We start from the raw sequence: 53,932 nt of genomic DNA, 5'->3' as shown, positions 1-53,932 counted from the left end.
CATCCACGACGCCGTGCTCTCGACGCTGCTGGAGGCCTCGCGCGCCGGCGCCGAATCCGCTGTGGTGCGGCGGCAGGCCGAACGCACCCTCGAACAGCTCGACGAATACCGTGGCGCGGAACGCGATCCGGACCTCCTCGACGCCCGTTCGGCGCTGCTGTTCCTGCGCGCCGCGGTACAGGAGATCAATCCGAGCATCCGCTTCGCCACCCGCACCTGGCCCGGCTTCGACGACCTGCGCATGCCGGTGCATTCGGCCAGCACCATCGCCGCCGCGCTCACCGAGGCCGTCAAGAACAGCCTCCGCCACGCCGCCGTCCCGGGCCGTGAGGTGCGGCGCGCGGTGACCGCCACCGTCAGCGCGGGCAGCATTCGAATCGTGTTCGGCGACAATGGGGCCGGATTCGATCTGGCCGCGGTCTCCGCCGATCGGCTCGGCATCTCCATGAGCATTCTGGGCCGCATGCGCCAGCTGGCGGGCGGCTCGGCGTTCGTGGAATCCCAGCCCGGTGAGGGCACCACCGTGACCTTGGTGTGGGGTGGCGATGGCTCCCGTTGACGGCATCGACCTGGACCCTCGCTTCGGGCTGCGCGATCTGCTCGGCCTGCGGGGCAGTACCGCGTGGTGGTTCCTGCTCATCCTGGAAGCCGTCATCGCGCTGTACATGGCCCGCAATTTCGGGCAGGCCCCGCTGTGGGCGGCGCTGGCCGCACTGGTCCTGATGCTCAGTGCGGGCGCCCTGGTCACCGCGATCCCGGTCGACCCGCTCCCGATTCCCGTCGCCCTGTACGGGGCCGCCGCGCCGCCGATCGCGACCGCGCTGACCGTCATGACCCCGGTGCGGGACCTGCCGCACGAGTCGGTGTGGTCGGCGTTCGCCTCGTCCTATGTGCTCGGAGTCCTGGTGCTGCGCGGCCGGATTCGCACCGCGTGGGCGGGCGTGATCGCTGTGGCCGCGGTCCTGGTCACCCTCGGCTTGGGCGGTTCGCACCTGGATCCCGGCACCCTGATCGGTTCCATGGTCCCGGTCGGAACCATCACCGCGATCTCGGTGTTCACCGCCGTCATGCGCCCCATGCAGCGCTCCCTGCGCATCCTGCGCGAGGACGCTCTCATGCGGGCTACCGCCGAGGCCACCATGGCCGCCGCCGACAGCGAACGCACCCGCCAACTGGCCCGGCTGGACCGCGTGGCGCGCCCGATCCTCGAGCGCATCGCCGACGGCGCCCAACTCACCGCCGCCGAACGCGAGGAATGCCGCCTGCTCGAAGCCGAACTCCGCGACGGCCTCCGCGCGCCCCAACTGGTCACCGACGAACTCAGCGGCGCCGCCCGCGGCGCCCGCGGCCGCGGCGTCGAAGTGATCCTCCTCGACGACGGCGGGTTCGCCGGAGTCCCCGAATGGGTGCGCCGCCGCGTCATCGACGCCGCCACCAAGGAATTGGACGCGACCAACGCCGGCCGGGTGACCATCCGAGTCCTCCCCTTGGGCCGCCCCGTCCTGGCCACCGTTCTCGCCACCGCCCCCACCCAGGACCGCCGCACCGAAATCGATCAGGACGGCCGAGTCACCACCATGACCGACTAGTCCGCCGCGCGCCGCCGACTGTCGACATTCCCGGTCAAGGTCGCCAGCAGCCCGGGCAGCTCCGCCACGGTCCGCTCCGGCAACCCGGTCACGGTCTCCTCGGCCAGATCCCGCCACACCCGCTTCACCTCCGCCGCCAACTCCCGCCCACTCTCGGTGAGTTCGACGACGCTGGCCCGCTTGTCGTTCGGCGCGGGCGTCCGCCGAACATGCCCCGACGCTTCGAGCTTCTTCGTCATCAACGTGACGCTGGGCGGCTCGCACCCGAGCGCCCCACTCAACTGCGCCTGAATCATCGGCCCACTCCGAGCAAGTTCGAGCAGCAGCGCCTCCTGCCCGGTATGCAGCCCGAGCGGCGCCAACAGTGCCGCGGCCCTGGCCCGATGACGCAGGGTCAACAGGCGAATGGCCTGGTTGATGGCATCGGCTTGCTCGAAGTCCACGGCGCTCCTTGACGGATTAGTTACGCGCATAACATTATGTGCGTAACTAATTCTAGCAAGGGGAGTCGCCATGAGTGTCGAGGTCGATGCGGATGCCGAGACCGTCAGGGGCAGAAAGTACTTCGATCCCACCCGACTGGTGCTGGCGCTGGTCTGCGCATGTCAGTTCATGGTCATCCTGGACTCGTCCATCGTGAATGTCGCGCTGCCGTCGGTGCAGCGGGACCTGGGCTTCAGTGCCACGGGCGTGGCGTGGGTGGTCAACGGCTATCTGCTCGCCTTCGCCGGGTTCATGCTGCTGGGCGGTCGTGCGGCGGATCTGTTCGGGCAGCGGCGGATGCTGATCATCGGGCTGACGGTGTTCTCCGCGGCGAGTCTGCTCGGCGGTCTCGCGACCACCGCGGAGCCGCTGGTGGCGGCTCGGTTCGCGCAGGGGGTCGGGGCCGCGTTGCTGGCGCCCGCGACGCTGGCGGTGATCAATACCGAATTCAGCGAGACCCGCACGCGGGCACGGGCATTCGGGGCCTGGTCGGCGGCGGGTGGGATCGGTGGAATGGCCGGTGCGCTGGCGGGCGGGGCTATCACCACCGGGCTGTCGTGGCGGTGGGTGTTCCTTATCAATGTGCCGATCGGTGCCGCGTTGGCCGGACTGGCCCTGCTGTCGTTGAGCGGTGCGCGCAGCGCGGACCGCGAATCACTGGACCTCGTCGGCGCGATCACCGGGACCTCCGGGCTCGCCGCCCTGATCTTCGGTGTCATGAGCAGTGCCGATCACGGGTGGTTGTCGGGTGCGGTCGCCGGGCCGATCGGCCTCGGTGCGCTCTTGCTGATCGTGTTCGTCACGGTGGAGGCGCGGTTCGCCGCCCGGCCGCTGGTGCCGCTGCGGCTGTTCCGGGTTCGGCCGGTGGCCGTCGGCAACACCTTGCTGCTGTTGTTCGGCGCGATCAGCATCGCCATGTGGTACTTCACCTCGCTGCTCCTCCAGAATGTGCTGGGCTACAGCGCATTACGGACCGGGCTCGGGCAGACTCCCGCCGCGGTGACGTTCCTGGTGTTCGCGCGAGTGTCCGCCACTCTGCTCCCGCGAACCGGAGCTCGCCTGCAGATCCTGGCCGGAAGTGCCGGTCTGCTCGCCGGGTTCACCTGGCTGGCCTACGCCGGTGCCGATAGTGGCTATCTCCTCGGCGTACTCGGCCCGACCCTGTTGATCGCCGTCGGCATCGGTCTGACCTTCCCGACCCTGATGGCACTGGCGACCGCCGACGCGCCCGACGGCGATGCGGGGATCGTCGGGGGTCTGGCGGGCACCGCCAATCAGATCGGCGGAGCGATCGGTCTCGCGATATTCGCGACGATCGCGGGCGCGAACGCGGCCTACGGTCCGGTCTTCGTCGCGGCCGCCGGAACGGCGGTGGTGATCGCGGTGCTGGCCGCGTGCTGGATCAGGACTCGTCCCAGCGGCCGCCCTTCCGCATCTGATCGCGGAGCGCGGACTGGACGGTGGAGGACAACCAGGAGTTGAGGGATACGCCGCTCTGGGCGGCGGCTTCCTCGGCGCGGGATTTGATCTGTTCGACCAGGCGGAGGGTGACGCGGCTGATGTCGCCGGTGACCTCCTCGAAGGTGGGGTGCTCGTCGGTGGCTGCGGTCTTGCGCACATCGACGTGGGCGTCGGTACCGTCGACGGAGACGTGGACGGTCCGGTCGGGGAGGGTGGCGCTCACCTCGGCGGCCAGCTCCGAGAGGGCGGACAGCAGGATCAGGCGGGCGGAGCTCTCGGTGGCGGCGGCCAGAGCGGCGGCGGTGGCCTGGGTTTTCTCGTCGCCGAGGGCCGCGGCGGCGATGAGATTCTCGCGGAGTTGGGCGGTGTACTTGTTCAGATCCATGACACCAGTGTGACGTCATGTTTGGTGTCATTCAAGGAAACTTTTGACGCCAGAAACGGGCGCTCGAGTCGAATCGCCAACCTGCCGGGCACGGTTCGGGTATAACGATGCAAAACCCGTTCCAGCGACGCTGTAGCCTTCTGACTATGACGAACGGTGAATCGACGCGAACCGAGCTGCGCGCGTCCGGCACAGTAGGTGTCGCGATGGTGACCCCCTTTACCGCCGAAGGCAAGCTCGACGTCGATGCCGGTGTCGCGCTGGCCGCCCGTCTGATCGACGGCGGCGTCGATCTGCTCGCGATCTCCGGAACCACCGGCGAGTCGCCCACCACCACCGAGTCCGAGAAGTTCGATCTGCTGCGCGCCGTCGTGGACGCTGTCGGTGATCGCGCCACCGTCATCGCGGGCGCCGGCACCTACGACACCGCGCACAGCATCGAGCTCGCCCGCAACGCTCAGCGTGCGGGCGCCCACGGTTTGCTGGTCGTCACCCCGTACTACTCGCGTCCCAGCCAGGACGGGCTGTTCGCGCACTTCTCCGCCGTCGCGGACGCGACCGATCTGCCGGTCACCCTCTACGACATTCCGCCGCGCTCGGTGGTCCCCATCGCGACCGACACCATTCGCCGTCTCGCCGAGCACCCGAACATCGTCGCCGTCAAGGACGCCAAGGGCGATCTGGGCGCGGGCGCGGAGCTGATCGCCGAGACCGGGCTGGCCTTCTATTCCGGCGACGACGTGCTCAACCTGCCGTGGCTCTCGATCGGCGCGACCGGATTCATCAGTGTCATCGGTCATCTCGTGCCGGATCGCCTGCGCGCCCTGATCGACGCCTACCAGGCCGGGGATATCGCCCGCGCCCGTGAGATCAATGTCAGCATGGCCCCGCTGAACCGCGCCATGTCGCGCTTGGGCGGTGTCGCCATGACGAAGGGCGCGCTGCGCCTGCTCGGAGTCGAGACCGGAGAACCACGCTTGCCACAACTCATGCCGAACGGCGATCAGCTCGACGAGCTCGCCGTGGACCTGCGTGCCGCGGGGGTGATTGCGTGACCAGCCCCGCTCGCCGCCCCCGTCGTAGTGCCAGCCGCGCCGCCGGCGCCCCGGCTCCCGCTCCGGAGCAGCCCGCTGCCGCCGAGAAGCCCGCGCCCGAAACCGTGAGTTCGGCTGCCGCGCAGCCGGAACCGGCGCAGGTCGCCCCGGCTCGCGCGGAAGCCGAGCCCGCCCGTGAGCGCCCGGCCCGCGGCCGCTCCTCGGACCGCGGCAAGGCCGCCCAGTCCAGACCGGCCGACGAGGCCCCCCGTTCCCGTCAGGACGAATCCCGTTCGCGTCAGGACGATTCCCGCAACCGTGGCGACCGCAACCGCCGCGGCGGCGGTGGCCGTTCCCGGCAGGGTGGCCGCGACCAGGCTCCGGCCCCGCGCGATCCGCACGCCATGGGCACTCCGCCGAAGGCCCCCAAGGGTGGTCTGCGGGTGTTCGCGCTCGGCGGCATCGGTGAGATCGGCCGCAACATGACCGTTTTCGAGTACGACGGCAAGTTGCTGATCGTCGACTGCGGTGTGTTGTTCCCCGAGGACCAGCAGCCCGGCGTCGACCTGATCCTGCCCGACTTCGGTCCCATCGAGGACCGCATGGACGACATCGCCGCGGTGATCCTGACCCACGGTCACGAGGATCACATCGGCGCGGTGCCGTTCCTGCTGCGCCTGCGCCGCGACATTCCGGTGATCGGCGCCAAGTTCACCCTCGCGCTGGTGGCGGCCAAGTGCCGCGAACATCGCTTGCAGCCCAACCTGATCGAGGTCACCGAGGGCGAGCGCACCCAGCACGAGGCGTTCGACTGCGAGTACTTCGCGGTCAACCACTCCATCCCGGACGCGATCGCGGTCGCGATCCGCACCCCCGCGGGCATCGCGCTGCACACCGGCGACATCAAGCTGGATCAGCTGCCGCTCGACGGCCGCCTCACCGACCTGGCCGGTTTCTCCCGCCTGGGTGACGAGGGCGTGGACCTGTTCCTGGTCGACTCCACCAATGCCGAGGTGCCGGGCTTCGTGACGCCCGAGCGCGAGATCGGCCCGGTGCTCGACAGCGTGATCGGCAAGGCCAAGGGCCGGGTCATCGTGGCCTCGTTCGCCTCGCACGTGCACCGCATCCAGCAGGTGGTGGACGTGGCGCAGCGCTACGACCGCCGAGTCTGCTTCGTGGGCCGGTCCATGGTCCGCAATATGCAGATCGCGCAGGATCTGGGCTATCTGGAGATCCCGGACAACCTGGTGGTGGATCTGGATCAGGCCGCCAACCTGCCGGTGCACAAGCTGGTGCTGATCTCGACCGGTTCGCAGGGGGAGCCGCTGTCGGCGCTGTCGCGCATGGCACGTGGCGACCACCGTCAGATCAACATCCGGCCCGACGATCTGGTGGTGCTGGCCTCCTCGCTGATCCCGGGCAACGAGAACGCGGTGTTCACGGTGGTGAACGGCCTGGCCCGCCTGGGCGCGACGGTCGTCACCCAGCAGAACGCGAAAGTCCATGTCTCCGGCCATGCTTCGGCGGGCGAGCTGCTGTACCTGTACAACGCGGTCCGACCCACCAACGCTATGCCCGTGCACGGCGAGTGGCGGCACCTGCGCGCCAACGGCGCCCTCGCGGTGGCGACCGGCGTCCCCGAGGAGCGGGTCATCCTGGCCGAGAACGGCGTGGTGGTCGACCTGGTCGACGGCATCGCCACCATCTCCGGCCGCGTCCCGGTCGGCCAGGTCTACGTCGACGGCCTCTCGGTCGGCGATGTCGGCGAGTCCACCCTCTCGGACCGCCTGGTCCTGGGTGAGGGCGGCTTCATCTCCATCAATGTCGCCGTCGACTCCGCCACCGGCAAGGCCGTCAGCACCCCCGAGGTCAGCGGCCGCGGCTTCTCCGACGATCCCGAGGCCCTCTCCGGCGCCCAGGAACTCGTCGAGAGCGAACTGCACCGCCTGGCCGTCGAGGGCGTCACCGACACCCATCGCATCGCGCAGTCCGTCCGCCGTGTCGTGGGCCGCTGGGTCGCCGAGAAGTACCGCCGCCGCCCGATGATCGTCCCCACGGTCATCGGCGTCTAGGCCGGAACCGCAAGGGCCGCAACGCGACAGCGCCCCGGAGCCGTGCGGCTGCGGGGCGCTGTTCTGTGCGCGTGCTGCTACTTGTCCTGGCAGGCTGCGGAATCCAGCTTGGCGGCCTTGACGATGCTGCAGGCGTAGTTGTGGTCGATCTTCCAGTCGGTGCCGTCGGCGACGAAGGAGACGGTCGCGTTCTGGACCGGCTTGCCGTCGATGGTGACGTCGGCGTCGGCCTTGAGCTTGCCCTCGGCGGGGTCGCCCACGTTGGTGATCTTGATCTTGACGTTGTTGGCCTTGGCGGCGTCGACCAGCTTCTGGGCGAGCTGCGGGTCCAGCCCGGCGTTCTCGATCCAGTCGGTCTTGGTCTTGGAGTCGATCGACGGGTCGAACGCCTTGGTGACCTTGTCGTTCAGGTCCGCGACCGAGGGCTTGGGCAGGTCGGCGACCGTGGTGGGGGCCGGGGCCGCGCCGGTGACCTTGGCGTCGCCGCCGTCGGTGCTGCCGTCGAACTTGCCGGCGGGGGCGGCCGAGGTGGTGGCGGCGGCCTTGGTGGTGTCATCGGACTTGCTGCAGGCCACCAGGCCGAAGGCCGAGGTGGCCAGCATCAGCGCGGCGGTCGCGCGGAAAACGGTGTGCTTCAACGAAATTCTCCCCGTGATTTCAGAGCTGGTAACCGGTGGTGCAGTTCCAGTGAATGATGGTGGCGCCGGCGGAGTTCCGGTTGAGCGCCTGGTTCTTGGCGGCGATCCGCGAGGACGCGGCGCCGAAGGTGTAGTAGCCGTCGCGCGAGGAGTAGGCGACCGCGCCGCAGCCGTTCGAGAAGCGCGCGACGATCTTGCAGTCGTTGTAGGTGCACGAGCTCATGGCGGCGTTCTGCGCGGCAGGGCTGTCGGAATAGTCGTAGGAGTAGCCGATACGACCGGTCGACACCGACAGCGCGATGGCGCCGTAGTTGTAGTCCTGGTAGGCATTGGCCGGAGCAGCCGTCCCAGCGAGCAGGGAACCGGCGGCCGCGACCATCACGGCTGCGCCGCTGACGATCTTCTTCAAGGTGTTGCCCTTCTTGTGCTTTCGGGTCCACGACCCTATGGACCGAGGGATCAAGTTACCGATCCGGAAGTGTTGACGCCAACCGGCATCTGTGGTTTGTGCGGCGGCAGCGCGTTGCGGGCCGCCTCCGGCTGTGTTGTCACATCCGGTGCCAGATCATGATCAGCGGCGGTCCTTATGGGAGACCGTGTGGTTTCCTTAACGCCCCGGTGCGAAGCCGGACAACCCGGACTAAGGTCCCCCTTATGAATATGGCCCAACGTGAGCGCCAGGCCCTGGTTCAGGCGATGGCCGAAGCCGGCCCCGAAGCGCCGACCCTGTGCGGGGAGTGGACGGCCCGGGATCTGGCCGCGCACTTGGTCGTTCGTGAGCGTCGCCCGGACGCCGCCCCCGGCATCCTGCTCGAGCCGTTCGCCCCGTATCTGGACAGCGTGCAGCGCAAGGTCACGGAGCGCCCGTTCGCGCAGCTGCTCGACGAGGTGCGCTCCGGCCCGCCGTTCTATCTGCGCCCGGTCGACGCCCTGATGAACACCAGCGAGATGTTCGTCCACCACGAGGATGTCCGCCGTGGCGCGCCCGGCTGGGAGCCCCGCACCCTGTCCGCCGCCGACGAGGACCGGCTGTGGAAGGTGCTGACGGGCTTGGCCCGCATGGCCTATCGCAAGTCGCCGATCACCATCGCGCTGGCCACGCCGGACGGCCGCCGCACGGTGGCGCGGCAGGCCGGGGATCGCACGGTGGTGCTGGCCGGTCCGCCCTCGGAGCTGCTGTTGCACGCTTTCGGCCGCAACGCGGTCCGTCTGGAGGCGACCGGCGCGCCGGAGGATGTCGAGTTGGTGCACGCGCTCGACCGCAGCGTCTAATCTGCCCGGAGGGGTACGCGGAACCCCGCTGACCCGGTGGTTTCCCGCCTGATCGCGGCGTCGGCGGCGGTTTTTCGTTGTGATCGCCACAGTTTCTGATTCGGGTGGGCCGGGTGTTGCGGATGGTCCGGGTGGTGCTGTTGCGGCTAGCCTGGGACGCATGGCAGGTAAGGCCCGCACCGGAACGTCACGTACGCGAGCGGGGGCCACGCGGGGGCAGACTCCCGCGCAGTCCCGCGCGCGCACCCAACGCACCCCGGCCAAGGGCCGCGGCACGGCGGCGCGCAAGGCTCCGGCCCGGCGGCCGGCGCCTCGGCGGGCGCAGTCCAATACGGCCCCGCTGGCGGTGGTCCGGCGCGGTGTGACCAGCGGCTGGACCATGATGGCGCGGGGTCTGGGCGCGACGACGCGGGCGGTCAGCCGGGCGGGGGAGATCGAGCACGGCCACCGGCGTGACGGGATCGCGCTCGGTCTGGTGGCTTTCGCTTTCCTGATCGTGGCGGCGGTGTGGCTGTCGGCGGGCGGTCCGGTCGGGCACTGGGTCGATACCGCGGTGCGGGCGGTGTCCGGATCGGCTTCGGCGGCACTGCCGTTCGTGCTGGTGGCGATCGCGGTGATTCTGATGCGCACCGAGCCGCAGCCGGAGATCCGGCCGCGGCTGGTGCTGGGCGGCCTGATGGCGGGTCTGCCGATCCTCGGTTTGTGGCATCTGGCCGCGGGTTCCCCGTCGGACGCGCACGGGCGCGCGCACGCCGCCGGTTTCGTCGGCTACGTGGTGGGCGGCCCGCTCTCGGAGGGCCTGTCCGCGTTCCTGGCGGTCCCGCTGCTCATGCTGGCCATCGGTTTCGGCCTGCTGCTGTTGACCGGCACCCAGGTCCGGGATGTGCCCGAACGCCTGCGGGAGATCTTCGGCACCAGCGCGGGCGGCGACGAGTACGACCGCTACTCCGACGACCCCTACGATCCGTCCAACTACGACGCGGACGGTTTCCCGCTGCACGCTCCCGAGGTGCGCAAGCGTCGCGGCCGCACCCCGTCGGAGAACTATCCGGCCGACGAGTTCGGCGGTTCGGACGCGGTCACCGAGATCCTCGGCGAGCCCCCGTTGCAGGACGCGAAGGAGATCGTCCAGCCGGAGGTGAAGCCCAAGCCCGCCCCGGCGAAGGCCAAGCCCCCCAAGCCCGCTCCCGCGGTGGTCGACCAGACCCCGCCTCCGCCGGAGCAATTGGAGTTCGTCACCGACCGCGAGGTGGATGGCGATTACACGCTGCCGTCGCTGAACCTGCTGACCGACGGCGATCCGCCGAAACAGCGCAGCGCGGCAAACGAATCCATGATCGAGGCCATCACCGAGGTGCTGGTCCAGTTCAAGATCGATGCCGCGGTCACCGGTTTCGTGCGCGGCCCGACGGTCACCCGCTACGAGGTGGAGCTGGGCCCGGGCGTGAAGGTCGAGAAGATCACCGCGCTGGCCCGCAACCTGGCCTACGCGGTGGCCACCGAGAACGTGCGCCTGCTGGCCCCGATCCCGGGCAAGTCGGCCGTCGGTATCGAAGTCCCCAACGCCGACCGCGAATTGGTGCGCCTGGCCGATGTATTGAAGGCTTCCAGCACCCGCAACGACCATCACCCGCTGGTGATCGGCTTGGGCAAGAACATCGAAGGCGAGTTCGTCACCGCGAATCTGGCCAAGATGCCGCACTTGCTGGTGGCCGGTTCCACCGGCTCCGGTAAGTCCAGTTTCGTCAACTCGATGCTGGTCTCGCTGCTGTGCCGCGCCACCCCCGAGGAGGTGCGCATGATCCTCATCGACCCGAAGATGGTGGAACTGACGCCCTACGAGGGCATTCCGCACCTGATCACGCCCATCATCACCCAGCCCAAGAAGGCCGCCGCCGCGCTGGCCTGGCTGGTGGAGGAGATGGAGCAGCGCTACCAGGACATGCAGGCCAGCAAGGTCCGCCACGTCGACGACTTCAACCGCAAGGTGAAGTCGGGCCAGATCACCACTCCGCTGGGCAGCGAAAGGGTGTATCGCCCTTACCCGTACATCCTGGCCATCGTCGACGAGCTCGCCGACCTGATGATGACCGCGCCCCGCGACGTCGAGGACGCCATCGTCCGCATCACCCAGAAGGCCCGCGCCGCGGGCATTCACCTGGTGCTGGCGACCCAGCGTCCGTCGGTGGACGTGGTGACCGGTCTGATCAAGACGAACGTCCCCTCCCGCCTCGCCTTCGCCACGTCGTCGCTGACCGACTCCCGCGTCATCCTCGACCAGCCCGGTGCGGAGAAGCTGATCGGTATGGGCGACGGCCTGTTCCTGCCCATGGGCGCGAGCAAACCGACCCGTCTCCAGGGTGCTTTCATCTCCGACGAGGAGATCGCCGGCGTCGTCGACTTCGCCAAGACCCAGGCCGAGCCCGACTATCAGGAGGGCGTCACCGCAGCCAAGGCCGGCGAGAAGAAGGACGTCGACCCCGATATCGGCGACGACCTCGACCTCCTCCTGCAAGCCATCGAACTGGTGGTCACCTCCCAGTTCGGCTCGACGTCCATGCTGCAGCGCAAACTCCGCGTCGGCTTCGCCAAGGCGGGCCGCCTCATGGACCTGATGGAAACCAGGGGAGTGGTCGGCCCGTCGGAAGGCTCCAAGGCCCGTGACGTCCTCATCAAACCCGACGAACTCGACGGCCTGCTCTGGAGTATCCGGGGCGGCGGCGACGAACCGCCCACGGATGGCGCTGAGCCCGAGTAGTTTTGAGCGGTCCGCTCCATATTGAAGCTCCTCCGCGGTGCCCCTAATCTGAATCCTGTGGCACGCGGGGGAGTTTCATGGGGCCGGGGCTGGAAGCGGCGGTGGCGCAGGCCGGAACCGCGCTGGATCGCCGGATTGGGTGTCGGTGTCGCGACCGTCCTGCTGCTGGCGGCGCTGGCTCGCGGAATGCCGGACTACTGGCGCAATTTCGAGTTGAACACCGCGGCCGACCTGATCGGCGCGGTGTTCACCATCTTCCTGCTCACCCCGATCATTCAGCGGGTCGGCGAATCCCGGGTGCGCGAGCATCGCGAGCTCGACTATCGGCGCTTCCTGGACCGCGCTCACCGCAGTGTGAACGCCATCCGGATCGTCGACACCTTCTCGAACATGCTGGTCGAGCCGCATTCGGATCGTTTCGGGCAGATCACCCGGGATGTGTTGGCCCGGGGCGTGTCGGTGCGGGTGCTGCTGATCAACCCGTCCACGCTCGCGGCCGAGCAGCGTGACCGGGAACTCGGTGCGGCCGAGGACCTGCAACGGCAGTTGGCGCTGAATCTGATTTCCCTGCGGGCCCTGCAGCGCGATATCGGCGAGCTCGAGCGTGCGCACCACGGTCCCGGCGCGGATTTCCAGGTGCGGCTCTACTCGTCGGGTCCCGATGTCACCATGTATCGCTCCGACGACCGGTGCCTCATCTCGTTCTATACGATCGACGGCCTCTCCGGTGATTCGCGCCAGCTCGAGGTGTCGGTGCATTCGCCGCTCGGCAAGTTCGTCAACGACCGATTCCACGCGGTCTGGGGCCGGTCCGTCCCGCTGGAATACCTGATCGACGTGACCCTGTCCGACGGCACCGGTGATCGGCGCAGGTCGCTGGTGAAATCGATTGTGGTGGACGATATTCGGTATCTGCAGGGTGCTCGCACGGATAGTTTCCTGAGCCGGGTGGGGACCGATCCGATCCGGGCGCGGCTCGACGACGGCACCGACCATGATCTGGTCCGGGTGGTCGATGCGGCGCTGATCGCTCGGCTCACCGCGGTGGCGGGCCGGATCTTCCGCGACTCGTCCGACGGCGAGTTCCTCTGTATGCGGCCGGCAGCATCGCCCGGGCAACCTCCCCGCGCCGACGAGGTGGCCGAGGATCGCTAGGATCGTTGCTCGGTCGCTCGACATCCGTCGGGCCGTGCTGGAGGCATCGGATGTCGCTGGGCACCACGGGGTATGGGTTTCGCGCGATCGGCGCTCGGGAGTTGCCGGCGATCGCGGCCCGCGCCGGGCTCGACGCCGAGCAGGCGCGGGAGCTGGCCGCGGTGGCCGAGGTGCTGCCGTTCCGGACGAACCGCTACGTCCTGGACGAGCTCATCGACTGGACACGCGCGCCCGACGACCCGATCTTCCGGCTGACCATGCCGCATCCGGGGATGCTCGCCGACGACGATCGAGCGGAGATCGCGACCCTGCTCGCGCACGACGCCTCCTCCGCCGACCTCCGCCACACCGCCACCCGCATCCGTAAGGCGATGAACCCGCATCCGGAGGGCCAGCGCACCCTCAATCGCCCCGCCACCGAGGGGGAGTCGTTCGACGGGTTGCAGCACAAATACCGCAATACGGTGCTGTACTTCCCGCGCAACGGCCAAACCTGTCACGCCTACTGCGCGTACTGCTTCCGTTGGGCCCAGTTCGTCGGTGAGCCGGACCTGCGCATGGCCGCCGCGGGTCCCGAGGTGCTGATCCGCTACCTGGACAGCCATCCCGAGGTCAGTGATGTCCTGATCACCGGCGGCGACCCGATGATCATGAGCGCGGACGTCCTGGCCCGGCACCTCGAGCCGCTGCTGGACCCGCACCTGGAACAGATCACCTCGATCCGGATCGGCACCAAGGCGCTGGCCTTCTGGCCGCACCGCTTCGTCACCGACCCCGACGCCGATCAACTCCTGCAGCTGCTGACCCGGATCAGCGAGTCCGGCCGCCATCTGGCGATCATGGCCCACGTCTCGCACTCCCGCGAACTGGAGACCGACGTGGTCCGCCACGCGATCCGCCGATTACAGGCCACCGGCGCCGTGATCCGCTGCCAATCCCCGATCGTGCGCACCGTCAACGACACCGCCGACGACTGGATCACCCTGTGGCGCAACGAGGTCCGCCTAGGCATGATCCCGTACTACATGTTCGTGGAACGCGACACCGGCCCCCGCGACCACTTCGCGGTCCCCCTGGCCGCCGCGACCGCCATCTTCACCGACGCCTACCGCTCGGTCCCCGGCCTGGCCCGAACGGTCCGCGGCCCAGTCATGTCGGCAACCCCCGGCAAGGTCGTAATCGACGGCGTCACCACGATCGCCGACCGCCAAGTCTTCGCCCTACGCCTCCTCCAAGCCCGCGACGAATCCCTCGTAGGCACCCCGTTCTTCGCGACCCACAGCGACACGGCCCGCTGGCTCGACGACCTCACCCCCGCCTTCGCCCCCCGCTTCCCCTACGAACAACCGTGAATATCGAACCTCCCAGCCGCAACAGCCCCGATAAACGCATCCCACTGCCCCGCAGTGAAAACATGCGCCGCCCCACCGGGATCCTTGGAATCACGCACCCCGATCCGGCCGCCGCCCAGGAACGCGGCCTCGACGCACTCCTTGCCGCCGCCACTCTTGCTGCTCTTGAACCAGAGTGCTTCGCGTAGTTCGTCGTTCACTGAAACTCCCTTGCTGCCTCGCGCACCAGTTGCCTGCTGCTCGTTTCGTCCAGCGCTACCCGCTGGAGAGTCTTGAAGGCGGATATGTAACTTTCGACGATGTCCGACTTCTCCGTGTACATGTCGGTCGAGAACCCCTCTCCGTACACCGTCGGCGGCTCGGCCGGATCGCCGCGGTTGTCGAGCTTCGCCTCGAGGATCACGAACGGGCCCGTCTGACGGCCAGTCGGCATTCCGGCTGAGAACGGGAGGACCCGGAGCGAAACATTCGGCCGGGTGCCGGCTGTGGCGAGGTACTCGAGCTGGTTGACCATAACTTTCGGCCCTCCGATGACTCGGCGCAACACAGTTTCGCCGAGGATGACGGTGAATTGAACCGGGTTGACGTTGCGGGTGATCGCACGCTGCCGCCGGGCCTTCAACTCGAGCCTGCCCGCGAGCTTGTCCTCATCGTCGTCGGGATAGGCGTCGCTGGTCAGGACCCTCGCGTAGGGGCGCGTCTGGAGCAGGCCCGGTACCAGGTCCGGCTGGAACGACGTCAGGATCCGGGCGTTGTACTCCATGTCGACGTACAGCCGAAAGTCTTCGGGGATAACCGAACCGAACTCGTGGTACCAACTCTTGACCGCCGCCTGCTGAGCCATGGCCCGCAGCGTGACCGCCCACTGGTCATCGACTTCGTACAGATTGATCAGTTTGTCCAGATCGTGTATCCGGATCTTGGCTGTCTCCCCGACCTCGATCCGCTGGAGCGTGCTGGTGCCCCACTCCATCACCTTCGCAGCCTGACTCAGCGTCAGCTTCGCCGCGTCCCGCGCTTCGCGCAGGTACCGCCCCAACTGGCGGCGCGTGAGGGTACTCGTGTTCTCGGCCATGGGTTTCCCGTTCTGATGCCGTCGCAGTTTCCAGAGTTCACGGGCCTCGATTTCAGGATCGGGAAAATCGTCCCATCGACTTCGGGAACGGCGCTGGGGAAACGGGAAACTCGATCTGGTTTTTCAGTTTTCAGTTTTCACCCCACTGGAACGCGCGTGAACTGGGTGGACCACGACCAGCGGTCGAGAGGACGTCAGATGGCCACTCACCCCACCGAACTCTGGGTCCACGACAGCTGCGCCGACCCACGCATCTGGCCGATCACCCGCCAACGCGCCGAAGGGATTCTGGCAATCCACGCCGCCTGCGTGCCGCGATGTCCGCGCGCGGAAAGCGCCCGCGGCTATCTCGAAGGAGGCCAGGCCCAATGCCCGCGCACGTGACAGGTGAGACCCCACTCGACCGTCAGCTGTGGCTGTACCGGGAACTCTACGGCCTGCCCTGCCGAATCACCGGCCCCCGAATCACCCTGTCCACCACCGACGTCAGCGCGATCAGCGCCCCATTCGCCCTCGCCGCCGCGATCGACGACGAACTGTTCTGGACCAAACAGACCACCCCCATCCTCGACGAGCGCAGCGGCACCCTAGTCCTCCTGGCCGCTCCCACCCGAGTCGACATCACCCTCCACGTCAACGATTTCCGCGCCCGCGCCCACTGCGAATTCCTCCCGTCAGGCAGGGACCTCATCCTCCCTTCCCCACGCTCTTCCGGCCGTTCCGAGCCGATCTGGTTCAGATACCCCCAGTGGGAGACCCTCCAGCCTCTCGCGACAGTCCTTCGCGCCCTCCGAATCGCGCTCCGCGAATCTCCCCGCACCTACCCGTCCTGATCCCGGGAGGCTCCGATGCTCACCGAAATCGCGACCACCGCAATAACTTTCCTCACCGTTGCCCTCTGCCTCTTCGTCCCTGTCCGTCGTTATTTCCTGCACCCGCCCCCTCCGAATCCCCACTCGGTCGCCGCGATCCGGGCCCGCCTCGAAGGCGAGAAGCGCGTAGCCGCAGCTTCGAGACGCGAGGCGGCCCGGCTCTCCGCCGAATTCGCTTGATCCGAGCGGTACCGTTGATCATGGGGGGAGTGCGATCAGGCTCCCGTTGTGGGACAAGGCAGCACAGCATGGCTGAAGACCGCGAGACGGCCGGAGGACGCACCATTCGACCACCGGATGCGTCACAGCAAGCCCTCGTTTACGGGCGTGCCAGATCCCGACCAAGCGATCTCGCATTCCGGGCTGGAACGCTGATCAAGGCGGTGGATGCCACGATCCTCGATTCTCCGTATCGGAACAACGCGTTTCGGCTCGCGGGCCTGCGGATCGACACCGGGGCGGGGCCGATACGTGAGATGGTCACCGAATTGGGGGCCGGTGGCCGGCGAAGCCGTCGACTCGTCCACCCCACTGTGCTGCCGGTGACCCCGCGACCGCAGCCAGCCGACGTGTCAGCCGTACTCGAAAGCCTCGCGAATCCCATCGATCGATTGATCAATGAACTGTTCTGGTTCTGGCCCACCGACTATGTGGATCCGGCGACCGACGGAATCGACTGCGCCAACCGACAGTGGCTCGAACAATTGCCCACCGACCCGATCGCGGCCCACAACCTGGCAGTTCTGAGGCACATCGAGGCACTCGAGACACCACGCGGCGAGCAGCCTGAAACCTGGCTCGACGCCCTCACGGCCTGGGATATCGCGATCGGCGCGGAGGAAACGTGGCAATGGCTGGGCGAGCACGCCGCACGGATCGGCCGCAGTCGGTACCGGAAAGACTCGCCGGAACTGGCGCTGATCCGCGAGAGGTTGCCCGCGGCTGTCCTGCGAATCCACACCAATGCGATCGCGCACGCCATCCTCACCGGCGAGAAGTCAGCCGCTGAACGGCAATTCGAGGTTCTCGACGAGTTCCGCGCCCAGATCGTCATGCACCCGAGCGTGTTCGACTTCGCCGACATCGACTTCGCGCGCGACCAACTTGCCCGGCAACTGGAGTGGCACCGCCGGCGCCGCGACACGCAGGTGCTCTGCACTGCCGACACGAAGCCCGAGGAAGTGCTTCAGGAGGTTCGGAATCTGCTGGTGGAAGAGGGCCGAGCCCAGAAATGGGTCCGCACGACAGCCATGGAGGATTCGGTGAGGGCACGCCCTGTCGATTCCCAGGCGTCCACCACCGCGATCCATTGCGTCGTAGCCTATTTCAACGCCACCAAGGATTGGGACGGGGCGCGCGAGGTGCTGGCTGCGGCCAGGCCATTTGCGACGGAAACATCGCAGGTCCAGCGCCTCGATTGGACGATAGAGGTCCTCGAAAGGCAATGGCGGGAGTACGTCTGCCCGTTCTGCCGCGTGCGGCGCGGCGTGGTCGGGGCAGAGTACTCCGAGTTCATGCACCGGCGGCGGCGCGGCTACCACGAGCACGGGGGACGGGAAGTCGACCCCGAGTTGACCACCGTCCTCGTTCCTCGTTGTAAGAGATGCCGTGCCACGCACCGCCTCTTGGGATCTGCGGAGGCGATGGGCGCGCTGATGGTCCTCGGTGGCCTCTTATCGGGATTCACGGGGCTTTTCTTGATCGGTCACTGGCCTACCCTGGTGACGGGTGTTGCCCTGTTCTTCGGTGGTTTGGCCGTCTACTCCATGGCTGACTCCATCGGGAAGTGGGACCGAGCCCAGGACGACCCCCAAGTTCAGAAGTTACGCCGGTCCGGCTGGACCTGACTGGTAGCTCGGTCTGCCGGCATTACGCAGTGTCGGATGCGGCCTTCTCCACGGTGAAGTCACGAACCAACAGGAAAAACGGTATGGCTGTGGCGATTCCGACGGTGAAGGTCAGTGCGAACGACGCCGCCCACCACCGCATGATCCCGAGTTTCCGAGCCTCGGCGAACGCCCAGAGGTGAAACCCCAGGACCACGAAGGTGAGGTCGATCATTGCGAATCGGCCGGGCACGGTCTTGTAGATGTCGCCGACGAAGAAGTCGAGCGCCGACTTCGGTCCGTTGCGCCGCACGTAGGGCAGGGCGATCGAGTTCTGCGTGATGAAGGCGGCGATGAGCGTGGCGATCAGGGTCGGTCGACGCCACGATTGGTCTGCGACGTTGCAGGACATGGCTACTCCTTCGATATGTGTATACCGCTCGGTGTATGTTACTGAGAGTAACAGTATTGGAAGGGTTGTGGACCTGGTAGATGCGGTTGCCGCGTCGGCTCAGTCCTGGGTGCCTGATGGCGCGATCGCGGCATTGACGATTATCTCGAGCTTGGCGCCGATGCGGTCGAGCGCCGTGGTGCTGCGCTCCGCGCGGCACATGGCGACGCTTCCTTCGATGGCGGCGATGATCAGTGTGGCGGTGTGCTCGGCATCATCCGGATCGGCTCCGTGCTCGCGCAGCGCCGCCGACAGTAGGTCGGTCCATTGGGCGAAGGCGGCGGCTGCTGCCGCGTGGGGTGCTCGCTCTGCTTCGGGAAGGTCTTCGACCGCGACAGCCAGGACTGGGCACCCGGCCTGGAAGTCGGTGTCCACCACTATCTTTCGCCACATTCCGAGGAATGCGTGCAACGCCTCGATCGGGCCGTTCTCGAGTTCGCGAACCAATACCGCCGCGGTCAGGTCACCCGCGAACGTGACGGCCTCGGTGGCCAGCTGCGTCTTGCCGCCGGGAAAGTAGTGGTACGTGGATCCCAGTGGCGCGTGAGCGTGCTTGGCCAGCTCCCGCACGCTGGTGGCGTTGAGGCCGCGCCGCCGGATCATGTCGGCCGCGCCGCTCACCAACTTCTGGCGTGAGTCCTGCGATTCAGCCACCACTACCTCCTTGTCTATAACGGTCGTCATATAGTAGCGTCCGTTGATTATAACGAGCGTTATAGCTCGGTCTTCCGCGATCTGAAGGAGCAACCCGATGCCGATGATTCACCTGACCGTGCCCGCCGGAGTCCTGACCGGACAGGCTCGCGCCGAGCTGTTGAAGTCGCTGCCGAAGTCCCTGCTGAAGTGGGAAGGTGCACCCGACACCGCCTTCTTCCGGGCGCAGGCGTGGTGCCGCGTCGAGGAGGTCGCCGACGGCGGATTCGCCGCGCTGGAAGACGATCTGCCGAGATTCCGGGTGGATGTGACCGTTCCCGAGGGCGGGCTGTCGGACCGCCGCAAGGCCGGCCTCGTCGCCGAAGTCACCGAACGGATCCTCGCGGCCGCCGGTCTCGCCGAGGGTGATTCCTGGCGAGTGTGGGTCCTGATCCGCGAACAGCCGGAAGGCACCTGGGGAGCCGCCGGGAACATCGTGAAGTTCAAGGAGCTGGCCACCCTCGCGCAGGCGCAGCGCGAGAATGCGTGAGTTGCCGAACGCCTAATTCGTGGCGTCGATCGCGCGCGTCAGCCGTTGCGCCGCTTCACTGTCGTCGTGAACGGACAAGGCCTGGTTGACGATCAGCCAATCCGGGATGTCGTCGCCGAGCGAGTACTTCCGAAAACAGTTGTAGATCGCGTAGTAGGCGAATTCGACCGGGTCGGGAAACGTCAGATCGTCATCTTGCAGCGCGGCGATGGGTTCGAGGTATCGCCGGCCGATATCCGCGAGGTCCGCACCGGCCCGAGCGGAGCGAAGGGCATCACCCGGAAGCTCGACATCCACCTGGTGCCGCATCCCGACAACCGAGTCCCGATAGCGAAGCGAGGCGGGTTTCCCACGGACGTAACCGATCCAGATCGGCAGGGCATCCTCGCACAGCGACAGATGAACCTGCCGTCGGCCATCGGCTCCCAGTTGAGTGAAGAGTTCTCTCGGCGTCATGGGTGATTCAGAGATCTCCGGTCAGCGGCTGCCCGATCCTGCTCTAGATGCGTTGGTCCTGCTCACGAGTCGTGGCCAACGCGATCGCTCGGTCGAATGTCTCGGTAAGTGTTTCGCGCCGCTGAGTTTTGAACTCGTCGTCCGGCCCGAGTTCGTCGATGTACTCGTCCCACACCCGCAGATACCGTTCGCGCCACTCCCCGAGCACCGCCACCGAGGGGAAGCTCGCACCGACCCGCGCGGGTTCGACGATCTGGATCAGAATCTCCAGCCAGGCAGGAACCATGTCCCCACCCCACTCATCGGGTTCCAATGCCGTGTCGTCCGAGGTGTCCTGGAACTGCTCGGCAATATTGCCGATGATGTGATCGGTCAGTTCCCCGAGCCCATCCGCTGCGGTGTCGCTGTCGAAGTTCCCCGGCCCCCAGACACCCATAACAACCTCTCCACCCGAACGCTTTTGGCGCGCCCAGCCTATCAACCCACCGCGTGCCTCAAAGCGCCGCCGCGGTCTGGCAACTTCGCGGGCGGCGGGCCACAAGCTGCCCTACTCTCCGCAGGTGCCCAAGATCAGATTCAGCAATGCATCCGATGACTTGCTTCGGTTGTGGACCGAGCCGATCCCCGAGGACTACTGGATGCGGCCCGGGGATGCATTCACCATCGCGTACGACGACAACGACTTCGAGGAATCTGTGCTCGGCGACGCACACTTCGACGTGTCGTGGAACGACGAGGGCGTCACGGTGTGGCTGGGCACCACCGCTCCTCCAGATGTCTACGACCAGTCCGGCACCCGCCTCGAATGTGGTCACCAGCGTCCGAAGCCAGAATGAACTTCATGCGGTGGTGTCACACCCGACGACATGTCCGCTACTGCCGCATACCGCGTTGACCGAACCGGCCCGTGTGGGCCGGCGGCCGGAACCTGGTGCGGTGCGGAACGTCCGCCACTGCCGAATGCCGAGTGAGTGGCACATGGTGGAGGTGAATCTGGACAAAAGCCCTCCAGGATGCGCCCCTCGGCGACGATGGCGCTGACCGCGCTGACCGAACCGGCCAGCGCGGGGCAACCGAAGATCAACGGGCAGAGTGCCGTACGGCCGTCGGCTGTGCGCGCTCATGCCGAATGGCGTGCGCGGCGGAGCCTTCTGTTCAGGCGACACCGAGGGCTGAGAGGTCCGGGCGATCGTCGGAGAGATCCATCCAGCCGTCCACATGAATATCCGATGGGCGCGACGGGCGAAGCACAAGCCGCACGGCCTCGACAACAGCATCTGCCGTTGCCTCGAATTCGTGGTAGGAGGCAGGCCACCGCAGTGAGCGCTCCCAGGCGTTTGCCCGGCTACTGGGCGCCGACCAGCCTTTATCGGCCATTTCGGACCACTCGCTCGGTGAGATGTGTTGTTCTGCAGGACTTCCGGTCCCGGCAGTCACCCGGCATTCGATGCTGAAGCCGCCCGCCTCGATTTCCACGACGTTCTTGGTGGTCGAACCGAGGACCAACACTCCATTACCGGGAAGCCGGGTCATCGTCACGGCAAGCGCCTTCGAGTACGCCTCCCATGTCTGGGGTACCTGAAGATCGTTGAGGTCCTCGGCATCCTCGTCTTCATCTTCGAAGTCGTCGGAATCCTCGTGGGCCAGAAGTTCATCCCACCATCTCTGGTATAGGGGATTGACGATCCTCAGCATCACAGACTCGGCGCCGATTTCGAGAGTGAGAACCACTCGCGCCCGAGTCCACCGAACGCTGGGTCGTGGACCTGGCGTCGCCACGTCGGGCTTCTTCAACTCCGCAGTCAAGCGATCAGCGATCTCGGCGAACGTGTCGATCAGCTTCGGCCAGCTCTCGGGATTGTTTGCATCAACTCTGTCGGTGACACGAACCGACAGCTCCGTCACCTGCTGCTTTGGCGAATGACGGCGCTCGAAGAACGTGGGGTCGTACGTCGCACGAGCGATGGCCGGGGTGATGTTGAGGCCAGTACCGAAGTCCACCCCTAAACCCTGCGACAGCATCTCGACCTCGTCCCAGCCGGCCACATCACGGAACTTCTCGACATCGTCGGTTCTCCACCGCCACGTGAAGTTGAAAGCGAGGCCGGCGATACGAACAGCCCCGTCAATGTCACCTTGCATGCCCGGATACTACGACCCGCGAACGACAGCCGTTGGACCACAACCACTTCAGTGACGGCACTGTCGTAGCTGGAACTAGTCCGAGCCTGAACGCGCTCACCCAACGCGCTATATTGCCGCGACCCGCTCGTTCAGGTCGACCACCCCGCGATCGGTGTTCAACCGAGACTCACGGGATGATCACCTGATGCAGTCCTACGAGTGCGCGTTCTGCGGCGGTACCGTCCACAGCACGAGCGCTGAGTTTCGTGCTCTAACGGTGGCCGCTCGCGAGATACAAGGTTTCCAAGAGCTTTTCGCGCACCGATCCTGTTTGGTCGCTGCGCTGCGTCCCTCATTCCCGCTCAGCCAAGTCCTCGAACCTACAGCGGTAGAACAGACATCCTGACATGCCGAATTGAGGATGCGTTCAAGTACTGCCCAAGCTATCCGGATAGGCTTGTGCGCTGGATCGTTGACGAACGAAGGCATAGCTGTTCGGCCGATCGATGACCCATTCCGGTCGGTGAGGCGTGGCCGGCGCTACTATTGTCGCAGGTCAGTGGCACACCTATATTTTCCGAGCGGGCATCCGCCAGGCCGACGACCTGGCGCAGCAGCTGACCGCCGCGGGCTGGACCTGCCGGTGGCCAGTCCTCGAGACCTGCCCGCAAACTCGTCATCATGCAGCTGTGCAGTGATCGGCGCCAGCCACAGTTTTTGATGGCTGAGCGGGGATTCGATTCCGACGTCGCTGCGGCCCAAACTCTGATCTGCTCGTGTTTCATAGGCCCCGGGTTGTCGGGGCCGCCGAAGGTCAGGTCAGAAGGATTCGTTTCGTGACTCATCGCTTCATTCGCTCACTCGGTGCGGGACTCGCCGCTATCGCGGCCACCCTCGCCGCCTCGATCGCCATTCCCGCGCACGCCGACGTTACCGGCAACGGAATGACGTTGCCGGGCACTACGTTCCAGGTCGGGCAGACCTACAAATTCAGTGTCAGGCCGAGCACCGGCGCCACGGACGCGGAGTTCTTCGTCATGGACGCCTCCGGGGGCGTGACCACCAACGAGTACGCAACTTTCAGACCCGATGCCACCGGGACGGTCAACCTGACCTGGACCCCGGCGTTCAGCGGCACCCACCAGGTGTACGTGGTCCAGAACACCGAAGTGCTGCCCAATAACTCAGGTATCCCGACCCCGCCCGCGGCTGCGGTGTTCGGGCCGGTCACGGTCCAGGTCACCGGGACGCCCAGCGACCCGACCACCTGCAAGGCGAACCAGGCGTGCCTGACCATGCACGGGACACCGCAGGTCGGGTGCCCGATCACCCTCGACCTCGTCGGATATCCGGACGCCCTCGTGGCGGCATGGTGGGCCACGTCGCCAGCCTCCGGCGGCATGGGGACAGGGTCGGCGGCGCCGACCCGTCGGGGGCACTGGCCCAACGGAAGCACCCAGAACGAGATCCAATTCTTCGACAGCGACAAGATGATCGGCTCCGATGTGTGGACCGACGCCGCCACCGCCAGCGCCCCGTGGACACCCACCACGAGCGGATTCCACCGCATAGAAGGCGCGATCTATGTGCCGCCGCTCACCCAAGGCGCCAGCGGCTCGATCAGCGGCAATACGGGACAAATATGGGTGCCGATCGCCGCGTCCGGCACCGGCCCCTGCACCAACTGACCGGGCTTACGAGCCGCGTGCCCGCTGTAGGTTCTCGTCGTTCTTGCCGCCCGGGGGCGGCATGAACGGCGGGTTCGCGTTCGACGACATCAACGGCGAAACCACAACGTTCGGCTGGATACCCTCGGTCCGAACTGGAAGATGAACAGGCCGACAACATCGATGCTGTAGAACGTCCTGTACTGCCGCTGATCGCTCGGTTCGGGGCGACCGCGGCGCCCGCTGGCGGACGCGCCAGCATGCCGATTTCCGCGCAGACCGCATCAGTTGGTGCGGCACGGTGGTTTGCCATAGACCACACGTCTGCTCCGGACTGCACCAATCGCCGGTGACGGCAGTTGTGCACCAATTCGACTAGGCTGCAGGGCAAATCAGTGGAGGGGGACCCACAGTGACGAACTTGGTCCTGGTTCTAGCCGTCCTGGACATCGTGGTGATGACGGTGCTTGTGATCGTCTACCGCATCCCGCCCTTATCCCGCATGTTGCAGAAAATGCTTGTCGCGCATGGCTATTGGCGACCAACCTGGCCTACAACCAGCAGTGTGATCCCACCACTGCTTCTCGTCCTGGTTGGTGCGCTGTGGGGACTCGTACTCCTGCTGTGACCTCGTCGATGGCAGGGCCTCTCTTCAGGCCCGCGTTGATGCCCAGACGCGAAACAGTGCGAGTGCCTCGGTCAGATTGCGCGGACCACAAGCCAGGTGGAAGGTCTGTTCAGCGGTCCAGGCGTGAATCCAATCGTGCTCGCTCCGGTCGATCTGCTGTCGAGGATATTCCTGGTCTGCCAGGTCCGTTTCCTCGAGATCGATCTTGACCAGCCAGCCGGGATTGTCGAGTGTTTCGATCCGCAAACCCCATCCGTGTTCCCAGTCGCCGTCACATTGCGCGGCGTACCAGCTTTGCAGCCAGTCGAGGAGATGTTCATGCTCGGACATGAACGCCGATGCTAATCACGACGGGTTCAAAGGCGCGTAGCGATACCATCGGGCAGTGGACCGACGGCATCGGCGGACGAGGATTGTGGACCGAGTTCCGTTGCGTGTCAGGCACATAGGCGCTGCCGGGATTGTCGATCGACGCCAAAAGAGGGATGGCCGACAAGCGGGCGGCTCGGACCGCCCGCCATCTCGCGCAATGTCAGGGTGCGATGTGGACGGCCGGCGGGTTCCAGGTCCCGTCGAGGGCCTCGTTGCCGGGCCAGTAGAGACGCAGCATGAGATTGAACGCGCCTGCCGCGGGTGCGGGCAGCCAGTTGGATTCCTGCTCCGGGCCGGGGTTTTGGCTTTGAATGTAGATCTCGACCGCCCCATCCGAGTTCACCCGCAGGTGTTCGCCGCGCACCGCGTAGCGATTGATGTCGTTGGCGATGAAATAGCCGTTCGCGTCGTACATGGTCAATGACCAGAATCCACCCACCTGCGGCACCTGATCGGCGTCGAATCGCAGGATGTAGTTGTTGTTCCCGGTCAGCGGCTCAGACAGGCCGTCGACGTACGCGGCGGGATAGATCGCGTCCTCGGGGAGGTTAGCGCCCAGGCCACCGTAGGCGACCGTTGCGCGGAACAGGTAGTCGGTTCCATAGAAACCTATCCCGGACCGGGTGGTCTGCCAGCCGTTCACGGGTTCGGCGTCGAACGGCACCTCGATCTTGGAAAGCGCTTCCGGCCAGGCCAGTTCCCACACCGCGCGATCGGCGGCGGGCAGTTCGTCCAGGTTCAGTCGACGGTCCGGCGTCCAGCCCGCGTCGGCCAGTTGCGTGAGTATTTCCTTGTCTTCGGGGAGGGTCTGCCGATGCGACAGGCTCGAGTAGTACAGGTCCCAGTACTGCTGCGGGGTGAGGGCGGCGATATAGGCGGGAACCTCCTGCCCCGTGGGCCAATCCGGGTGCAGGTCGGTGTTCTCCGGCGGAACATAGTCGGTCCCGTAGGCGCTGAGCGGCATCGCCGTGAGCTGATCCTGGAGTTCGTTGACAACGTGGACATCCGCAGGCCCGTCGACCTGGATGCGGCCGATGATCCAGCCGCTGTCGGTGGGCATCGGATACTCGAGCACCCCCTCGGGCAAGGCGCCGGCCCAATTCGGCCCGGTGATGGCGAAGCTGTAGGCGGCTCTGTTGTTGCCGAGTGTGCGGGTGCCGGGCGAGTCCTGCACATTGGTCCACATGTCCATGATCGGGAACAGGTAGTAGCGATCCCGCATCTGCGGCACGCCGATGATCAGCGGTTCAGCGGACACGTCGTAGAAGATCGACGAATACAAGGTGTCGACGTTCGGGCGCACCACGGTGGTGAACGATGCGTCCGGAACGGTGCGGAAGTTGGCGAACTGGTTCATCGGCGCGCATCCGTACTCGTCCGGATAGGGCACGTTTGTCGACTGCCGTCGTGTCACCTCCATGGAAACCAGTGGATATGTGTACACGTAGGCGCTGATCGCCGCGTCCATGCTGACGTCCGACTTACTACTCATCGAAGCCCCCTGCTCGGGATGAATATGGTCGAAATCGATTGCTGCGGTGTCGGTTTCGACTTCGATGCTAGTCCTGTTCGGCTATCTTTCGGACGGGAATCCCTAGGCCCTGTCTCCTAACCCTGGGATCGTGCAGGGATGGGCCGGGATCAGGAAGCGCAGCAGCATGATCGCGCCACTGATCTGCAACACGGCCAGCGGGATCTCGCCGATCAGCGCAGGCCTGCGCTGTTGCCGCCGTGCGCAATCCACTCTGCACCAGCGGCCCCGTGGCCCGAACCTCCTCCTCCTCGGTCGAGGCGCGCGGGGAGCTCCGAAAATTGGGGCCACCCAAGATAATTGAAACGTCATTGTGTCAGATGGCAGCCGGGTTAGTGTTCCGCAGTCCGGATCCATCGGACCTTTCACGATCAGGGAGAGAACGCACGGCAGGGCGAGTGGCTCGTCGAATCAGCTGGTTCGCAACGACAGTGGCGCTGGCGGCGACCGCGGCCGCGCCGACCGGTTCGACGGCCATCAGCGGCTTCCAGAGTATCTGGGTGGGAACCGACACCGGTGCGGCTGCCGATCACATCTATGTCGGCGTGCGCTACATCGTGCACGCGGACGCCATCGGTGGCACAACGCGGGTGAACTTCTACGACAACGACGCGTGCCTCGGCAGCACCCTCGGCACCAATAACCCTTACTCCCCGGCGTTCGAGGGCAACTACGCGCAGGTGTACTGGGTGCCGACCACCACCGGAGCCCACCTCTTGACCACCAAGCAAAACGGTTGGGAGCCCGCCACTGTCACATTCCAGGTCGAGGCGACGCCGGCTGGCACAACACCGGTCGCCCAACCGAAACTGGACGCCTGCGGTGGCGGTGGCGGCCTCCCCTCGTCCGGAAGTTCCGGCCTCTAGGGCGTGTCTCCCAATGATTTGAGCCATTCGACGATGAGTGCCAGGGCTCTGAGATCATCGGGCTCGGCGTTCGATATCGGTGCCGATGGGAGGAAACACGGATGACCACGGCGCGGCGGTTCTGGATCGAATTCGACCGGGACGAGTGTTCCGAGGCCTGGTTGCGGCGGGGCGTCGGTGTGACCGGCTTCGACGTGCGGGATTGCTTGTCGTTGGTTGCGGATCTGTTCCCCGATGGACTGTTGCCACCCGTGCACCGAATTACCGTCGACCTCTCGCTGGCCGAGCCGCTGCCGGTGAATCCCCGCTATTGCGGCGTCACGGTGTGGCGCGGCGTGTGGTATCCACCGGTGAACCTCGGCACCGGGCCGACCCACGCCATCGACGGAAGGGAAGCGCCCTTCGACTATCCGACGCCTGTCACCGCATCACACCGCCCAGCGCGGGCCGACGAGGCCCGGCGCACGGAATTCACGTGGTGGGACGAAATCCCGCATATCGATAGCCTGCGGTGGCCGCTGATGGACATTCATCGTGCCGTGCGGGACCGTGCGATGCGGTACGACGCCGCGGCGCTGCGCGACGCCTGCGTCACGGATCCGCCCTACGGGATCCTGGTGCGCGAAGCCCTCGACTTCATGATCGCGTGGCGCCCGACACCGGACGAGTGGTTCGATCCGACCGAAGCCAGGTTCACCGACCAGCGGGACCTCGACGAATACCTACGAGCCTTCCACGACTACTTGTTCGGAACCCGCCCGGAGCCGATCGATCCTCCCGGCAGCGAAGTGCCGACACTCGAAGCGATACTCCGACGTTTCAGGATCGGTTGAAACCCACCGCGGTCCAGGACATCCCGCGGCCGCAAACCAGCGTTCAGGTCATCAACTCGGTGCCTACCGACTGAGGCGGCGCGCTGGGTCTTCGCAGAGCTTGCGCCGAAATGGCCGGTAGGGTGGCGAAATGCGTTTCAAACCAGGGGGATTCGAAGGACGGACCATCCCGCCCGCCGTCCTGACACCACGCAGGCTCCGAACAGTCATGAACCTCGCCCCCTCCCTCCTGTTCCTCGGAGTACGAGTCGACCGATTCGCCGACGACTGGACGTCCACCGAGGTGAGCCTGAAGGTCCGCCGCTGGAACTCCAACCACAATGGCGCCGCCCCGGGCTGGTCCCTGTTCGCGATGACCGACCCGTTCTTCGGCATGATGGCCAACGGCCAACTCGGCCAGGGCTATCGAATCTGGAACACCACCGCCGACATCGAGTTCATCGCCCCCGCCGCGGCACCGTCCGATCCACCATGCTGATGCCCCGCGAACTGATGGACGACATCCGCCGCACCACCGCCGACGGCTCGAAATCCATCACCGACCACGAGACCCGCATCGTCGATTCGAACGGTGCCCTGGTAGCCCGCGCGCGCCAGACGCTCTATGTCAGGAAGGTGCCGACAGCGTCCCCGACACCCTGACCCTGTCAGGCGCAGAGTGATTGCCGACCGACGGGGTGGGCATCAGGCGGATTCGTCGATCAGGTGAGCATTCCAAACGGCGGCCGCCTGTTCGTGCGAGTCCACGCCCGCGAAGAAGGCAGCCCCCAAAGCATCGTATTCACGCTCGGGAAAGCCGTTCACCTCCAGAATTTTTGGTCGATACACCGCAAACCCCTGCGCTGCCGTGTGCGGCCGGTAAGGGACGGCTATCTGCATGGACCGGCGCTGCCGCGCGTACTCGACCACGTCGATGATCAGCGCATCGGTCCGTCCTCTCGGCAGATGCAAGAAGGCATCGACCACGAGCGCGGCACGCAACCAACCGTCACGCCCCGCCGCCAACCTCTCGCGCCCGGTCTGGACAGCATCAGCGAGATCGTCGAGAGCAAACCGCTCCAGCCCCTCGGTTCCATCGGCATCGACATAGCCCAGCAGCGGAATCAACACCTCGGAATCAGACACGCTCCAGATCGCGTGTGCCCCATAGAAACCCGCGGTTTCGGCAATCTCATACACAACCGCAGAGAATAACGTCGCGCACCGACACCACGATGCTTGCTAGCGACCCCCGTTGAATGAGTAGATCGCCGTCCACCGCGATGACCGGATCGAGGGTGAGCCTGAACCCGTGATCGGTGGCCGTCATTGCCCTTTTTGGTCTGGAGTGTCGTCATAGTTGGGACCATGCGACCGCAATGGCTCATCGATCTTCACGAGGAATTCCCCGGGTCCGCTGTCGTTGCGGCCGCCCTCGACGATGCTCTGATCGTCGAACCGCACGACGCGATGATGGGGCGTTGGCCGGTCGTCCACGACGGCCGCGTGGCTGTCGGGTATGGGACGATGCCGACTATGCGGAGCCTGCGCCGCGTCCCGCGGCTCGGCGAAGCGGTCTTCGATGACTATGCGACGCTGCGCTGTTCGTCCTACTACCGCCATGTGTACGACCTCCTCGGCCGCACCGCCTTCTTCGTGCCGTTCTCGGCGATTCCCGCTCTGCCGCTCCAGCGCATGTTGGGCGGCGACCGCGTCTTCGTCCGCAGCGATACGAACTACAAGCTGTTCCCCGCAGGTGTTCACGCGATCGAGGATCTGGCCGACTGGCTCCAAACCTACGACCAGTACCGGGACGAGCTCGTCGTCGTGTCCGAGGTCGTGACCTTCGAACACGAATACCGCTGTTTCTGCCGCAACGGCCGTTTCGTCTGCGGAAGCTCCTATCCGATCGAGCCGTATTCGACTGTCCCCGATCACGTACGCGACTTCGCGGAGACTGCGGCGGCGCGACTACTCGTTCACGGCTCAACCATGGTCACCGTCGATGTCGGAGTCGGCCTCGATGGCGTCCTCCGCCTCGTCGAGATAGGCGGCGTGAACAGCTGGGGCATCTACGGTTCGAATGTCGCCGACTTCATCGCCGCCATGGAAGCCGAGGCCCTCGCTCGCGCAGACGAGTGACCCGAACGTGCCGCGCTTGTGTTCTCGGTGGTGGGCACACTTCATGACGTCACCCCGTGACGAGTCAAAGTCTGGTGTCGGAGCGGTTCTATATGGTCCAGGCGTGACCGATCGTGAAACCTATGCCCCGCTGGTGTTCTTCGAGTACGACCACAAGCCCGGGCACTACTGCCTGATGCTGTCCGACAATCACATGCTCTCCACCGAGGCCGTGTTCGCCGAGTTCGGTTATGACGGTGGCGGTTACGGCTGGGCCGGGGTTGCGCGGTCGGCGGTGGCGATGCGGGCGCCGGAGCTGGCGGAACGGCTGAACTACGACCCTGAGGCTGGGATGTTCGTCGCCTATGGGGAAGACGCCGAGGCGCTGCGGCGACTCGGGGCGCTGATGCAGGAGGCGCATCGGGACTCGACGGTGCTGTCGGGGTTCATCGCGGGCGGCGACCCCGACTGGTTCGACTGACCGAACCTGACCGGCCGTCCGTACGATCGCTGGTGTGACCGACGACAGAGCAGTCAGCACTGTGGACCTTGGCATCGCGATTCAGAACCTGCACGACGATCTCGCGGCCTGGTTGGGTAGCGAGGCGGAGCTCGAGGTGTTCGAACGCTTCGCGCGCGTCCAGGATCCGGGGTTCACCATGGTGAGTACCGACGGGTCGATGGTTGCGCGGGAGGCGCTGCTCGCCGGGCTGCGGACGGCGCGGAATGCGGTGCCCGGTCTGCGGATCGAGATCGACGAGGTCGTCGAGTTGAACCGGGTGGACGGGATGGTCGTGGTCCGCTTCCTCGAGATCCACCACAGCCCGACCGGTAGCGCCGCTCGCCGGGTGACCGCGGTCCTGACCGCCGAACCGGACGGCTACCGGTGGCATTCCGTGCACGAGACTGCGATCGGCTGACGCATGGACGTGAACTCGCTGTTCTTCGGGCTGGCAGTCACGGATTTCGCCGCAGCCGACGACTGGTACACCCGCCTGTTCGGTCGCGCCGCCGATGTCGTGGTGACGCCGGGAATCGAGGCGATGTGGCAGCTGGGCGACACCGTGTTCGTCTACATCGTGGTCGACCCCGAGCACGCCGGCCGGGCGCTGGTCAACATCGCCGTCCCCGACCTGGAGACAACCGTCGCCGAAATCGGCTCACGCGGTGTCGATCCGGGGCCGCTCATCCTTGTCGGGCCGGACGGAGCGGCCGGCCGCAAAGCCCCGTTCGCCGATCCGGACGGGAACTCGATCTTCGTCATCGAGATCGCCGGCGCATGAGTGGCGTGAGCCGACGGAATCCGACCTCTACAACGACGAGTAGTGCCGAATAGCGTCCACGACGAGCGCGGCTCCGAAGAGCGCGAAGAGGATTCGAATCGACAGGGGTCCGAATCGGGTCAGCGCACGGACGAAACCGCGGTAGAACCGCTGTACGCGGGCCGAGCGCCGGGTGGCGGCGAACAGCACCAGCAGCGGTGGCAAGAGGGCGATGAGGCAGTAGGCGGCCACGATCAGCGGCCACAGGGTCGGGCGTGGTTCCCGGATCGTGAGCATCGCCAGCGCCGCCAGATAGGGGACCGCGGTCGGTGCTTGCGCGAGGCCGATCGCGGCTCCGATCAAGCCCAGGAGCAGCGGTCGCCGTCTGGCTTCGATGGCCCAGGGCGGAATTTCGCCGGTCGCGTTGCTGGGTAGTCGAACCGCGCCGAGGATCAGCAGGAGCACCCCTATGAGGAGTTCGGCCCAGTAGCGAATGGTCGGCGTGATGTCGAAGTGGATGAGATCGGTCAGGAAGCCGAGCCCCAATACCGTGCAGATCCCGAATGCCGTTGTGACGGCGAAGAGTCCTGCGATGAAGCTCAAGGCCCCGGGAACCGGTGAGCGGCGACCCAGCCGGCTGTCGACGACCACGGCGGCGGTGATCCCGATGTTCAGGACGTGCAGGGAATCGAGGAAGGCGAATCCCGCGAGCGCCAGGAGGAAGATCAGCATGTCCCAACCGACCATACAGACCGGCCACCCCGCCCGGATCGCCCCGATGAGCTCACCTGCGGCGTTCAATCGAAGTAGAACGTGTTCTATATTCGGGGGTAACCGTTCCGCGAGCCCTCGGGAGTTCACTACATGTACCAGTGGTCCGACGAAGACCTGATGTTCCGCGACGCGCTGCGTGGGTTCATCGACAAGGAGATCAAGCCCAACGTCGAGCAGCTGGAGAGCGGGGCGCTGCCGCCTTTCGACATCATTCGGAAGCTCTACGCCACCTTCGGGCTGGACGAGCTGGCGAAGGAAGGTCTGGAGAAGGCGTTCGCGAAGGAGGAAGGGACCAGCGCGGGCGGCTCGGGGAAGTCGGGCGGCGGGTTCAGTGGGTCGGGCAGCATGGGGGTGATCCTCAACAGCGAGCTGGCGGGCATCAGCCTGGGCCTGGTGGCCTCGATGGGCGTGAGCCTGGGGCTGACCGTGGGCACCATCCGCAGCCGCGGCACGCTCGCGCAGAAGAAGCGGTGGCTGCCGGAGCTGGTCACCTTCGAGAAGGTCGGCGCGTGGGCCATCACCGAGCCGGACTCCGGGTCGGACGCGTTCGGCGGCATGAAGTCCTACGTGCGGCGTGACGGCGAGGACTACATCCTCAACGGCCAGAAGACCTTCATCACCAATGGCCCGTACGCCGACGTCACCGTCGTCTACGCCAAGCTGGACGAGGGCGACGGCGTCGACAAGCGGGACCGCAAGGTGCTGACCTTCGTGCTCGACAAGGGCATGGAGGGCTTCACCCAGAGCAAGCCCTTCAAGAAGATGGGCATGAACTCCTCGCCGACCGGTGAGATGTTCTTCAACAATGTCCGCATCACCCCGGACCGGCTGCTCGGCGAGACCGAGACTCCGGCCAAGGGCGACGGCAAGGACAGCGCCAAGGAGTCGTTCGCGGCCGAGCGGATCGGCATCGCGTCGCTGGCGCTGGGCATCATCAACGAATGCCACCGGCTCAGCATCGATTACGCGAAGTCGCGCAAGCTGTGGGGCAAGGAGATCGCGCAGTTCCAGCTCATCCAGCTCAAGCTGGCCGAGATGGAGATCGCGCGAATCAATGTGCAGAACATGGTGTTCAACGCCATCGAGCGCACCGCGGCGGGGGAGAAGGTGTCCCTGGCCGAGGCGTCGGCGATGAAGCTGTACTCCTCGCGCGCGGCCACCGAGGTCGCCATGGAGGCGGTGCAGCTGTTCGGCGGCAACGGCTACATGGCCGAGTACAAGGTCGAGCAGCTCGCCCGTGACGCCAAGTCGCTGATGATCTACGCCGGCTCCAACGAGATCCAGGTGACCCACATCGCCAAGGGCCTGCTGGGCGGCTAGGCCGTAGCGGCTCGGCGCGCCCGCGGCCTCACCCCATCGTCTCGATGCGGTGAGGCCGCGGGCGTTTTCAGCGACACCGCATCGGGTCGGGCCGCGGCCGGTAACGCCGGCACCATGGCGACAGCCCCGAATCCGGTGTGGGCGAGACCGGGATGCGCGGAAAGTTCCCCGTCACCAGCAGTGAAGCACTATCGTTTCTCATCGCTCACGAAGTTGTGGGCGAATAGTGAGGAGCACACTTTCATGAAGAATTCCCACCGTGCCGGCATCGGCGCGACGGCCATCGGCGCAGCGGCCGCCGTCGCCGCGCTGACCGCCCCCAACGCCAGCGCGTTGGTCAACTCGATCACCGTCAGCGACGCCAAGGTCTGCCTCAACAAGGCCACCACCGTGACCGTCGCCGTCACCCCGACCTCGTTCCTGTTCGATGTCTCCCTCAGCGACAACGACGCCTCGGTCGGCAATGCCAAGGTCTCCAACAGCCAGGCCGTCTTCTCCTGGACCCCGACCACCGTCGGCTCGCACACCCTCAAGGCGATCCAGGAAGTCATCAGCACCAAGACCATCACCGTGGACGTCGTGGACTGCACCCCGGTCCCCGTCCCCGGCACCGGCTCGTCCGCGAGCAACCCGCTCGCCGGCCTGCTCAGCAGCCTCTCGGCCAAGTAGCGCCGCGAACTCCCGGGGGTGCGGCGCGCGGCCGCGCCCCCGGGCCCGCATCGGCCGCGCACAGTCAATTAATTGATCAGTTAGCCTGACCTGATGGCGCTACGAAACGCGGTGCTGGCCGCCCTGCTGGACGGCGAGGCCTCCGGCTACGACCTGGCCAAGGGTTTCGACGCCCCCGTGGCGAACTTCTGGGTCGCCACCCCGCAGCAGCTGTACAAGGAACTCGAGCGGATGGCCGCCGACGGGCTCATCGAGACCCGCGTCGTCGAACAGGAACGCCGCCCCACCAAACGCTTGCATTCCATCACCCCCGCCGGGCGGGCCGCATTGCGCGAATTCATCGCCGAGCCCGCCAAACCCACCGCCATCCGCGACGAGATGATGGTGAAGGTCCAGGCCATGGAACCCGAGGACGCCCCCGCCGTGCGAGCCGCCGTCGCCGCCAAACAGGAATGGTCGCAGGCGCGCCTGGCCCGCTACGAACGGCTGCGCACCCGGATGCTGGACGGGCGCAGCGAACAAGCCTACCTGGCCGAAGCCGACCGGGTCGGGCCGTATCTGACGCTGTTGCGCGGAATCTCCTTGGAGCAGGAGAACATTCGGTGGGCCGAGTTCGCGCTGTCGGTCATCGAACGGCGGATCGCGGCCCACACCTAGGGGTTCAGCGCGAGCGCAGGTCCTCGATCGCGACCCGCAGCCGATCGTCCGCGCCGTCCTCGGCGGGCGCGGACAGCACGACGCCCTCGACGAGGCCGTCATACCGCTCGTGCAGCAGATCCGGCAGCGCGGCGTAGTCGCCGCAGACGAGCAGGGCGTCGAGCACGTCCTCGGTCATCACCGTGTGCAGCCGGTCCCACTGGTTCGCCTGCGTCATTTCCCGCAGCTGGTCGAACAATTCGGGCAGGCCGAGCCGGACCAGCGTCGACTTGTAGGACGGCGTCGAATAGAGAAAGGCCAGCAGGCGGCGCATCCGCTCCCGCTCCTTGCCCACCGACTCCGCGGTCGCACCCGTCGCGACCGGCGCGGCGGCGATGATCCCCGGCGTCGGCCGGGACGCTTCGGCAGCGCCCTTCTCCAGCGCGGGCCGCACCACGTCGCGGAGATAGTCCGGATCGGAGTTGGTCGAGTGGGTGATCACGCCGTCCGCGAGTCGCCCTGCCAGCGCGCACATTCCGGGATTGACCGCGCCCAGCAGCACCGGCGGGGCGACCGCCGTGCCGGGTCCGGGATTGAAATACGGCTGCATCCGGGTGAGTCGGTAATGCTCGCCCTCGTATCTGACCGGCCCGCCGGAGGTGAAGGCCGCGAACAACTCCCGCACCGCCTCCAGATATTCGCCCATCCGGGCAACGGGTTCGGACCACGGCATCCCGTAGCGGCCCTCGATGTTCTGTTTGATCTGGGTGCCCAGGCCCAGTTCGAAGCGGCCGCCGGAGAACGCCGCCAGGTCCCACGCGCCGTAGGCCACCACCGTGGGGGAGCGGACGAACGCGAGGGTGATCGCGGTGCGCAGGGTGATGCGGCTGGTGTGCTCGGCGGCCAGCAGGGCCACCGCGAAGGAGTCGTGGATCGTCTCCGGAATATGGATGCCGTCGAAGCCGAGGGCCTCCATCCGGCGCGCCACCGCGGGCACCTGCGACAGGGGCAGGCGCGGATCCAGGGCTGCGAAAACTCTCATCGGCCGTCTTCCTCGGGTGTCGCGTGTTGTCGACGCCGACGGTAGCGAACCGGTGGGTCCGGGTTACATTTGCGCGGTCCGCATTCCTCTGCGAAAGGGTCACCCATGTCGATCGCCGCTGACAAGGTCGTCTCCATCGAATACACCTTGACGGCCGACGACGGCGAGGTGCTGGACACCTCCGTCGGCGACGAGCCGCTCATCTACCTGCACGGCGCGGACAACATCGTGCCGGGTCTGGAGCAGGCGCTCGAGGGCAAGAGCACCGGGGACGAGCTGACCGTCGTGGTCGAGCCCGAGGACGGCTACGGCGACTACCTGGCCGAACTGGTCAGCAGCGTGCCGCGGGACATGTTCGAGGGCGTCGACGAGCTCGAGCCGGGCATGGAGTTCCATGCCGAGGCCCCGGACGGCGAATCCCAGATCGTGGTCGTCCAGCAGGTCGACGGCGACGAGGTCATCATCGACGCCAACCACCCGCTGGCCGGTCAGCGGCTCAACTTCGCGGTCAAGGTGGTCGACGTGCGCGACGCGACCGCCGACGAGCTCGCCCACGGCCACCCGCACGGCGACGACGACCACCACCACTGATCCTCCGCCGGGTCGGTTCGTCGCGAACCGACCCGGTGAATCCTCCGAATTCCGGTGCGGCCGACAGGGTTCGTTTTTCGGCCAATCGGCTGATGTCGCCCCCGGATCCCGCGGTCTGTGACTACGTTTTGCGACAGCAACGAGTGGTCCTGTGCGCGCGGCCGGAGGAATCTTGGAGACCACGTATCGCCTGTCCCTGCACAGGTTCGCCATCACCGAGCTGACGGCGAACGGGTTGGATACCGACTGGTTGCTTCGAGAGGCCGGTATCCCGCACTGGTCCATGGACGACGGGGACATCCAGGTCCCCAGCTCCGCCTACGCGCGCCTGTGGGAGGTGGCCGCGCGCGCCCTCGACGATCCGCTGGTCCCCGCCCGGGTGGGCTGCCGGTTCACCCTCGGCGCGGGCGGGCTGTGCGACTACCTGTTCTCCACCTCGGCCACCATCGGGGAGGGCCTGGCCACCGTCGGGCCGTTCATCAGCGATATCAGCACCAACCATCGGCTGTCCTGCACCGAGGAGGACAACGGTGACATCACCTTCGGCTTCGAGATCATCGAGGGCGACGACACCGCCCGCGACCTGACCCACCTGTGGGCGGTCGGCTCCCTGCTCGGGCGGCCCCGCCGGGTCGCGGCGGGGCCGTTCGACGCGGTCCGCGTGCGATTACGCCAGCGGGCCCCGCGCAACCACACCGATCTGCACGACCTGGTCGGCACCCGGGCCATCGAGTTCGGGGCGTCGGAGGACTCCATCACCTTCCGCGCCGCCGATATGGACGTACCGCTCACCACCGCGGACCCGGTACTGCACGCCATCCTCGAGAAGGTCGCCGCCACCGTCCCGCCGCCGCCCCCGCTGGCCAGCGCGTGGGTCGACCAGGTGTCCGAGGCGCTCGCCGAAGCACTCGTCGCCGGGGACGCCTCACTCGCCACCGTCGCGCGCCGACTCATGGTGAGCCGCAGAACCTTACAGCGCAGGCTCACCGAGGCGGGCACCACCTGGCGGCAGGAACTCGACCGTGCCCGGCTGGAACGACTACGCCGCGCCGACACCACCGGGAAGCACCTGGGCCGGGCCAGACAGGCCGAGATCCTGGGTTACTCGGGCCCGCAGTCGATTCGGCGCGCCGCGCGCCGCTGGGAGTCGATCGCCGAACGCCGCGTCTCCGACGGGGCCGTGCCGGCGGGGCGCTCCTGACGGGTACCGCGATCAGTGGCAGCCGCACTGCGGCCGTGTGGGGCGCACCGAGCTCGGTTCGGGCCGCGATCAGCGTGGGCCGCACCACGATCAACGCCCTGGGCCGTCGCCGAAGCGCGTGCGGGTCGGGTGGCGGGGAGCTCGGCCGTCGTCGCGGACCGCGTAGAGGCCCGCGAAGCGCGGATTCGCCTGCGGCATGGGCATATCCAGCAGTGCCGGGTCCAGTATCAGCGCCGTGCGGGGCGCCTCGAACATGAGGTCGCGGACGCCGAGCACCACCGCGATGCCCTCGTAGACCGGGTCGGCGGCGACCGTCGTCTCGGCCCGTTTGATGGGCTGACGCATCTGGACCGCGTCGCGTTGCATGCTGACCAGCGCCCCGATGTCGTGCTCGAGCGCGAACCGCCGGATTTCGACGGGCAGCATGGAATCGTCACGCACCAGCTCGATCTCGTCGCCGCGGGTTTCGATGGTGTGGCGGGCCAACGAGCAGGACCGCTCGGCGAACCGGATGGCCACCTCGAACGCCTGCCGGACCGTGGGCTGACTCATGACCGCGCGTTCGACCGCGCCGATCTGCGGGGGATGGCAGGTGAGCCCCGCCATCAGGCCGAACCCCGCCTCGTCGCCGATGCCGTGCACGATATTGCGCAGCACCGCCACGTGCTGGGTGAAGGTGATCTCGGTGCCGGGGTGGGCGAGCTGTACGTCGCGGATGCCGGTGTGCCGCAGGATCGATGCGATCGACAGGCCGCGGCCCAGCGCGAAATCCACCAGTAGCGCGGTACTGAAGATCGGGCGCATTCGATACCGACGCTGGGCCGGCCTGAGATTGATCACCGGTGTTGCCTCTGGTCCTCGGGATTGCCACCGCCGCCCGGCGGACGCACGTGGCGCGGCGGAACGGTTGGAGGTCTCCGGGTACACCCGCGGCGCGGCCGGTGCGCCCGGATCCCGCTTCCAGCTTCGTGAATCGCGGGCAACACGGCCAGCCCCGATTGCGCCAAGGCTCCGCTGATTGCGCCATCCTGTGCCGAAGGGCCTGGCGCGAATGTCCGAAGTTGGCACTCGCGGGCCGGAAATCGATCCTCGTCGGGGCTGGTGCCGGGAGTGATGCGGATGCGGCGGTGGGGGAGCGGCGCGGTGCACCGGGGTGTCGCCGGGACGCGCGGAGTTGTCCCAATACCAACGTCTCGTGACCGGAAGCGCACTGGCGAAACAACTCCGGCAACCTTACAGTTATTTCAACGCACGGTGATCGATGAACCCCCGACGGACAGCCGAGAAGACCGCGGGTAGGTATCGAAACCTGTTGCGGCATCCCCACGTTCACCCCTCGCGGCGGTCGAGTCGTGTCCATCGCCGCGTCACAGCCGATTCGAATTGAGGCCGTCATGTCCGCGCCCGAAATCCCGGTCAGTGTGCCCGAACTGGATACTCTGCCCCCTCCGGGGCATCCCATTCTCGCTCTGCCGGTGCGTATTTCGCGCTACGGGAGCCGCTTGGAAAGCCTGATTCTGGACTGGGCGGACAGCTATTGTCTGGTAGAGACGACCCGGCAGCGGCAACGGCTCGCGGGTACCCGGCTAGGCGAACTCATCGCTCGCACTTTCCCTTTCGTTCGCGAGGACCGCCTGGAACCACTGGCGGGCTGGTTCACCTGGGCCTTCGTCATCGACGACTGGTACGACGGTCCGGGCGGCAAGGTAGGCGACGGTCACGGCCGGGCGCTCGCCCAGGTGCTCGACGCGCTCCCCGTGGACGGCCGCCACGGCATCGAGCATCCCGGCGCACTCTTCCGGCAACTCGCGGCGGTGTGGGAGCGGATGGCCGGGGTCCAGAGTGTGCAGTGGCGGCTGGGTTTCGTCGATTGCATGGCCGCCTTCATGGAGTCCTTCCCTTACGAGGCGATCAATCGCCGCGCCGAAGCCGTCCCCGGCGTGGTGTCCTACGCCCAGTTGCGCCGCCAGTCCGGCGGCATCACCCCCTGCCTCTACCTGCTGGAATATGCGGCGGGCCGGGAGGTTCCGGGCATGATCCGGCGCAGCGACCCGTTCCAGCGCATGTTCAAGTGCGCCGCCGACGTGGTGGTGTGGGTCAACGATGTGATGTCGCTGCGCAAGGAGCTCGCCATCGGCGAGGTCACCAACGGGGTGCTCGCCCTCGCCGCCGAACAACGCTGCGGATTACCGGACGCCGTCGCCGCGGCCTACCGGAGGGTCGGACGGATGATCGACGAATTCCACTGTGCCGAAGTCGAACTCGCGACCTTGTGTGCCGACTGGCGAGGGCTCACCGCCGAGGATCATCGGGCCGTGCGACTGTGCGTCGACGGCATGAAGTACTGGATGCGCGGCAATCTCGACTGGTCGATGCGCTCGGAACGCTATCTCCAGGCCGACGTCACCCGCCTGGGCACCTCACCCGCGCTGCTCGCCGCCGACTGACCGCACACATTCCTCGTACCCACCTGCCGTTGCCACCAGGAGGTCGATCATGGCTGTCTCGTCCCTGGGCGCGTCCGCCGCCCGCACCCTCGTCCCCACCGCCCCCGGCGCGCTCCCGCTCCTGGGCCACAGCATCTCCCTGCTCCGCGACCCCCTCACCCTGCTGCTCGGGCTCCCCGCGTACGGCGACCTGGTCCGCCTGCGCATCGGCAGCGGCGACGTCTACGCCGTCTGCACCCCCGAACTGACCCACGAATTGCTGCACGACCCCCGCACATTCGACAAAGGCGGCTTCTTCTTCGACCGCCTGCGCGAGCTGACCGGCAACAATGTCGCCTCCTGCCCGCACGCCGAGCACGCCGCCCACCGCCGTCGCGTCCAGCCCATCTTCCGCAAGGACCGCATGCCCGGCTACGGGCGCACCATCGTCGATCAGGCCGACACCGTCCTCGGCGCCTGGCGTCACGACCGCACGATCGACGCCTTCCCCGACATGCTCCGCATCGGTGCGGGCTGCGCGGCTGCCCTCGTCTTCGGCGCGGGATTCACCCCGGATGCCCTGGAACGCACCATCTCCGACATCACCCTGTACGTCAAAGGCATCTTCACCCGCATGTTCCTGCCCCCGGCGCTGGCCCGGATCCCGCTGCCCGCCAACCGCCGCTACCAGGCCGTCCGCGCCCGCCTGCGTCACGCCGTCTCCGACATGATCGACCGCAACCGCACCGCGGGCGGTGCGATCGGCGGCGACCTCCTGACCGCCCTCCTCGAATCCGCCCCGGCCACACCCGATTCCCGCGCCGACCTCGTCGACGAGCTGATCCTCATGCTCATGGCGGGCACCGAATCCACCGCCACCACCCTCGCCTGGACCCTGCACGAACTCTCCCGCGATTCCGCCCTGCAACAGCGGATGCAGGCCGAGATCGACACTGTCGTCGGCGCGGACGCCCCCACCCACGCCCACATCCGACACCTTCACCTGACCGCCCGCGTCCTCACCGAAACCCTGCGCAAGTACCCCGCCGCCTGGATCCTCAGCCGCGTCACCACGAAGCCCACCGTCTTGGGCGGCCATCCCATCCCCGCGGGCGCGCCCATCATCTTCAGCCCCTACCTCCAGCACCACCGCCCCGACATCTACCCCGAACCCGACCGCTTCGACCCGGACCGCTGGCTTCCCGAGAACCAGCACCCCGCCATGCGAAAAGCCTTGATCCCCTTCGGCGGCGGCACCCGCAAGTGCGCGGGCGACAGTTTCGCCATGAGCGAGGCGAGCCTGGTCCTCGCCTCGATCATGAGCCGCTGGACCGTGGAACCGGTGCCGCACAACACGGTCCGGTTGGCCGCCTACGGAGCCCTGCAACCGGAGAGCCTGTACCTCCGGACGGTCGCGCGCTGATCGGCGCGCCCGGGCTCACTTGGGCGCGATGGCCTGTGCGGGGAAGTCGCGGTCGGGAGTGACGCTGTGCCCGTCGGATCCGAGGGTCAACGTCACCACGGACGGGCCGCCCGACGGGCAGCAGTTCGCGTCGTTCCCGGACAGCCAGCGGTACTGCACCTGCACCGTGCGATCGGAGGATCCGACCACGCTCGTGTAGGAGGTGGACCGCTTGGTCGCCGTGCCCAGATAGCCGTCGTGGTTGAACAGCATCACGTGCCAGGGCGAACTGGCGGTGCCGTGCGGCGTCCCGGCCCGCACCCACAGCAGTGCCGGGCAGGAGCCGACGGCCGCGTCGGTGCCGCTCTCGGCATAGAACCCGTCCCCGCCCACACCGCCGCCGAGCGTGCCGAGCGCCTGCGTGACCACCGGCGACGTCAGGCTGACGCACCGGCCGTTGGCAGCGGTGGCGGGCGCGGTGTCCGCCGGGGGCCGCGAATTCCCCTGGGACTGTGTCGGATTCCCTTGCGACTGTGTCGGATTCTCCGGCGACTGCGCGGGGACCGTAGCCGGCGCGGATCCCGCCGCGCTGACGGTGGTGGCGGGCGTCTGCGGCCCACCGCTGGGCGTCGTCACCCCGTCCTGGCAGCCGGCCACCGACAGGCTCACGGCGGCGGCCGCCGCGACGATTCCGATGATTCGTTTCACGGGAAGTCCTTTCACATGAGAACCCCGGGCCTCGGGCCCGGGGTTCCTCGGTCGATCGCCTGTTCCGCGACCGCGAAATCGCTCAGAAGCAGTACGGGAACTTGCACGAGTGCGGATCGTTCGGCCCGAAGATCGCCGCGATCAAACCGTTGATCACCACGTCTGCGGCCCCGGACCCGGTGCTGATCGCCACGTCCTGGACACCCGCGACCGCTTCGGGCTGTGCGGCCTGGGCCGTCGCGGTCGCGGGCGCGCCGATCAGCACGCCCGCCGCGAGAACCACCAGAGACTTTCGAATCATGTTCCTACCCTTTCGCCGACGTACCGTCGACAGTAGGAATCGGCGTGCGTGGCGTCCATCGGACGAATGCCCTATTTCTTGGTTCTCAGGCGTGTTCGGTCGACAAGGTGTGCTCGGTGACGAAATCGGCGATGGCGTCGTGCATCTGGCGCAGGCCGGGCTCCTCGATCGGGTAGTGGCCCGCGTCCTCCAGCATGACCGTCGAGACCGGGACCCGGGTGATGCGGGACAGCACGAGTTCGCTGAGGTGAACCGGCGACCAGGGATCGCGAGCGGGCTGGGTCAGCAGGACCGGGCAGGCGTCGAAGTCCTCGGGCTCCACCGCCGGGGCGTAGCCGCCGTAACTGGCCAGGAATCGCATCGACACCCAGTTGCCCGCCGAGGTGGCGTCGCGGGTCATCGCCCGCAGCGCCTGCGGATCGTTCACCAGCGCAGACATTTTCGAGGCCAGTGTCATCGGGTAGCGCAGCCGCCCGGCCGGGGTGCGCGCGGCCAGGCTCAGCAGCGGAAAGCCGAGCCGTGAGGTCACGATGTCGTGGGCCGTCTCATCGCGCACCTGCCGAATCCGCTGGTCCAGGAACGTCATTCCGACGATTCCGCGCAACGTGCCCTTCGGGGCCCGGGCCGCGACGTGATAGGTGAGCATGCCGCCCGCGCTCAACCCGTAGAGCACGATCGGCCGATCGTCGCGGGACTGTTCGTAGGCCAGGAAGTCCACCACCAACTCGACCCAGTCCTCGTAGGTCGGCGTGAACCCGGGCCGCACCCGGGTCAGGCCGTAGCCGAGGTTGTCCAGCGCGACCGTCTCGAATCCGCGCCGGGCCAGGGGAGCGCCCAGGATCAGGCTCATCTGGCGGCCATTGGTCCCGACGCCGTGATGCAGCACGACCTTGGCGGGCGCTGACGGATTCGCGTACCGGTCCAGATGGACGGCGTTGCCTCGCCAGTCCCAGAACTCCTCGTCGGGCGCGGAATCCTCGTCGAGCCGCAGCGATTGCGGCAGGTACTGCTGGAGTTCTCGCCAGGCCCGCTGGTCACGGTAGTAGAGGGGCTTGTCCATGGTCACCTCATAAGATGCAACAACGTTGTACAACAGCGTTGTGTGACACTATTGCGCAGGTAGGAATCCGGCAAGAGCGAAATGGTGTGAGATGCCCATCGAAGTGGACGGCGATGACCGTCGCCGTCGGATCGGCGACGCGGGCCTGCGGGTGGTGCGCGAGCGCGGCGTCGCCGCCCTGACCGTGCGCGCCGTCGCCGCCGAACTCGGCGGCTCCACCAGCCTGGTCACCAACTATGTGCGCGACCGCACCGAACTACTCGGCCTGACCATGGACAGCGTGCTGCGACACTGGGACGCCGAGGCCGAATCCCTCACCGGCAAAGGCGGATTGGCCGAACTGGCCGCCTGGGCCGTCGACTGGTACACCGGCGACGGCCCGACCGTCGTCACCGTCCTGCTGTCCATCCTGACCGCCGACCGCCCCGACCCCGAACGCCTGGCCACCGTCCGCCGCGAGCTGGAGATCCTGCACACCCAACTCCGCGCCGCAGCCCACGCCGAGCGCACCCCCGACCCCGCCCAGGCCGCCGACCTGCTCTATCTGATCACCCGCGGCGCGATGATCACCAGCGTCGAGGACCCCGCCCGCTGGCCCCTCGACCGCCTCACCCGCGCCGCCACCCACCTGGCCGAACTACTACGCGCCCAACCGGACTCGGCGGAATAGCCGATCCCATCGCCGCATCATGGCCGGATAGACGATCAGCAGGCGGAAGGGTTCGATGACGGCCAGATACAGCCGGCCCAGCAGGCCATTCGGTTTGACCAGCACCGTCATTCGCATCTCGTATCCGTCGGCGGTCGCGACCCAGCCGAAGTGCGCGATTCCGTGCACGGTCCGGTTCGCCAGTTCGAAGGCCGCTTCGTCGTCGAGTTCGTACACGACGGTGAAGGGTGCACTACTGGGGTTCGGCTCGACCGGCGTCCGGCGCAGGTCCTCGGGCAGTCGCTCCCGCAGTGACCGGACCCTGGTGCCCAGGCCAGAATCCGGCTTGTCCCAGCCCAGTATCGCGCCGAGCTTCCAGCGCGCCGCGAACAGGAATCGAACCAGCGGTGATGCGTCCGAGGGGCCATCGCCCGAGTCGAAAGCGGCGAGGACGGCGGGGAAATCGGCCGGCCCGGCGCCCGGTGCACTGAAGGCCCAGACGTCCTGCACGTGGAAGTCGGGTGCGATCTCGTGGATCCGCCAGGGGCGTCCGAGGTGCTCGCTGCGGGGGAGTCGACGGGACATGCGGTCCTCCTGGGGTTATACGGCTACGTATAATGCAAGGTTAAGTCCGTTATACGGTTCCGTACAACACTGAAGTGGGGTGGATCACGGCATGGGTGCGCTGCGCACACCACGGGAGAAATGGATCGACGCGGGGCTGCACGCGTTGGCGGCGGGAGGTGTCGACGCGGTGCGGGTCGAGGTGGTCGCGAAGGCGCTCGGGGTGACCAAAGGCGGGTTCTACGGCTACTTCACCGATCGAGAGGCGCTGCTGACCGCCATGCTCGAGACCTGGGAACGCGAGGCGGTCGACAATGTGCTCGAGGAAATCGAGAAGGCGGGCGGTGATCCACTCGATCGGGCCACGCTGGCCGGTCGCCTGACCTTCTCCACCGACCGATTGCTTCCCATCGACCTCGCCATCCGAGACTGGGCCCGCCGCGACCCCGCCGTCGCCGAACGCCTACGGCGCGTGGACAACCGGCGCATGGACCTGCTCCGCGCCGCGATCGGCACCGTCTGCTCCGACCCCGACGAGGTCGAGGCGCGCAGCTTGCTCGCCTTCTGCGCGGCGATCGGCAGTCACTTCCTCGCCGCCGACCATCTCGGTCGCACGCGTGAGCAGGTCATCGCTCGCGCGGGTGACGTGATCCTGAAGCGCCACCACTGATTTCGGGGCTATTGCCGGGCCAGTGCGGCGGTGAGGCGGCCGCGGGGTGGGAGGTAGCCGCCGCGTGGCGCGTTCGCCGAATTGAAGCGGACTCCGCGGGGGCGGGACGGGGTGGGGGAGAACGGAGAGAGGATCGTCGCCCAACCGTCGAACTGGTCGCGCTCGGGCGGGGTCGCGTAGGCGGTCGACGCGGGCGCCAGCGGGCCGAGCAGGGGATTCGCGGGGATCAGGCGCGATTCCACCGCGGCCGCGAGAGCCAACTGCAGGAGGGCTCTTTCGGCTCCCGCGGCCAGATCGGCCGCATCGGTCGCCGGGTCCAGCCAATAGGAGGCCCGCAACCGGTCGGCGGTCAACTCGGCCGCAGCCACGCCACGGAATCGGCGCGCCAGCGAGTCCACCTGGGTTCGCATGTCCCGCAGCCGCGTCGCGCCGACCATCGCGACCGTATCCGCGCGGGTCAGCCAGAACATCAGCACCGACTCGACCGTGACCACCGGATCGGGGATCTGATCGAGCGGTGCCATCGGTTACTCCTGATCATCGCGGTCGTCCGGATGCCGTCGTCCGGACCGTGCTACGACCGGGCAATCGATCGTCCCGGGATTCTCGCAACCGGAACCGCGTTCCATGACCGAATTCAGACAATTGACCAGTTCTGTCGGTAGTCGATGACCACTGAGCGGGACTGCGCTGTGTGGAATCGGAAGTTCGTGGTTCAGCACAAAGGATTTCGTCAGCCGACCCTGCGAGACGCAGTCGAGTTCGCCGGAGCCCGCGGCAGCGCAGTGTCGCTGCCGCGGGCTTCTGGCATGTCGGGCGGTCCGCACGCTACCGGGTCAGCGTGGGGCCGGGACGTCGACGATCAGTTCGGCCGGGGTCGGGTTGGTGCTCACCTGGACGGCGACGCGGCCCGAGCCGTCGAGGGTGAAAAAGGCCGCGTGCCAGCCGTAGTGGCCGTCGTACCGGGTGGTCCGGGTCTCGGTATTGCTGACACCGGTGTCCAGGTTGCGCATGGTGACGGTGGTGGAGACCTCGCAGGCGCCCGCCGGCCCGGCTGACAACGAGGTGATGGGATCGGTGTCGGGGGTGAAGTTCACCGATACCCGGGCCTTGCTGTCGATGAAGTCCGCGAACTCACCCGCCTGCTGGCCCTGATCGGCCGACACCTCGGCACTCACCTTGCCCGTGCACCCTGCGTTGCTGACCTGGGCGACATCGAAGTCGAGTGGATCTGCCGACGCGGATCCGGCCGGGATCACGAACACCGCGATCGGCAGGATCGGCGCTGCCGCGATCTTGAACAGAACTCGCATCATTGCTCCAGTCCTTCCGTTCATAACGTCGGGATGTGGCAACAGCTTGGCAAAGCGACTATCCACGGTACGCGCCGCCCGCTGGAGGTCCGATCCGGGCACCGTCACCGGCCCGCCCGGTTCAGCGCACCTGACGGCCTACCGCATTCAGATGGCCGAGAGCCTGCGCGTAGGACGTGAACAGTGAGGTCTCCGCGTACGGAATGGCGTACTCCGCGCAGAAGTCTCGCACCATGGGCTGCGCGTCGCGCAGGGCCGAGCGCGGCATGGAGGGGAACAGGTGGTGCTCGATCTGGTAGTTGAGGCCGCCGAGCGCGAGATCGACCAGGGCGCCACCGCGGACATTGCGGGAGGTGAGGACCTGGCGACGCAGGAAATCGGTGTTGTCGCCCTCGGGGAGGACCGGCATGCCCTTGTGATTGGGGGCGAACGTGCAGCCCATGTAGAAGCCGAACAGGCCCTGATGGACGGCGATGAAGACCAGTGCCTTGACCGGCGACAACACCAGGAACACCGCCGGCACATAGAGGACGGCGTGCGCGGCCAGGAACGCGCCCTCGCGGACCTTGTGCCGGATCGGCCAGGTCAGGATCGCTCGCACACTCGAGAAGTGCAGGCTGCCCGCCTCCAACAGCAGCATCGGGAAGAACAGCCACGCCTGATAGCGGAAGATGAAGCGCCGCCAGCCTTTTCCGGTGACCGCTCGGTCCGCGGAGTGGGCCAGAATGCCGGCGACATCCGGATCATCACCCTCGGTGTTGGGGTGCGCGTGATGGCGATTGTGGTTGCTCGTCCACCAGCCGATGCTCACCCCGGTCGCCAGATTGCCGACGAACAGGCCGAACCAATGATTGGCCCGCCGGGTCCGGAAGACCTGCCGGTGCCCGGCGTCGTGGCCGAGGAACGCGACCTGCGCGAACGCGACCGCCAGGAACACCGCCGTCCCCAACTGCCACCAGGAGTCGCCGACGGCCACGAACGCCGCCCAGCCCAGCGCGAAAACCCCAACGGTGAGACCGGTTTTCCACCCGTAGTACCGCAGTCGCCGTTCCAGCAGGCCCGCCTGCCGCACGCGCCGCATCAGGGCCGCGTAGTCGCTGCCCCGCGAGGGGAAGTCGCCGTCGCGGGCGAGCGTGGGTGCGGGCGTCACCGGGGCGAGGGTCTGGTCCCGCTCCGCCGGGCGGCGTCGTTCCGTGAGGATTACCAAGGGTTCTGCACATCCTGCTGTCGTGGTGCGTGGCGGACCCGCGTACCCGGCACCAGGGTGCCGCGCCGCGGCCACCATCAGATGAACGAACGTGCGAGGCGGCGACACAACTGCATGACGGTTTCGCGACCGCCAGGTGGTCTTCGGCGCCGGAGCCGATCCGGATGTGACAGTACTGTCGCCGTGATCCGCGCTCCGAAACGGGTTCCTGTGCGGTCGCTTTCGAGTATTTTCGCAACACATTCTAGTTTCGCGGCCCGGGCGGGACGAGACTTGTGTGGCGGAAGGGCTGATCATGGCTGCTACGGACTACATCGTCATCGGCTCCGGCAGCGCCGGGGCCATCATCGCGCGCCGGCTCGCCGACACCGGAGCCACGGTCACCCTGTTCGAGGCGGGCCGCTCCGACCACTCCCGGCTCATGCGCAAACCCGGCATGATCGGCCCGATGCACAGCGTGCCCCAGCTCAAGAAGCTCATCGACTGGGGGCACTACACGGTCGAACAGAAGCACGCGCTGGGCCGCAGGATCCCGCAGACCCACGGCAAGGTGGTCGGCGGCTCCAGCTCGGTCAACGGCATGGTGTTCGTGCGCGGCAACCGGCGCAACTTCGACGACTGGGCCGCCGAGGGCAACACCGGCTGGTCCTATGCGGACGTGCTGCCCAGCTTTCGCAGATTCGAGTCCTTCGAGGACGGCGCCAACGAGTTCCGCGGCGACTCGGGCCCGATCAAGGTGATCCGGGCCCGCGACCTGACCCCCGCCTCCGAATCGTTCATGCAGGCCTTCACCGAGACCACCGACCTGCCGCTCAACCCCGACTACAACGGCGCGGAACAGGAAGGCGTCTCGATCCTGCAGCAGAGCAACAGCGACGGCCTGCGCTCCAGCACCTCGGTCGGCTACCTCGACGACCGGCCGAAAACCCTGACCGTGCTGGCGAATACGCAGGTCCTGCGGATCGTGATCGACAACGGCCGGGCCGTCGGCGTGGAATACCGCACCGGCAAGGGCACCGAGATCCTGCACGCCGACCGCGAGATCATTGTCAGCGCGGGCACTTTCGGCTCACCCCACCTGCTCATGCTGTCCGGCATCGGCCCCGCCGACCACCTGCGCGCCTTCGGCATCGACGTGGCCGCCGACCTCCCCGTCGGCGACAACCTGCACGACCACCTGTTCGTCCCCATGTCCTTCGCCATGCCCACCGCCCTGCGCCGCTCCTCCCCGGCCTACTTCGCCCGCGCCTTCGTCCGGGAATCGTTGCGCAACAACACCACCTGGCTGGCCCGCAGCGTCTTCGAAGCCGTCGCGTTCCTGCGCACCCCCTACACCACCGGCATCCCCGACCTGCAACTCCACGTCCTCCCCTGGAGCTATCCCGGCCCCAACCAGGACGCCCCCACCCGCCACATCCCCGACCCCCGCCAATCCCTCACGATCATGGTCACCATGATCTACCCGCGCAGCCGCGGCACCCTCCGCCTCACCTCCGCCGACCCCACCGCCGCCCCCGCCATCGACCCCAACTACCTGGCCGACCAGAACGACCTCGACACCCTCGCCTACGGCATGGACCTGACCCGAGAAGTCATGTCCGCCAAATCCATCACCCCCGCCGTGGACACCGAAATCTCCCCCGGCCCCACCTACCCCACCCGCGCCGACCTCGCCGCCGAGATCCCCAACCGCGCCACCACCGTCTACCACCCCGTAGGCACCTGCCGCATGGGCACCGACCCCCGCGCCGTGGTCGACCCCACCCTCCGAGTCCGCGGCATCGACAACCTCCGAGTAGCCGACGCCTCCATCATGCCCAGCATCGTCGGCGGCAACACCAACGCCGCCACCATGATGATCGGCGAACACGCCGCCTCGATCATCCTGCGCTGAGCGGCTATCGACCGCGCCGCCGCATCCGGTCGATCAGCGACCGGCCCGACAGCTCCTTGTCGACCGCCAGCAGATACGAGACGGGCGACTCACGGTGTGCGGCCCGCCGGGCCTTTCGCCGGTCCGCCACATAGGACCCGACCGCGAGCGCGGCCCCGCCGACAACGGTGGCCGGAGTCCCGGTAGCGATACCGACCCCGAGTAGCCCGCCCGCCGTGGTCTTACCGACGTCGACCTTGATCCCGAGCAGCCCGATGCCGGAATCGACGCCCAGCGCGCGCAGCGCGCGACGGAGCTCGTCCAGTTGTGGCTTGGTCTTGCCGTTGTAGACGCTCTGCAGATGTTTCTCCGCGGCCACCGGATCCTTCAGGGCGGCAATGGTCTCCAGTTCGTCGGACAACGACGCGACATGAGCGCGGAAAGCTGACAGCTCGCCGCCGTAGCGTTCCCGGAAGGAGATCAGGGTGCTCAGTGGAACCGCCTCGAGATGGTCGGGCCGGATGGATGCCTCGACCGCGAGATGGATGTACGCGCCCTCGACGTCACCGATCGCGGGCACCTCCACGTCCTCGTCGAGCAGCAGTTCGTACAGGCGGTCCAGAGTGCCGACGGCGCTGTGGGCGTCCACATCGTCGGTGGCCGGGGCCAGCGCGCGATGCCGCGACACCACGTCGGCCAGAGCGGTCAGATAGATCCGCGCGAGCGCGGGATGCAACCCGACATAGACGGCCTCGTCCTCGTCGACGACAACGGCCAGATCCGCCGCCTCGAACGAACTGAGCAGCGGCGCAGCCATCTTCGGCCCGGTCTGCCCCGCGTGCACCCACCGCAGACCCGGGTAGTCGGCGCGCGGCCCCGATACCGCTCGCGTGCCGGAGGCCTCCTCGACCGCCTGCTGCCAGGAGAACCGCTTGCGCAGATCGTCACCACCCAAGTCCACGATCTCCCGGAACACGTCCGCGATGGCCACGAGCTCGCGCGGTGAAGGCTCTACTCCGAATAGGAAGTCCGTCTCCGCCCGCAACTGCGTCACCAGGTCGGAATCCACGTCCATGGTGAGCCGCGGCTGAATCCGTCCGACCGAGTCCCAGGTCAAGATGGCGAGCTTGAGCCAGTTCTCGTTCCGGAAGCGCATCCACGGGTAGTACAGGGCGATAGTCGACACGTGTTCCAGCATGCCACCAAGGGATCTGGCGGAGTCGCAATCCTGTTGCGGCATAGGCGGTTCAGTACGCACGTGGCGCTGTTACGAAAGGGCTCGGCAGAGCGATTAGGTCCACAGTGCGGGAGGAGCCCGCCGACCCCGGGGGAGGGGACATGGTTGATCCGGTACTCGTCGGCTTGGTGGTGGGACTGATCCAGAAGGCTGCCGAGATCGGGATGGAGCGGTTCTTCGGCGCTCCGGCCGCTCCCGCGGCGCCTGCGATCGTCGCGCCGAAACCTGCCATACGTCGGCACGACTACAGCGACGGGTGCGGGGCGCTCAGTGATGTCGATATCAGTGTCGCCCACCACTTGTCGGGGACTCGGCGGGCGCCGACGTTCTTGATCGTCGAGAAGTTCAACCGGAGCGGTGACGGGTTCGTAGTGCCGATGCTGCAGGGGGAGACCGCGTACCTGACGCTGTCGCGTGACCACTACTCGATCGTCGCGCTGATCGTCGATCTCCCTCGCAAACGCGGTGGGAAGCCGACGCTGCGCGGGCTTGGTACCACCAGCGAGTTCATCGCCTCCAATACCGCCACGACCCTGCATGTCGCGACAAAGCACCCCACCGAGAAGATGGTCCGTAAGGTCGGACTGCTGGCCTCCGACGGAACCCTGCCGTTCCTGCTGCCGCCGCCACCCGCGCCGAAGGCGGTGCCCGCGGCTCCGGGGTTCCCGCTCGCTCTCCCGGCGGCATCCGGCAACCAGCCGTTCTTCCCACTGACGGGCGACCGATTCCGCTGCAACCTGTGCAGGGCGAAGTTCTCGACCTCCTCGGCCCTGGCCACCCACAAGCGCAGGTCGCACGCCACCGCCTGGGAGCGCGTCGTCGACTGGTTCGACGATCTGTGAATCGAAACATCTGGATTTCGGATTATTCGTGATCGAACCTCGGGGCTCCCGTCGCGCGGTTACAGTGGGCGTTTCGATTCGGATCGGTGAAGAGGTACACGGGTAGTGAAGAGTTCGGCTCGGTTGCGGCTGGTCGCGGCATCCACGGTCTGCGGGACCGCCGCGGTGCTCGCCACGATGGCGCCCCCGGCCACGGCGGAGACGCCCGACGGCAAGTCGCTCGTGACGATCGGCGATTCCTTCTCCGCCAACGGCCAGATCCTCGACCTGCTGAACGCGGGCGGCGACCCGGACTGCAAACACGTCCCCACCTCGTGGCCGACCCAGCTGACCCAGCGTCTCGGCCTGTCCGCGGACGACGTCGAGGACACCTCGTGTCAGGGCGGCACCATCGACACCTCCGGCTGGACCCTGGTCCACCAGGTCAAACGCGCAGCCTCCGACAACGCCTTCGGCCCCCGCACCCGGGCCGTCACCATCCAGCTCGGCATGAACGACGCCTGGGGAACCGACAACCCCGTCGCCCTGTCCCACGCCTACTCCTGCCTGATCGACCTGAGCGACGGCTGCGGCATCGAAGCCGCTGCCGAGGGCCGCGCCCCCGACCCGGCCACCATCACCGGCCAGGCCTACGCCGACCGCGTCCGGAAGGCCGTCGAGTACATCCGCTACTACGCCCCGAACGCCCAGATCATCTTCGTCGGCTACCCGGAGATCCACACCCCCGGCCAAACCTCGGCCTGCACCGGCATCCTCGGCATCGACGCCGTCCAGCCCCGAGCCGGCGCCATCACCGAATTCCTCGACCACATGGACACCGCCCAACGCGAAGCCGCCGCGATCCTGAAGGTCACCTTCCTCGACTCCCGAGCCGTCACCGCCGGCCACGGCGCCTGCACTCCCGACGCCTGGGTAGCCGGCGCCTTCGACCCCCGCACCGAACTCCTCGGTTTCCCCTGGCACCCCACCGCCCACGGCGACACGATCCTCGCCTCCACCCTGCAACAGAAAATCACGCAGGGCTGATCAAGCTGAAGCGCCAGGATTCGAACCTGGATCGGCGGAGTCAGGATCCGCCATGCTGCCTTTACACCACGCTTCATCGAGAGTTGGTGTGCCCGGGAGGATTCGAACCTCCGGCCACCTGCTTCGTAGACAGGTGCTCTTTCCGCTGAGCTACGGGCACGTGAACCCCGCGCGGATGTCGGCGTTGACATCTGGTCTGCGCTGAGGTGCGCGGGGTGTGAAAAGAGGGGTTTACTTGGAGTGGCCTGAATAGTGGAAGAACTCAGGCGTTGCTACGGATCCGGCGGACGGCGGATACGTGGGGTGCGCGCCGGGGCCGGGCGCGGCGGGTGGTCCAGCTCTGCTGGTGAATCAGTGGCTGTCGTGCCATTCCGGTGCCCTCCTCTACGGTCGCGTCGTGTTTGTCGAGACGACGGTAGCAGCGCGAATCCTGGTGGGAAACCGAATTATTGACGCTGACGGGCCCTCGGGTCGGTGGAGTGGGCCTGACCAGCGGTGGACGAGGTTGGGGTGCCGGGAGGCATCAGAATCTGTCGGTGGGTCGCCGTAAGGTTGCGTGTATGAGCATTTCGATGCGCCGGGCCGGAGGTCCGGATGAATTCAGTTGCGTGGCAGGTGGTTCGGATAGCACTGTGTTCGGCGTCAGCGATTCGCGTGCAGGGTCATGGGGAGTGGCCCTCCGGGGGGAAGGAATGAATGTCATGAACCGCAATGTGGTTCGCGGGGAGCGTCGGGGTCCGAGGTTCGCCAAGAGCAGTTTCAGTTACGGTGGGGGCGATTGCGTCGAGGTCGCTTTCCACGAAGATCAGATCGCGGTGCGTGATTCCAAGGATCGGCACAGCCCGACTTTGTGGTTCACGAAATCGGAATGGCGCGCCTTCACCTCGGGTGTGCGCGCCGGCGAATTCGATTTCGGCGAGTGACGTGTTGGTGGTGTCGCAGCGAATTCGCTGCGACAACCCCCCCCCCCCCCGAC

Annotated in this window: 62 protein-coding genes and 2 tRNA genes (1 of these 64 cut by a window edge); 37 read left to right on the top strand and 27 right to left on the bottom strand. The window is 67.0% G+C overall.

Annotation, left to right across the window (positions count from 1 at the left end):
- Positions 1 to 559, top strand: the final stretch of a protein-coding gene (locus ABZ382_RS33025; protein WP_357097274.1) for an ATP-binding protein. The gene continues 731 nt to the left of window position 1, outside the view; only the last 559 of its 1,290 coding nucleotides appear in the window; its start codon lies off the left edge, out of view; the stop codon is at positions 557 to 559.
- Complete coding sequence (locus ABZ382_RS33020; protein WP_357097272.1) at positions 546 to 1,589, top strand: hypothetical protein; 1,044 nt, start codon at positions 546 to 548, stop codon at positions 1,587 to 1,589. The genes ABZ382_RS33025 and ABZ382_RS33020 overlap by 14 nt, the downstream gene beginning before the upstream one ends.
- Here the strand turns inward: ABZ382_RS33020 and ABZ382_RS33015 are convergent.
- Positions 1,586 to 2,032, bottom strand: coding sequence for a MarR family transcriptional regulator (locus ABZ382_RS33015; RefSeq protein ID WP_357097270.1), 447 nt, complete (start codon positions 2,030 to 2,032; stop codon positions 1,586 to 1,588). The two genes, ABZ382_RS33020 and ABZ382_RS33015, sit on opposite strands and share 4 nt — an antisense overlap.
- Before the next feature lie 70 nt (positions 2,033 to 2,102).
- On the opposite strand from ABZ382_RS33015, the gene ABZ382_RS33010 reads away from it, so the two are divergent.
- On the top strand, positions 2,103 to 3,554 hold the full coding sequence (locus ABZ382_RS33010) for an MFS transporter (RefSeq protein WP_357097269.1): 1,452 nt from the start codon (positions 2,103 to 2,105) through the stop codon (positions 3,552 to 3,554).
- Here the strand turns inward: ABZ382_RS33010 and ABZ382_RS33005 are convergent.
- On the bottom strand, positions 3,475 to 3,918 hold the full coding sequence (locus ABZ382_RS33005) for a hypothetical protein (RefSeq protein WP_357097267.1): 444 nt from the start codon (positions 3,916 to 3,918) through the stop codon (positions 3,475 to 3,477). The genes ABZ382_RS33010 and ABZ382_RS33005 overlap by 80 nt on opposite strands.
- A gap of 146 nt (positions 3,919 to 4,064) precedes the next feature.
- Between ABZ382_RS33005 and dapA the strand changes: the two genes are divergently transcribed.
- Together dapA and ABZ382_RS32995 are read left to right on the top strand one after the other, a co-directional pair.
- Complete coding sequence (dapA, locus tag ABZ382_RS33000) at positions 4,065 to 4,973, top strand: 4-hydroxy-tetrahydrodipicolinate synthase (RefSeq protein ID WP_357097265.1); 909 nt, start codon at positions 4,065 to 4,067, stop codon at positions 4,971 to 4,973.
- Positions 4,970 to 7,024, top strand: a complete 2,055-nt coding sequence (locus ABZ382_RS32995) for a ribonuclease J (RefSeq protein ID WP_357097263.1) — start codon at positions 4,970 to 4,972, stop codon at positions 7,022 to 7,024. The genes dapA and ABZ382_RS32995 overlap by 4 nt, the downstream gene beginning before the upstream one ends.
- Positions 7,025 to 7,101: 77 nt before the next feature.
- Here the strand turns inward: ABZ382_RS32995 and ABZ382_RS32990 are convergent, their stop codons facing one another.
- Both ABZ382_RS32990 and ABZ382_RS32985 read right to left on the bottom strand, forming a co-directional pair.
- Entirely contained in the window at positions 7,102 to 7,662 is a 561-nt protein-coding gene (locus ABZ382_RS32990; RefSeq protein WP_357097261.1) for a hypothetical protein, read from the bottom strand.
- Between the two features lie 19 nt (positions 7,663 to 7,681).
- Entirely contained in the window at positions 7,682 to 8,071 is a 390-nt protein-coding gene (locus tag ABZ382_RS32985; RefSeq protein ID WP_357097259.1) for a DUF4189 domain-containing protein, read from the bottom strand.
- A 245-nt stretch (positions 8,072 to 8,316) separates the two neighbouring features.
- Between ABZ382_RS32985 and ABZ382_RS32980 the strand changes: the two genes are divergently transcribed.
- The 4 genes from ABZ382_RS32980 (at position 8,317) to ABZ382_RS32965 (ending at position 14,199) form a co-directional block, all read left to right on the top strand.
- A complete protein-coding gene (locus tag ABZ382_RS32980; protein ID WP_357097257.1) occupies positions 8,317 to 8,934 on the top strand; it encodes a TIGR03085 family metal-binding protein in 618 nt (205 codons plus the stop codon).
- Between the two features lie 160 nt (positions 8,935 to 9,094).
- Positions 9,095 to 11,692: a DNA translocase FtsK gene (locus ABZ382_RS32975; RefSeq protein WP_357097255.1), complete on the top strand. Its 2,598-nt coding sequence runs from the start codon at positions 9,095 to 9,097 to the stop codon at positions 11,690 to 11,692.
- Positions 11,693 to 11,749: 57 nt separating this feature from the next.
- Positions 11,750 to 12,847 carry a DUF5919 domain-containing protein gene (locus ABZ382_RS32970; RefSeq protein WP_357097253.1) on the top strand — a complete coding sequence of 366 codons (1,098 nt, stop codon included), beginning with the start codon at positions 11,750 to 11,752 and terminating at the stop codon, positions 12,845 to 12,847.
- A 50-nt stretch (positions 12,848 to 12,897) separates the two neighbouring features.
- On the top strand, positions 12,898 to 14,199 hold the full coding sequence (locus ABZ382_RS32965; protein ID WP_357097251.1) for a lysine 2,3-aminomutase: 1,302 nt from the start codon (positions 12,898 to 12,900) through the stop codon (positions 14,197 to 14,199).
- Here the strand turns inward: ABZ382_RS32965 and ABZ382_RS32960 are convergent.
- Both ABZ382_RS32960 and ABZ382_RS32955 read right to left on the bottom strand, forming a co-directional pair.
- Positions 14,184 to 14,399 (bottom strand): DUF397 domain-containing protein, encoded by a 216-nt coding sequence (locus ABZ382_RS32960; RefSeq protein WP_357097249.1) that lies wholly within the window; start codon positions 14,397 to 14,399, stop codon positions 14,184 to 14,186. The two genes, ABZ382_RS32965 and ABZ382_RS32960, sit on opposite strands and share 16 nt — an antisense overlap.
- Positions 14,396 to 15,274 carry a helix-turn-helix transcriptional regulator gene (locus tag ABZ382_RS32955; protein ID WP_357097247.1) on the bottom strand — a complete coding sequence of 293 codons (879 nt, stop codon included), beginning with the start codon at positions 15,272 to 15,274 and terminating at the stop codon, positions 14,396 to 14,398. Before ABZ382_RS32955 ends, ABZ382_RS32960 begins: the two co-directional genes overlap by 4 nt.
- A gap of 368 nt (positions 15,275 to 15,642) precedes the next feature.
- On the opposite strand from ABZ382_RS32955, the gene ABZ382_RS32950 reads away from it, so the two are divergent.
- The 3 genes from ABZ382_RS32950 to ABZ382_RS32940 all read left to right on the top strand — a co-directional run bounded on the left by ABZ382_RS32950 (position 15,643) and on the right by ABZ382_RS32940 (position 17,993).
- Positions 15,643 to 16,107 carry a hypothetical protein gene (locus ABZ382_RS32950; protein ID WP_357097245.1) on the top strand — a complete coding sequence of 155 codons (465 nt, stop codon included), beginning with the start codon at positions 15,643 to 15,645 and terminating at the stop codon, positions 16,105 to 16,107.
- Between the two features lie 15 nt (positions 16,108 to 16,122).
- On the top strand, positions 16,123 to 16,326 hold the full coding sequence (locus ABZ382_RS32945; protein ID WP_357097243.1) for a hypothetical protein: 204 nt from the start codon (positions 16,123 to 16,125) through the stop codon (positions 16,324 to 16,326).
- 68 nt (positions 16,327 to 16,394) lie between these two features.
- A complete protein-coding gene (locus ABZ382_RS32940; protein ID WP_357097241.1) occupies positions 16,395 to 17,993 on the top strand; it encodes a hypothetical protein in 1,599 nt (532 codons plus the stop codon).
- A 22-nt stretch (positions 17,994 to 18,015) separates the two neighbouring features.
- On the opposite strand, the gene ABZ382_RS32935 is transcribed toward ABZ382_RS32940, so the two are convergent.
- Both ABZ382_RS32935 and ABZ382_RS32930 read right to left on the bottom strand, forming a co-directional pair.
- Positions 18,016 to 18,384 carry a DUF2834 domain-containing protein gene (locus ABZ382_RS32935; protein ID WP_357097239.1) on the bottom strand — a complete coding sequence of 123 codons (369 nt, stop codon included), beginning with the start codon at positions 18,382 to 18,384 and terminating at the stop codon, positions 18,016 to 18,018.
- 99 nt (positions 18,385 to 18,483) lie between these two features.
- The gene (locus tag ABZ382_RS32930) at positions 18,484 to 19,077 is read right to left on the bottom strand and encodes a helix-turn-helix domain-containing protein (RefSeq protein ID WP_357097237.1); all 594 of its coding nucleotides are present in this window, start codon (positions 19,075 to 19,077) and stop codon (positions 18,484 to 18,486) included.
- Positions 19,078 to 19,174: 97 nt separating this feature from the next.
- On the opposite strand from ABZ382_RS32930, the gene ABZ382_RS32925 reads away from it, so the two are divergent.
- Positions 19,175 to 19,606, top strand: a complete 432-nt coding sequence (locus ABZ382_RS32925) for a tautomerase family protein (protein WP_357097235.1) — start codon at positions 19,175 to 19,177, stop codon at positions 19,604 to 19,606.
- Positions 19,607 to 19,618: 12 nt separating this feature from the next.
- On the opposite strand, the gene ABZ382_RS32920 is transcribed toward ABZ382_RS32925, so the two are convergent.
- Both ABZ382_RS32920 and ABZ382_RS32915 read right to left on the bottom strand, forming a co-directional pair.
- Positions 19,619 to 20,062 (bottom strand): hypothetical protein, encoded by a 444-nt coding sequence (locus tag ABZ382_RS32920; protein ID WP_357097233.1) that lies wholly within the window; start codon positions 20,060 to 20,062, stop codon positions 19,619 to 19,621.
- Positions 20,063 to 20,105: 43 nt separating this feature from the next.
- Complete coding sequence (locus tag ABZ382_RS32915; protein ID WP_357097231.1) at positions 20,106 to 20,603, bottom strand: DUF4259 domain-containing protein; 498 nt, start codon at positions 20,601 to 20,603, stop codon at positions 20,106 to 20,108.
- 19 nt (positions 20,604 to 20,622) lie between these two features.
- Between ABZ382_RS32915 and ABZ382_RS32910 the strand changes: the two genes are divergently transcribed.
- Positions 20,623 to 20,898, top strand: a complete 276-nt coding sequence (locus ABZ382_RS32910; protein WP_357097229.1) for a hypothetical protein — start codon at positions 20,623 to 20,625, stop codon at positions 20,896 to 20,898.
- Positions 20,899 to 21,217: 319 nt separating this feature from the next.
- Here the strand turns inward: ABZ382_RS32910 and ABZ382_RS32905 are convergent, their stop codons facing one another.
- Positions 21,218 to 22,204 (bottom strand): DUF6301 family protein, encoded by a 987-nt coding sequence (locus ABZ382_RS32905; RefSeq protein WP_357097227.1) that lies wholly within the window; start codon positions 22,202 to 22,204, stop codon positions 21,218 to 21,220.
- An 818-nt stretch (positions 22,205 to 23,022) separates the two neighbouring features.
- On the opposite strand from ABZ382_RS32905, the gene ABZ382_RS32900 reads away from it, so the two are divergent.
- Positions 23,023 to 23,874 (top strand): hypothetical protein, encoded by an 852-nt coding sequence (locus ABZ382_RS32900; RefSeq protein WP_357097225.1) that lies wholly within the window; start codon positions 23,023 to 23,025, stop codon positions 23,872 to 23,874.
- A 391-nt stretch (positions 23,875 to 24,265) separates the two neighbouring features.
- The gene (locus tag ABZ382_RS32895) at positions 24,266 to 24,481 is read left to right on the top strand and encodes a hypothetical protein (protein ID WP_357097224.1); all 216 of its coding nucleotides are present in this window, start codon (positions 24,266 to 24,268) and stop codon (positions 24,479 to 24,481) included.
- A 24-nt stretch (positions 24,482 to 24,505) separates the two neighbouring features.
- Here ABZ382_RS32895 and ABZ382_RS32890 read toward each other — a convergent pair whose 3' ends face one another.
- Entirely contained in the window at positions 24,506 to 24,811 is a 306-nt protein-coding gene (locus ABZ382_RS32890; RefSeq protein ID WP_357097222.1) for an immunity 53 family protein, read from the bottom strand.
- Between the two features lie 202 nt (positions 24,812 to 25,013).
- Positions 25,014 to 26,345 carry a DUF1254 domain-containing protein gene (locus ABZ382_RS32885; RefSeq protein WP_357097220.1) on the bottom strand — a complete coding sequence of 444 codons (1,332 nt, stop codon included), beginning with the start codon at positions 26,343 to 26,345 and terminating at the stop codon, positions 25,014 to 25,016.
- A gap of 437 nt (positions 26,346 to 26,782) precedes the next feature.
- Here ABZ382_RS32885 and ABZ382_RS32880 point away from each other — a divergent pair, with 437 nt between their 5' ends.
- The 4 genes from ABZ382_RS32880 (at position 26,783) to ABZ382_RS32865 (ending at position 28,725) form a co-directional block, all read left to right on the top strand.
- On the top strand, positions 26,783 to 27,250 hold the full coding sequence (locus ABZ382_RS32880) for a hypothetical protein (RefSeq protein ID WP_357097218.1): 468 nt from the start codon (positions 26,783 to 26,785) through the stop codon (positions 27,248 to 27,250).
- Positions 27,251 to 27,429: 179 nt separating this feature from the next.
- On the top strand, positions 27,430 to 28,083 hold the full coding sequence (locus ABZ382_RS32875) for a hypothetical protein (RefSeq protein ID WP_357097217.1): 654 nt from the start codon (positions 27,430 to 27,432) through the stop codon (positions 28,081 to 28,083).
- Between the two features lie 130 nt (positions 28,084 to 28,213).
- Positions 28,214 to 28,561 (top strand): DUF4442 domain-containing protein, encoded by a 348-nt coding sequence (locus ABZ382_RS32870; RefSeq protein ID WP_357097215.1) that lies wholly within the window; start codon positions 28,214 to 28,216, stop codon positions 28,559 to 28,561.
- On the top strand, positions 28,555 to 28,725 hold the full coding sequence (locus tag ABZ382_RS32865) for a hypothetical protein (RefSeq protein ID WP_357097213.1): 171 nt from the start codon (positions 28,555 to 28,557) through the stop codon (positions 28,723 to 28,725). Before ABZ382_RS32870 ends, ABZ382_RS32865 begins: the two co-directional genes overlap by 7 nt.
- 42 nt (positions 28,726 to 28,767) lie before the next feature.
- On the opposite strand, the gene ABZ382_RS32860 is transcribed toward ABZ382_RS32865, so the two are convergent.
- On the bottom strand, positions 28,768 to 29,262 hold the full coding sequence (locus ABZ382_RS32860; protein ID WP_357097211.1) for a hypothetical protein: 495 nt from the start codon (positions 29,260 to 29,262) through the stop codon (positions 28,768 to 28,770).
- A gap of 168 nt (positions 29,263 to 29,430) precedes the next feature.
- Between ABZ382_RS32860 and ABZ382_RS32855 the strand changes: the two genes are divergently transcribed.
- From ABZ382_RS32855 to ABZ382_RS32840, 4 genes are all read left to right on the top strand, one after another.
- Positions 29,431 to 30,204 (top strand): ATP-grasp domain-containing protein, encoded by a 774-nt coding sequence (locus tag ABZ382_RS32855; protein WP_357097209.1) that lies wholly within the window; start codon positions 29,431 to 29,433, stop codon positions 30,202 to 30,204.
- A gap of 103 nt (positions 30,205 to 30,307) precedes the next feature.
- Complete coding sequence (locus ABZ382_RS32850; RefSeq protein WP_357097207.1) at positions 30,308 to 30,664, top strand: immunity 51 family protein; 357 nt, start codon at positions 30,308 to 30,310, stop codon at positions 30,662 to 30,664.
- A gap of 34 nt (positions 30,665 to 30,698) precedes the next feature.
- Positions 30,699 to 31,103 (top strand): hypothetical protein, encoded by a 405-nt coding sequence (locus tag ABZ382_RS32845; RefSeq protein WP_357097205.1) that lies wholly within the window; start codon positions 30,699 to 30,701, stop codon positions 31,101 to 31,103.
- Between the two features lie 3 nt (positions 31,104 to 31,106).
- Positions 31,107 to 31,466 carry a VOC family protein gene (locus ABZ382_RS32840; protein WP_357097203.1) on the top strand — a complete coding sequence of 120 codons (360 nt, stop codon included), beginning with the start codon at positions 31,107 to 31,109 and terminating at the stop codon, positions 31,464 to 31,466.
- A gap of 27 nt (positions 31,467 to 31,493) precedes the next feature.
- On the opposite strand, the gene ABZ382_RS32835 is transcribed toward ABZ382_RS32840, so the two are convergent.
- Positions 31,494 to 32,177, bottom strand: a complete 684-nt coding sequence (locus tag ABZ382_RS32835) for a GAP family protein (RefSeq protein WP_357097201.1) — start codon at positions 32,175 to 32,177, stop codon at positions 31,494 to 31,496.
- Positions 32,178 to 32,309: 132 nt separating this feature from the next.
- On the opposite strand from ABZ382_RS32835, the gene ABZ382_RS32830 reads away from it, so the two are divergent.
- The 3 genes from ABZ382_RS32830 (at position 32,310) to ABZ382_RS32820 (ending at position 34,865) form a co-directional block, all read left to right on the top strand.
- Positions 32,310 to 33,539 carry an acyl-CoA dehydrogenase family protein gene (locus ABZ382_RS32830; RefSeq protein ID WP_357097199.1) on the top strand — a complete coding sequence of 410 codons (1,230 nt, stop codon included), beginning with the start codon at positions 32,310 to 32,312 and terminating at the stop codon, positions 33,537 to 33,539.
- Positions 33,540 to 33,782: 243 nt separating this feature from the next.
- Positions 33,783 to 34,208, top strand: a complete 426-nt coding sequence (locus ABZ382_RS32825; protein WP_357097197.1) for a hypothetical protein — start codon at positions 33,783 to 33,785, stop codon at positions 34,206 to 34,208.
- A gap of 93 nt (positions 34,209 to 34,301) precedes the next feature.
- Complete coding sequence (locus ABZ382_RS32820) at positions 34,302 to 34,865, top strand: PadR family transcriptional regulator (RefSeq protein ID WP_357097195.1); 564 nt, start codon at positions 34,302 to 34,304, stop codon at positions 34,863 to 34,865.
- 4 nt (positions 34,866 to 34,869) lie between these two features.
- Here ABZ382_RS32820 and ABZ382_RS32815 read toward each other — a convergent pair whose 3' ends face one another.
- Complete coding sequence (locus ABZ382_RS32815) at positions 34,870 to 35,886, bottom strand: TIGR03617 family F420-dependent LLM class oxidoreductase (RefSeq protein WP_357097193.1); 1,017 nt, start codon at positions 35,884 to 35,886, stop codon at positions 34,870 to 34,872.
- Between the two features lie 105 nt (positions 35,887 to 35,991).
- Between ABZ382_RS32815 and ABZ382_RS32810 the strand changes: the two genes are divergently transcribed.
- Positions 35,992 to 36,477 (top strand): peptidylprolyl isomerase, encoded by a 486-nt coding sequence (locus tag ABZ382_RS32810; RefSeq protein ID WP_357097191.1) that lies wholly within the window; start codon positions 35,992 to 35,994, stop codon positions 36,475 to 36,477.
- A gap of 172 nt (positions 36,478 to 36,649) precedes the next feature.
- Positions 36,650 to 37,678 (top strand): AraC family transcriptional regulator ligand-binding domain-containing protein, encoded by a 1,029-nt coding sequence (locus ABZ382_RS32805; protein ID WP_357097189.1) that lies wholly within the window; start codon positions 36,650 to 36,652, stop codon positions 37,676 to 37,678.
- Positions 37,679 to 37,768: 90 nt separating this feature from the next.
- On the opposite strand, the gene ABZ382_RS32800 is transcribed toward ABZ382_RS32805, so the two are convergent.
- On the bottom strand, positions 37,769 to 38,482 hold the full coding sequence (locus ABZ382_RS32800) for an AraC family transcriptional regulator ligand-binding domain-containing protein (protein ID WP_357097187.1): 714 nt from the start codon (positions 38,480 to 38,482) through the stop codon (positions 37,769 to 37,771).
- 590 nt (positions 38,483 to 39,072) lie between these two features.
- Here ABZ382_RS32800 and ABZ382_RS32795 point away from each other — a divergent pair.
- Both ABZ382_RS32795 and ABZ382_RS32790 read left to right on the top strand, forming a co-directional pair.
- A complete protein-coding gene (locus ABZ382_RS32795; protein ID WP_357097185.1) occupies positions 39,073 to 40,125 on the top strand; it encodes a terpene synthase family protein in 1,053 nt (350 codons plus the stop codon).
- A 49-nt stretch (positions 40,126 to 40,174) separates the two neighbouring features.
- Positions 40,175 to 41,527, top strand: a complete 1,353-nt coding sequence (locus tag ABZ382_RS32790) for a cytochrome P450 (RefSeq protein ID WP_357097183.1) — start codon at positions 40,175 to 40,177, stop codon at positions 41,525 to 41,527.
- 15 nt (positions 41,528 to 41,542) lie between these two features.
- On the opposite strand, the gene ABZ382_RS32785 is transcribed toward ABZ382_RS32790, so the two are convergent.
- The 3 genes from ABZ382_RS32785 to ABZ382_RS32775 form a co-directional block, all read right to left on the bottom strand.
- Entirely contained in the window at positions 41,543 to 42,214 is a 672-nt protein-coding gene (locus tag ABZ382_RS32785) for an LppP/LprE family lipoprotein (protein ID WP_357097181.1), read from the bottom strand.
- An 82-nt stretch (positions 42,215 to 42,296) separates the two neighbouring features.
- A complete protein-coding gene (locus ABZ382_RS32780) occupies positions 42,297 to 42,515 on the bottom strand; it encodes a hypothetical protein (RefSeq protein ID WP_357097179.1) in 219 nt (72 codons plus the stop codon).
- Positions 42,516 to 42,600: 85 nt separating this feature from the next.
- Positions 42,601 to 43,575, bottom strand: a complete 975-nt coding sequence (locus ABZ382_RS32775; RefSeq protein WP_357097177.1) for an alpha/beta fold hydrolase — start codon at positions 43,573 to 43,575, stop codon at positions 42,601 to 42,603.
- A 91-nt stretch (positions 43,576 to 43,666) separates the two neighbouring features.
- On the opposite strand from ABZ382_RS32775, the gene ABZ382_RS32770 reads away from it, so the two are divergent.
- A complete protein-coding gene (locus ABZ382_RS32770; protein WP_357097175.1) occupies positions 43,667 to 44,245 on the top strand; it encodes a TetR/AcrR family transcriptional regulator in 579 nt (192 codons plus the stop codon).
- Here ABZ382_RS32770 and ABZ382_RS32765 read toward each other — a convergent pair.
- Entirely contained in the window at positions 44,216 to 44,809 is a 594-nt protein-coding gene (locus tag ABZ382_RS32765) for a DUF2867 domain-containing protein (protein WP_357097173.1), read from the bottom strand. The genes ABZ382_RS32770 and ABZ382_RS32765 overlap by 30 nt on opposite strands.
- A gap of 91 nt (positions 44,810 to 44,900) precedes the next feature.
- Between ABZ382_RS32765 and ABZ382_RS32760 the strand changes: the two genes are divergently transcribed.
- Entirely contained in the window at positions 44,901 to 45,458 is a 558-nt protein-coding gene (locus tag ABZ382_RS32760) for a TetR/AcrR family transcriptional regulator (protein ID WP_357097171.1), read from the top strand.
- Between the two features lie 8 nt (positions 45,459 to 45,466).
- Here the strand turns inward: ABZ382_RS32760 and ABZ382_RS32755 are convergent, their stop codons facing one another.
- The 3 genes from ABZ382_RS32755 to ABZ382_RS32745 form a co-directional block, all read right to left on the bottom strand.
- On the bottom strand, positions 45,467 to 45,982 hold the full coding sequence (locus ABZ382_RS32755; protein ID WP_357097169.1) for a hypothetical protein: 516 nt from the start codon (positions 45,980 to 45,982) through the stop codon (positions 45,467 to 45,469).
- A 312-nt stretch (positions 45,983 to 46,294) separates the two neighbouring features.
- Positions 46,295 to 46,774 (bottom strand): hypothetical protein, encoded by a 480-nt coding sequence (locus ABZ382_RS32750; RefSeq protein WP_357097167.1) that lies wholly within the window; start codon positions 46,772 to 46,774, stop codon positions 46,295 to 46,297.
- 118 nt (positions 46,775 to 46,892) lie between these two features.
- Complete coding sequence (locus tag ABZ382_RS32745; RefSeq protein ID WP_357097165.1) at positions 46,893 to 47,921, bottom strand: acyl-CoA desaturase; 1,029 nt, start codon at positions 47,919 to 47,921, stop codon at positions 46,893 to 46,895.
- Between the two features lie 352 nt (positions 47,922 to 48,273).
- Here ABZ382_RS32745 and ABZ382_RS32740 point away from each other — a divergent pair, with 352 nt between their 5' ends.
- Entirely contained in the window at positions 48,274 to 49,872 is a 1,599-nt protein-coding gene (locus ABZ382_RS32740; RefSeq protein WP_357097163.1) for an FAD-dependent oxidoreductase, read from the top strand.
- A gap of 4 nt (positions 49,873 to 49,876) precedes the next feature.
- Here the strand turns inward: ABZ382_RS32740 and ABZ382_RS32735 are convergent, their stop codons facing one another.
- Positions 49,877 to 51,037 carry a DUF6236 family protein gene (locus ABZ382_RS32735; RefSeq protein WP_357097162.1) on the bottom strand — a complete coding sequence of 387 codons (1,161 nt, stop codon included), beginning with the start codon at positions 51,035 to 51,037 and terminating at the stop codon, positions 49,877 to 49,879.
- Positions 51,038 to 51,153: 116 nt separating this feature from the next.
- On the opposite strand from ABZ382_RS32735, the gene ABZ382_RS32730 reads away from it, so the two are divergent.
- Together ABZ382_RS32730 and ABZ382_RS32725 are read left to right on the top strand one after the other, a co-directional pair.
- Entirely contained in the window at positions 51,154 to 51,930 is a 777-nt protein-coding gene (locus ABZ382_RS32730) for a hypothetical protein (RefSeq protein ID WP_357097160.1), read from the top strand.
- 105 nt (positions 51,931 to 52,035) lie between these two features.
- A complete protein-coding gene (locus ABZ382_RS32725) occupies positions 52,036 to 52,956 on the top strand; it encodes an SGNH/GDSL hydrolase family protein (RefSeq protein ID WP_357097158.1) in 921 nt (306 codons plus the stop codon).
- A 5-nt stretch (positions 52,957 to 52,961) separates the two neighbouring features.
- On the opposite strand, the gene ABZ382_RS32720 is transcribed toward ABZ382_RS32725, so the two are convergent.
- Positions 52,962 to 53,032: transfer RNA gene (locus tag ABZ382_RS32720), tRNA-Gln, on the bottom strand.
- An 8-nt stretch (positions 53,033 to 53,040) separates the two neighbouring features.
- Positions 53,041 to 53,116 (bottom strand) — tRNA-Arg (locus tag ABZ382_RS32715).
- 400 nt (positions 53,117 to 53,516) lie between these two features.
- On the opposite strand from ABZ382_RS32715, the gene ABZ382_RS32710 reads away from it, so the two are divergent.
- Entirely contained in the window at positions 53,517 to 53,879 is a 363-nt protein-coding gene (locus tag ABZ382_RS32710) for a DUF397 domain-containing protein (RefSeq protein ID WP_357097156.1), read from the top strand.
- Positions 53,880 to 53,932: the final 53 nt, after the last annotated feature.

Origin of the sequence: Nocardia sp. NPDC005825 (assembly GCF_040630175.1) — a bacterium.
Taxonomy (GTDB): domain Bacteria; phylum Actinomycetota; class Actinomycetes; order Mycobacteriales; family Mycobacteriaceae; genus Nocardia.
Note: the sequence above shows the minus strand (reverse complement) of the source record. Positions and strands in the feature narration are given on the sequence as shown.

What these genes read in the sequence shown, in the direction of transcription:
- ABZ382_RS33020 (WP_357097272.1), top strand. Translation starts at nt 546, where the DNA reads ATGGCTCCCGTTGACGGCATCGACCTGGACCCTCGCTTCGGGCTGCGC.
- ABZ382_RS33010 (WP_357097269.1), top strand. Translation starts at nt 2,103, where the DNA reads ATGAGTGTCGAGGTCGATGCGGATGCCGAGACCGTCAGGGGCAGAAAG.
- ABZ382_RS33005 (WP_357097267.1), bottom strand. Translation starts at nt 3,918, where the DNA reads ATGGATCTGAACAAGTACACCGCCCAACTCCGCGAGAATCTCATCGCC.
- dapA (WP_357097265.1), top strand. Translation starts at nt 4,065, where the DNA reads ATGACGAACGGTGAATCGACGCGAACCGAGCTGCGCGCGTCCGGCACA.
- ABZ382_RS32980 (WP_357097257.1), top strand. Translation starts at nt 8,317, where the DNA reads ATGAATATGGCCCAACGTGAGCGCCAGGCCCTGGTTCAGGCGATGGCC.
- ABZ382_RS32975 (WP_357097255.1), top strand. Translation starts at nt 9,095, where the DNA reads ATGGCAGGTAAGGCCCGCACCGGAACGTCACGTACGCGAGCGGGGGCC.
- ABZ382_RS32965 (WP_357097251.1), top strand. Translation starts at nt 12,898, where the DNA reads ATGTCGCTGGGCACCACGGGGTATGGGTTTCGCGCGATCGGCGCTCGG.
- ABZ382_RS32955 (WP_357097247.1), bottom strand. Translation starts at nt 15,274, where the DNA reads ATGGCCGAGAACACGAGTACCCTCACGCGCCGCCAGTTGGGGCGGTAC.
- ABZ382_RS32950 (WP_357097245.1), top strand. Translation starts at nt 15,643, where the DNA reads ATGCCCGCGCACGTGACAGGTGAGACCCCACTCGACCGTCAGCTGTGG.
- ABZ382_RS32945 (WP_357097243.1), top strand. Translation starts at nt 16,123, where the DNA reads ATGCTCACCGAAATCGCGACCACCGCAATAACTTTCCTCACCGTTGCC.
- ABZ382_RS32940 (WP_357097241.1), top strand. Translation starts at nt 16,395, where the DNA reads ATGGCTGAAGACCGCGAGACGGCCGGAGGACGCACCATTCGACCACCG.
- ABZ382_RS32935 (WP_357097239.1), bottom strand. Translation starts at nt 18,384, where the DNA reads ATGTCCTGCAACGTCGCAGACCAATCGTGGCGTCGACCGACCCTGATC.
- ABZ382_RS32925 (WP_357097235.1), top strand. Translation starts at nt 19,175, where the DNA reads ATGCCGATGATTCACCTGACCGTGCCCGCCGGAGTCCTGACCGGACAG.
- ABZ382_RS32920 (WP_357097233.1), bottom strand. Translation starts at nt 20,062, where the DNA reads ATGACGCCGAGAGAACTCTTCACTCAACTGGGAGCCGATGGCCGACGG.
- ABZ382_RS32905 (WP_357097227.1), bottom strand. Translation starts at nt 22,204, where the DNA reads ATGCAAGGTGACATTGACGGGGCTGTTCGTATCGCCGGCCTCGCTTTC.
- ABZ382_RS32890 (WP_357097222.1), bottom strand. Translation starts at nt 24,811, where the DNA reads ATGTCCGAGCATGAACATCTCCTCGACTGGCTGCAAAGCTGGTACGCC.
- ABZ382_RS32885 (WP_357097220.1), bottom strand. Translation starts at nt 26,345, where the DNA reads ATGAGTAGTAAGTCGGACGTCAGCATGGACGCGGCGATCAGCGCCTAC.
- ABZ382_RS32870 (WP_357097215.1), top strand. Translation starts at nt 28,214, where the DNA reads ATGCGTTTCAAACCAGGGGGATTCGAAGGACGGACCATCCCGCCCGCC.
- ABZ382_RS32865 (WP_357097213.1), top strand. Translation starts at nt 28,555, where the DNA reads ATGCTGATGCCCCGCGAACTGATGGACGACATCCGCCGCACCACCGCC.
- ABZ382_RS32855 (WP_357097209.1), top strand. Translation starts at nt 29,431, where the DNA reads ATGCGACCGCAATGGCTCATCGATCTTCACGAGGAATTCCCCGGGTCC.
- ABZ382_RS32840 (WP_357097203.1), top strand. Translation starts at nt 31,107, where the DNA reads ATGGACGTGAACTCGCTGTTCTTCGGGCTGGCAGTCACGGATTTCGCC.
- ABZ382_RS32835 (WP_357097201.1), bottom strand. Translation starts at nt 32,177, where the DNA reads ATGCTGATCTTCCTCCTGGCGCTCGCGGGATTCGCCTTCCTCGATTCC.
- ABZ382_RS32830 (WP_357097199.1), top strand. Translation starts at nt 32,310, where the DNA reads ATGTACCAGTGGTCCGACGAAGACCTGATGTTCCGCGACGCGCTGCGT.
- ABZ382_RS32825 (WP_357097197.1), top strand. Translation starts at nt 33,783, where the DNA reads ATGAAGAATTCCCACCGTGCCGGCATCGGCGCGACGGCCATCGGCGCA.
- ABZ382_RS32820 (WP_357097195.1), top strand. Translation starts at nt 34,302, where the DNA reads ATGGCGCTACGAAACGCGGTGCTGGCCGCCCTGCTGGACGGCGAGGCC.
- ABZ382_RS32815 (WP_357097193.1), bottom strand. Translation starts at nt 35,886, where the DNA reads ATGAGAGTTTTCGCAGCCCTGGATCCGCGCCTGCCCCTGTCGCAGGTG.
- ABZ382_RS32810 (WP_357097191.1), top strand. Translation starts at nt 35,992, where the DNA reads ATGTCGATCGCCGCTGACAAGGTCGTCTCCATCGAATACACCTTGACG.
- ABZ382_RS32800 (WP_357097187.1), bottom strand. Translation starts at nt 38,482, where the DNA reads ATGCGCCCGATCTTCAGTACCGCGCTACTGGTGGATTTCGCGCTGGGC.
- ABZ382_RS32795 (WP_357097185.1), top strand. Translation starts at nt 39,073, where the DNA reads ATGTCCGCGCCCGAAATCCCGGTCAGTGTGCCCGAACTGGATACTCTG.
- ABZ382_RS32790 (WP_357097183.1), top strand. Translation starts at nt 40,175, where the DNA reads ATGGCTGTCTCGTCCCTGGGCGCGTCCGCCGCCCGCACCCTCGTCCCC.
- ABZ382_RS32780 (WP_357097179.1), bottom strand. Translation starts at nt 42,515, where the DNA reads ATGATTCGAAAGTCTCTGGTGGTTCTCGCGGCGGGCGTGCTGATCGGC.
- ABZ382_RS32775 (WP_357097177.1), bottom strand. Translation starts at nt 43,575, where the DNA reads ATGGACAAGCCCCTCTACTACCGTGACCAGCGGGCCTGGCGAGAACTC.
- ABZ382_RS32770 (WP_357097175.1), top strand. Translation starts at nt 43,667, where the DNA reads ATGCCCATCGAAGTGGACGGCGATGACCGTCGCCGTCGGATCGGCGAC.
- ABZ382_RS32765 (WP_357097173.1), bottom strand. Translation starts at nt 44,809, where the DNA reads ATGTCCCGTCGACTCCCCCGCAGCGAGCACCTCGGACGCCCCTGGCGG.
- ABZ382_RS32760 (WP_357097171.1), top strand. Translation starts at nt 44,901, where the DNA reads ATGGGTGCGCTGCGCACACCACGGGAGAAATGGATCGACGCGGGGCTG.
- ABZ382_RS32755 (WP_357097169.1), bottom strand. Translation starts at nt 45,982, where the DNA reads ATGGCACCGCTCGATCAGATCCCCGATCCGGTGGTCACGGTCGAGTCG.
- ABZ382_RS32750 (WP_357097167.1), bottom strand. Translation starts at nt 46,774, where the DNA reads ATGATGCGAGTTCTGTTCAAGATCGCGGCAGCGCCGATCCTGCCGATC.
- ABZ382_RS32740 (WP_357097163.1), top strand. Translation starts at nt 48,274, where the DNA reads ATGGCTGCTACGGACTACATCGTCATCGGCTCCGGCAGCGCCGGGGCC.
- ABZ382_RS32710 (WP_357097156.1), top strand. Translation starts at nt 53,517, where the DNA reads ATGAGCATTTCGATGCGCCGGGCCGGAGGTCCGGATGAATTCAGTTGC.